Origin of the sequence: Streptomyces sp. NPDC002935 (assembly GCF_040611295.1) — a bacterium.
Classification (GTDB): Bacteria; Actinomycetota; Actinomycetes; order Streptomycetales; family Streptomycetaceae; genus Streptomyces.
Genome location: NZ_JBEXNW010000018.1, coordinates 113074 through 170744 on the forward strand (window position 1 = coordinate 113074; position 57671 = coordinate 170744).

Genomic DNA, 57671 nt, shown 5'->3' on the forward strand with positions numbered 1-57671 from the left:
ACCCCGCCCGCTCCCGTGCTGGAGGCGGCCGCCAAGCAACTGGCCGATGCCACCTCCAGCGCATCCGCCGATCTACGAGATGTCTCCGGACCAGGGCCGGGCCCTTCTCGACCAACTTCAGGCTGGCCAAGGTGTGAGGCGTCCAGCGCGTGCCGTGCGCCCTCGCGGGTGATCCAACGAAGCACGGCGTAGTTCTGCTCAATCTGGGTCGGGTACTGCGATCGAGCGGCCGTCCACGGTCGTTGTTGGTGGGAGGAGTACCGCTCCGAGGTCACCGCTTTCGAGCTGCGGAAGAACCTGCCGGTGCTGTAAGCGCGGGTAGGAGCGGGTTTCCGCGAGAACGGCACGTGGGGCCGACGGTCGGTGACCGTCGGCCCTGCGGTGTCTTCGGGGCCCGGGGAGTGGGCGGCCGGGAGGTCCTCGGCGGCCCGGTGTTCTTGGTGCTGTCTCGTGATCCGCCGTCAACTCAACGTTTCGCGAGGCCTGTTGGTCGGGGAAGCGGGCCGGTGATGAACACTGTGGGCATGGAGTTCTTCTGCTACCACCGTGACCGGCCCGGTTCCTCGGAGCTGCGCGACGAACTGCTGGAGGAGCACTGGTCCTACATGGACCGGTACGCGGCGGAGATGATCGCCCGTGGCCCGACCCTCACCGGGGACGGCGAAGTGGCCACCGGCAGCGTGCACATCCTCGATCTGCCGGACCCCGCCACCGCCCGCGCGTTCGCCTTCGACGAGCCCGGCTACCAGGCGGGCGTGTACCGCGACGTGGTGGTGCGCCGGTGGCACAACGCGCTGGGGCGCACCATGTGGGAGTTTCCCGGCGGCCGCACCGGTGGCAACCGGTACCTGGTGCTCGGCCTCGGCACGGGGCAGGCCGCCGACCTCGCGGTGCCGCCCGAGGCGGACGAGTTGATCGCCTACGGGCCGCTGCTGTCCGACGACGGCTCCGTCTGGCTGGGCACGGCGGTACTGGTGCGGGCGCCGGACCCGGACACGGCCCGCGCCGTCCTCACCCCGGACCGGTACGCCGACATCGAGGTCCACGACTGGCAGTTCGGCGGGCGCCCGTGACGGCCCGCGGAGCACTGGAGAGCAACAGGTCCTCGGTGTCCGCCGCTCCGCAACGCGCTGGAGGCCGAGCCGTACGTTCCTAGCGCACGTACGCGGGAGACACGGCCGCGGTGCTGATGCGCCGCGGCTTTCCCGTGCCGTCGGACGGAACCGTGTAGAGGTCGGCTCCGTAGTCGCCGGGGAGGGCGTAGACGAGGGTGTGGTCGTCGCTCCAGACCGCCTGGTCGTCGACGCTGCGGGACTCGGCGAGCGGTGTTTCGTGTTCGGTGCGCAGGTCGAGGACGTACAGGCGCCAAGGAGCGTCCTTGGAGAGGCCCTTGACGCGCTTCTTGAAGGCGACGCGGGTGCCGTCCGGGGAGAGGGACGGGCATTCGACGTTCGTGCGCAGGGTGGTGACGGTGCGGGTGCCCAGGTCGCCGCGGACCAGATGGGTCGTGCCGTGCGTGGCCATCGTGGCGTAGAACGTGCGGTCGTCGGCCGCGAAGGTCACGCCCCAGAAGTTGACGTCGGCCGCGTGGTAGGTTCTGCCGTCCTTCACCACCCGGTACGCCTCCAGGGACGGCGTCAGCTCCCCCGTGCGGGTGTCGACGATCGCCGCCCGCGTCGAGAAGTTCGTGCCCGCGTAGGAGTCGCCGCCCACGAACGCCGTCCACGCGGCGTACCGGCCGCTGGGCGAGACCCGGGCGCGGGACGGGATGCCGGGCACGTCGTAGCGGGCCGTCACGTGCAGACCGGCGTCGAGGATCACTGCCCGGTAGGTGTCCTGGACCGTTCCGCGCACCGCCTGAAGACACACTCCCGTGCCCGAAGCGGCGTAGAAGCGCAGGCACTTGACCTTGGACGCCGTGCGCGGGCCCGACGGGTCGGACGCCGGGACGGCCGTCAGCTCGTCGCGGTGCGGGCCCCACGCCATGTTGCGGAACACCAGCCGCCGGGAGTCGGTCAGGGAGACCCGCCCGGCAGTGATCCGCGGGCCGCCCGGCTGGGCCTGGTTCCTGCGCTCGGCGCGGGCCGAGGCGTGCAGCACGGAGGCGGTCGCGACGCCCGCCAGGACGACCAGGGCGCAGACCAGGACCAGGATGCGGGTTCGCAGCGTCATAGGAGGCCTTCTGAGGGGGTGCGGCGGGTGGCGGGGCGCAGGCTCAGCGAGAACAGGGCGCACAGGGCGAGTGCCACGGCCGACGCCGTGAGCGCCGTACGGTCGCCCCACGCCGTCCACGCCGCGCCGAAACCGAGCGAGCAGACGAAACGGGCCAGCGCCTGCCCCGTCTGGACCAGCGCGAGTCCGGACGACCGCAGCTCCTCCGGCACGCTGTCCGAGGCCGCGGCCATGAGCACGCCGTCCGTCGCCGCGTAGAAACCGCCGTGCAGGAGCAGGACGGCGTACGGCAGCGCCGCACCGTGCCAGGACGTGAGCAGCAGGGCGTACGCGAGGAGCAGGGCGCAGTGGCCGGCCAGGAACACCCGCCACCGGCCGACCCGGTCCGCGAGCCGGCCGAGCGGGACGGCCAGCAGCAGGAACGCGGCGGCCGTGCCGAGGGGCAGCAGCGCGAACCAGCGGTCCGGCACCCCGAGCCGCCGCTGGAGCAGCAGGAACATGAACGAGTCGCTGACCGTGGCGAGGCCGAGCAGGAGCGCGCAGAGCGCGATGCGGCGCAGCTCCGGGCGGCGGAGGAGAGCGAGGGCGGCACGCAGGGTGGGGCGCGGGGTGGGGCGCGGCGGGGCGGGCGCGGCGCCTTCGGCCGTCGTACGCAGGCTCTGGGAGCCGGGGGAGCCGGGGGAGCCGGGGGAGCCGGGGGAGCCGTGCGGGTCCTCGGCTTCGGTGTTCCGTGGTCCGGGTTCCCGGGTGTCCCCGGCCGTCGCGCGGGATTCCCGGGCGTCCCCGGACCCCGTACGGGTGCCAGGCGCGCCCGGCGCCTCCGCAGCGCCCGTGACCCGGGCACCCGAACCCCCCGGTACGAACAGCACCAGGACCAGTACACCCACCACGGCCACGCAGAAGCTCACCATGAAGACCGCGTCGTAGCCGTCGACGGTCGCCCGGAGGATCAGGAATGCGGCCAGCGGGCCCAGCAGGGCGCCCGCCGTGTCCATCGCGCGATGGACACCGAAGGCGCGGCCGCGGGTCTCCGGTGTGCTCGACAGGGAGATCAGGGCGTCGCGCGGGGCCGTGCGCAGGCCCTTGCCGGTGCGGTCGGCGGCGAGGACCAGGCCGATGGGGGTCAGGGTCTGTGCCACCAGGAGCAGTGGTTTGCAGGCCGCCGAGAGGGCGTATCCGGCACCCGCCACCCACTTGTGGCGGCCCCCGCCCCGGTCGGCGAGATGCCCCCCGACCAGGCGGACCAGCGCCGAGAAGCCGTTGTAGATCCCGTCGAGGAGCCCGAAGCCGAGGGGGGACAGACCGAGGCCCGCCACCAGGTACAGGGGCAGCACCGCCGTCACCATCTCCGAGGAGACGTCGGTGATCAGGCTGACCGTGCCGAGTGCCAGCACCGTGGGCGCGACCGCGGCACGGCGCCGCCCGGCTCGGGGCCGGGCGGCGCTTTCCGCGGACGCCGCCGGAGTCTCCGGTGTACTGGCGCGGCTGTCCGCTACGTACATGTCAGGACGTCCAGATGCCCGTGATGTCCTTGGCGGAGGCCGCGTTGCCGGCGTGCGTGAGGCCGTGCATGTCCTCCAGCGTGCGCAGCAGGTCGTAGTGGTTGTAGGTGGTGGTGGAGGAGGAACCCGCGGTCACCTGCTGGCCGTACAGCACCGTCGGGATCTTGTTGCCCGCGAGCCGGTTGTCCTCGTCGAAGGTGACGACGAGCAGGCTGTTGTGGGTCTTGGCCCACGTGGCGTAGGCGCCCAGGTTGTTCTTCAGCCAGGTGTCACCGGTGGCCACCGAGCAGTCGTGCATGTCGCTGCACAGGTTGGGGACGACGAAGGAGACCTGCGGAAGCGTCGTGTAGTCCGTCGGGAACTGGGTGAACGTCTTGGCGCTGGACGTCGGGACGTTGCTGAAGCCGAACCAGGGGTTGTGCTTGCGCGCGTACTTGCCGCTGCTGCACGTGGTCGAACCCTGGCTGGGAAGCGTCTCGTTGTAGCTGCCCCACGACTTGCCCGCGGCGATCAGCTCGGAGGCGAGGTTGGGGGCGGAGGAGAAGCCGGGCGTGTAGCAGCTGTCGTCGGTGATGCCCTGGGTGGAGCCGGAGAACAGGGCGAAGTAGTTGGGCTGGCTCGGGTGCGTCTCGGCGTACGACTGGGAGAGGTTGGCCCCGCCGGTCTTGAGCGAGTTGATGTACGGGGCGCTGGAGGAGCCGATCACCTGGCTGTACGCGTGGTTCTCGAAGACCACGACCACGACGTGGTCCGGGGTCGGGACCGCGGCCGCGGCGTGCGCGGACGACGAGCCGGCGAATCCGGTCCACAGCCCTACCGCGGCCGCGGTGAAGGCGAGGGCGGATGCCACGACGGCACGACTGCGGGTGTACACGTTTCTGCCGGACACTTCAGACCTCCGGTGGGGGGGAGAGGCGACGGTGGCGGTGCGGACAGAGCATGCGCACGCCAATATTCCCGCGGCCCACGCCCCTCAACCGGAGGGATGAAGAGCGGATGAACTTGCTGCCGTCAGCGATCGCGGGCCAGTTGGCCCAGCACCTGGTGCAGCGGCTCCGTCGCCCGCCGGCGGTACTCCTGGATCGCCCACCCGTTCCCGTCCGGGTCCGTGAAATACATGAAGGTGGCACCGTCCCGCGGGGCGAACGCGACCGGCTCGCTGACGTCGAGGCCGCGGCCGGTCAGTTCCTCGTACGCCGCCGCGGCGTCCTGCACGCACAGCTGCATCCCGTGGTATGTCCCCGGCTGCGGCGTCCCCGTCGGGACCTTGAGCCCGTCGACGAGCGCGATCGAACACCCGGACCCGGGCGGCGTCAGCTGCACGATCCGCACCCCTTCCATCACCTCCCCGTCCAGGTCGACATGGAAGCCGACCTTGTCCCGGTAGAACTCCTTGGCCCGGTCCACGTCGGAGACCGGCAGCAGGATCACTTCGAGGGTCATGTCCATGGCTTGACTCCCTTGTCGTACGGCTCATGGCTCTGTCCACAGAAGCCCAGACCGGCGCGGGGCGCCACCCTGGGGACCGGGGTTAGGCTCGCTTCGCACGACCTTGATCCGATGGTCCGTGGAGTCCGATCCGACGGGAGGCCGGGATGACGGCGCCGGGGCGCAGGAGCAGTACCTTCACGCGGCTGCTGCGACACGGCTTCACCGATCCGTCGGCGGCCGAGCGGCTCCTGGAGGGTCCCGAACTGGCACCCGTACGCTCCGACCCGGTCCTCCTGGACGCGCTGGGCGCCACCGCCGACCCGGACCTCGCACTGTTCGGACTCGTCCGGCTCGTCGAGGCACAGGACGGGGACCCCGCCCGGCGGGAGCTCCTCGACACACTGATCGCCGCCAAGCCGCTGCGGGACCGGCTGCTCGGCGTGCTCGGCGCCTCCGCCGCGCTCGGCGACCACCTCGCCCGGCACCCGGACGACTGGCAGACCCTCGTCACCTACGAGGCGCGGGACCTGCATCCCGGGGTCCAGGAGTTCGAGCGGGGGCTGGCGGACGCGACGGACCCCGTCTCGCTGCGGGTCGCCTACCGCCGCTGCCTGCTGTCCATCGCCGCGCGCGACGTGTGCGGCACCACCGACCTCGCCCAGACCGCCGCCGAACTCGCCGACCTCGCCACCGCGACCCTGCGCGCCGCGCTCGCCATCGCCGAGGCGGCCGCGCCCGACGACGCAGTCATGTGCCGGCTCGCGGTCGTCGCGATGGGCAAGTGCGGGGGACACGAACTGAATTACGTGTCCGACGTCGACGTGATCTTCGTAGGGGAGGGCGTCGAAGGGGGCGACGAGGGGAAGGCCGTGCAGGCGGCGACCCGGCTCGCCTCGCACATGATGCGGATCTGCTCCGAGACGACCGTCGAGGGCAGCATCTGGCCGGTCGACGCCAATCTGCGCCCCGAAGGCCGCAACGGTCCCCTGGTGCGCACGCTCAGCAGCCATCTCGCCTACTACCAGCGGTGGGCCAAGACCTGGGAGTTCCAGGCCCTGCTCAAGGCCCGCCCCGTGGCGGGGGACTTGGAGCTGGGCGAGAAGTACGTGGCCACCCTGGCCCCGCTGGTGTGGCAGGCCGCCGAGCGCGAGAACTTCGTCCCCGACGTGCAGAAGATGCGGCGCCGCGTCGTCGAGAACATCCCGGTCGCCGAGATCGAGCGGGAACTGAAGCTCGCCCCGGGAGGACTGCGGGACGTCGAATTCGCCGTACAACTCCTGCAGTTGGTGCACGGCCGGGCCGACACGTCCTTGCGCAGCGGTACGACGCTGGACGCCCTGAAGGCGCTTGCGGCGGGCGGATACGTGGGACGCGCCGACGCCGTACAACTCGACGACGCCTACCGCTTCCTGCGGACGATGGAACACCGTATCCAGCTCTTCCGGCTGCGGCGCACGCATCTGGTGCCGGAGAACGAGGCCGATCTGCGCCGGATCGGGCGGTCGCTCGGGCTGCGCGCCGACCCGGTCAAGGAACTGAACCGGGAATGGAAGCGGCACGCGGCCATGGTGCGGCGGCTGCACGAGAAGCTGTTCTACCGGCCGCTGCTCGACGCGGTGGCCCAACTGGCGCCTGTCGAGGCCCGGTTGAGCACGGGCGCGGCCCGGGAGCGGCTCATCGCCCTCGGGTACGCCGATCCGGCCGCCGCGCTGCGCCACCTGGAGGCGCTGGCCTCCGGGGTCACCCGCAAGGCCGCCATCCAACGGACCCTGCTCCCGGTGCTGTTGGGATGGTTCGCGGACTCCGCCGACCCCGACGCCGGCCTGCTCAACTTCCGCAAGGTGTCGGACGCGCTCGGCAAGACCCCCTGGTATCTGCGTCTGCTGAGGGACGAGGGCGCCGCCGCCGAGAACCTCGCGCGGGTGCTCTCGGCGGGGCGGCTCGCCCCGGACCTGCTGATGCGGGCGCCGGAGGCCGTGGCACTGCTGGGCGACGGGGAGAGCGGCGGCCTCGAACCGCGCGACCGTGCCCATCTGGAACAGGAGATCCTCGCCGCGGTGCGGCGGGCCGACGGCGGCGAGCAGGCGGTGACCGCCGCGCGCGGCGTGCGGCGGCGGGAGCTGTTCCGCACCGCCGCGACGGACATCGTCGCCTCGTACGGAACCGAGGAGACACCGGCCGTCGCCGATCAGGGGGCCCTGGTCGACCTGGTCGGCGGCGCGGTGTCCGATCTGACGGCGGCGACGCTGGCGGGAACGCTGCGGGCCGTGGTGCGGGACGGCTGGGGGGACACGCTCCCCACGCGGTTCGCGGTGATCGGGATGGGCCGCTTCGGGGGCCATGAGCTCGGCTACGGCTCCGACGCGGACGTGCTCTTCGTGCACGAGCCCCGGGAGGGTGTGGACGACCAGGAGGCGTCCCGGGCCGCGAACGCCGTGGTGTCCGAGATGCGGCGGATGCTGCTGCTCCCCAGCGCGGATCCGCCGCTGCTGATCGACGCGGATCTGCGGCCCGAGGGGAAGTCCGGGCCGCTGGTACGGACGCTGAACTCGTACGAGGCGTACTACCGGCGCTGGTCGCTGGTGTGGGAGTCGCAGGCGCTGCTGCGCGCGGAGGTCGTGGCGGGGGACGAGGAGCTGGGGAGCCGGTTCATCGAGCTGGTCGATCCGCTGCGGTATCCGGCGGAGGGGCTGGGTGAGGAGGCCGTGCGGGAGATCCGTCGGCTGAAGGCGCGAATGGAGTCGGAGCGGATGCCGCGCGGCGCCGACCCCACGCTGCACACCAAGCTCGGGCGCGGCGGGCTCTCCGACGTGGAGTGGACGGTTCAGCTGATCCAGCTCCAGCACGGCTGGGTCGAACCGGGCCTGCGGACGACCCGGACGCGGGAGGCGCTGGCCGCCGCCTGCGCTGCCGAGCTGCTGTCCACGGAGTACGCGGCCACGCTGGACGAGGCCTGGGTGCTGGCCACCCGCGTGCGGAACGCCGTGATGCTGGTACGGGGCCGGGCAGGCGACACCTTCCCCTCGGACGGGCGGGAGCTCGCCGCCGTGGGCCGCTACCTGGGGTACGACCCCGGACACGTCGGAGACATGCTCGACGACTACCGGCGCACCACCCGGCGGGCCCGGGCCGTGGTGGAGGAACTCTTCTACGGAGCCTGAGGGACGCCCCGAACAGTCACTGAACGTGACGGTTCGGGGCGACGGCCCGCCGTGGACGGTTCGGCCGGGACGGTCCGGTGGGGATCAGGCCTTCACCGGCAGTACCGGCGCCCCGCGTTTCCCCGGTACCCACTGCGGCAGCGTGTACGGCAGCGCCCCGTACCAGAGGCGCGCCACCAGGAACCCGAAGGCGAGGCAGAGCATGCCGCCCGCCGCGTCCAGCCAGAAGTGGTTGGCGGTGGCGACGATGACCACGAGGGTGGCGACCGGGTAGAGGATGCCGAGGATGCGGGCCCAGGGGGCCGAGGCCAGCGCGAAGACGGTCAGGCCGCACCACAGGGACCAGCCGATGTGCATGGACGGCATCGCGGCGTACTGGTTGGACATGTGTTTCAGGTCGCCGGAGGCCATCGAGCCCCAGGTCTCGTGGACCATGACCGTGTCGACGAAGGAGCCGCCGGTCATGAGGCGGGGTGGCGCGAGCGGGAAGAAGTAGTAGCCGACGAGGGCCACCGCCGTGGTCGCGAAGAGTACGAGCCGAGCAGCCGCATAGCGGCCGGGATGACAGCGGTACAGCCACACGAGAACACTCAGAGTCACCACGAAGTGCAGCGTCGCGTAGTAGTAGTTCATCCCGATGATCAGCCATGTCACCGAGTTCACGGCGTGATTGACCGACTCCTCGAAGGCGACACCGAGATGGTGCTCCGCCTGCCAGATCCAGTCGGCGTTGCGCAGCGCTTCGCGTCTCTGCTCCGGAACGGCGTTCCGGATCAGCGAATACGTCCAGTAACTCACGCCGATGAGCAGGATCTCGAACCAGAGGCGGGGGCGACGGGGGGCCCGCATGTGACGCAGGAGCCTGTTTCCCGTCTTCTCCTCCGCGACGGGCTGTGGAGTGGCCTGCTCCCGGCCTTCCAGTGTCGTCACGGTCGTCTCACCCATAGGCACAGAGTCTGCCAGAAAAGCCTTCCCCCACCGATCATCCCTTGGTCGGGTCCTGGTCGCATGTTCTACGCCCGGGGGAGGTCTACAGCCCCCGGGGGCTCCTTCTCAGGGACGATTCCGGTCCCCAGGGGCAGAAGCGGTCGAACCGCGCACCACCAGTTCCGGCATGAACACGAATTCGCTGTGCGGCGCGGGCGTCCCGCCGATCTCCTCCAGCAACGTGCGCACCGCGGCCTGTCCCATCGCGGGCACCGGCTTGCGGATCGTCGTGAGCGGCGGGTCGGTGAAGGCGATCAGCGGCGAATCGTCGAATCCCACGACCGAGATGTCCTTGGGGACCTCCAGGCCGCGCTGGCGTGCGGCCCGTATCGCACCGAGCGCCATCATGTCGCTGGCGCAGACGATCGCCGTGCAGCCACGGTCCATGAGGGCGCTCGCGGCGGCCTGTCCGCCCTCCAGCGTGTACAGCGAGTGCTGGATCAGTCGCTCCTCGACGTCGGCGGGGCCGAGGCCGAGCTGCTCCTGCATCGTGCGCACGAAGCCCTCGATCTTGCGCTGGACCGGCACGAACCGCTTGGGGCCGAGGGCCAGTCCGATGCTGGTGTGCCCGAGCGAGGCGAGGTGCGTGACCGCGAGAGCCATCGCCGCGCGGTCGTCCGGCGAGATGAACGGCGCCTGCACCTTGGGCGAAAAGCCGTCGACCAGGACGAACGGGACACCTTGACCGCGCAGTTGCTCGTAGCGCTGCATGTCCGCCGAGGTGTCGGCGTGCAGGCCCGAGACGAAGATGATGCCGGCGACACCGCGGTCGACCAGCATCTCGGTCAGCTCGTCCTCGGTGGAGCCGCCCGGAGTCTGGGTCGCGAGGACGGGGGTGTAGCCCTGGCGCGTCAGGGCCTGCCCGATGACCTGCGCGAGGGCAGGGAATATCGGGTTCTCCAGCTCGGGGGTTATGAGGCCCACCAGGCCCTCGCTGCGCTGTCGCAGACGCACCGGGCGCTCGTAGCCCAGTACGTCGAGCGCGGCCAGAACGGACTGGCGGGTGGTCGCGGCGACGCCCGGCTTCCCGTTCAGGACGCGGCTGACAGTCGCCTCACTGACCCCCGCCTGGGCTGCGATGTCGGCAAGCCGTGTGGTCACAGGATTGGACTGTACCGGTCGCATCTCACCCTGCCCACCAACCAGACGCCGTGTGCGGGCGGTTGCTCGGCCCGCTCCGGGCTGCTGCGTCATCGCGCTCCCTCGTGTTCTGGTCGGCTCGGCGTCGCGTGCGTGCGCCGCGGGAAAGGGGTGGCTCCTGCAAGGCGCTGACGGGCCGATGATCCCCGTATGTGACATCCATGGCAAGAGCTTGCAGAGTCTTGCACAGAGGCCCCCATGTCTGCTGAGCGGCCTGGTATCAGGGTTTCGGGGTGGACGCACAGAGGTCACGGGCACGTAACTCTCGACGGCTCTTGCACTTTTTTGCTGCAAGGTCTTTCGCGTCGCTTACAACGCTGTTACGTTCACGTCGCCCGGCGGACGCAACGGCGCAGTCGGCAAGTCGGCAAGGGGATCGGGCGGGACCGATTCACCACCTACTCGGGCTTTCACCCTCAAGGAGATCTCATGCGGCGTGGCATAGCGGCCACCGCGCTGGTGGCGTCCTTCGCCCTCGCGGCGACGGCCTGCGGCAGCAGTGACAGCGGCAGTGACAAGGCGGACGGCCCCACCACCATCACCTGGTGGGACACGTCCAACGCCACCAATGAGGCGCCGACGTACCAGGCCCTGGCCAAGGAATTCGAGAAGGCCAACCCCAGCATCAAGGTCAAGTACGTCAACGTGCCCTTCGACCAGGCGCAGAACAAGTTCGACACGGCCGCCGGTTCCAAGGGCGCCCCGGACGTCCTGCGTTCCGAGGTCGGCTGGACCCCGGCCTTCGCGAAGAAGGGCTTCTTCCTGCCGCTCGACGGCACCCCGGCCCTCGCGGACCAGGCGAAGTTCCAGCCCAACCTGATCGAGCAGGCCAAGTTCGACGGCAAGACGTACGGCGTGCCGTTCGTCACCGACACCCTCGCGCTCGTCTACAACAAGGCGCTGTACAAGAAGGCCGGCATCAGCGAGGCCCCGAAGACCTGGGCCGACCTGAAGACCGCCGCCGCCACGATCAAGAAGAAGACGGGCGTCGACGGCTACTGGGGCTCGACCCAGGCCTACTACGCGCAGTCCTTCCTCTACGGCGAGGGCACCAACACCGTCGACGCCGACGCCAAGAAGATCACGGTGAACTCGCCCGAGGCCAAGAAGGCGTTCGGCACCTGGCAGGGTCTGTTCTCCGGCAAGGGCCTGCACAAGGCGGACACCACCGCCGACGCGTACGCCCACATCCAGGACGCCTTCGTCAACGGCAAGGTCGCCTCGATCGTCCAGGGCCCGTGGGAGATCACCAACTTCTACAAGGGCTCGGCCTTCGCGGACAAGGCGAACCTCGGTATCGCCACCGTCCCGGCCGGCTCCACCGGCAAGGCGGGCGCCCCGACCGGCGGCCACAACCTCTCCGTGTACGCGGGTTCGGACAAGGCCCACCAGGAGGCCTCGCTGAAGTTCGTGAAGTTCATGACCTCCGCGAAGTCGCAGTCGACGATCGCGCTCAAGAACTCCACGCTGCCGACGCGTGACGACGCCTACACCGCCGAGGTCAAGGCCGACCCGGGCATCGCCGGCTACCAGGGCGTCCTCCCCGCCGCCCAGCCGCGCCCGGCGCTCCCCGAGTACGGCTCCCTGTGGGGCCCGCTCGACACCGAGCTGCCGAAGATCGCGGGTGGCAAGGAGTCCCTGGACAAGGGCCTGAGCAACGCCGAACTGGCGATCGCCAAGCTGGTCCCGGACTTCAGCAAGTGAGCCCGTGTGGCCGCCGGATCCCTCCCCTGTCCGACTTCGGTCGGGCCGGGGGGACCCCCGACAGTCGGGGGAACGGATCCGGCGGCCACCGGCTGTGTGCGCCCAACTCCTGATCTTGCAGAAGGTGTCGAACCATGACAGTCGCCATCGACCGAGCGACCGGCAAGCGCCGCGGTGACCGAGCACCGCGTCCCGGCCGGATGCAGCGTCTCAAGCACTCGTACCAGAAGTACTGGTATGCGTACGCGATGATCGCCCCGGTCGTCGTCGTACTCGGCGGATTGGTGCTCTATCCCCTGGTACGGGGCATCTATCTGACGTTCACGGACGCCAACAGCCTCAACTCGGCCCGCACGATCGGCGTCAACCACATCGACGCCACCTACAAGTTCATCGGGCTGGACAACTACAAGGACATCCTGTGGGGTCCGACGTCGTACGACCGTTTCTGGTCGCACTTCATCTGGACCATCGCCTGGACCGTCCTGTGTGTCGCCCTGCACTACTGCATCGGCCTGGGTCTGGCGCTGCTGCTCAACCAGAAGCTGCGCGGCCGGACGTTGTACCGGCTGATCCTGGTGCTGCCGTGGGCCGTGCCTACGTTCGTCACCGTCTTCGGCTGGCGCTTCATGCTCGCCGACGGCGGCATCATCAACTCGATGCTCGACGCGGTGCACATCCCGGCGCCTCTGTGGCTGGAGGACACCTTCTGGCAGCGGTTCGCCGCGATCATGGTCAACACCTGGTGCGGTGTGCCGTTCATGATGGTCTCGCTGCTCGGCGGACTGCAGTCCATCGACGCCACGCTGTACGAGGCCGCCGAGATGGACGGCGCGAACGCCTGGCAGCAGTTCCGCTACGTGACCCTGCCGGGCCTGCGGTCGGTCAGCTCCACCGTCGTGCTCCTCGGCATCATCTGGACCTTCAACCAGTTCGCGGTGATCTTCATCCTGTTCGGCAGCACCGCGCCGGACGCACAGATCCTCGTCACCTGGGCCTACTACCTCGGCTTCGGTCAGCAACCGCGCGACTTCGCGCAGTCCGCGGCCTACGGCATGCTGCTGCTGGCCATCCTGATCGTCTTCACCTCCTTCTACCGCCGCTGGCTGAACCGCAATGACCAGCAGCTCGCGATCTGAGGCAGGAGTCTCCATGAGCACCACCACACTTCAGACGCCTCCGGCCGACCAGACCTCCGTGCACGAGGAGGCGCCCCGGCCGGCACGCAAGCGCGGTCAGCGCGGCCTCGCCGGCTCGCTCGTCTCCCACGGCATCCTGATCGTCGCGAGCCTGGCCGCGCTGTTCCCGATCGGCTGGCTCGTCTTCCTGTCCCTCGGCCCGGACAAGGACGACTATCTGCACCCCGGACGCATCTGGGACAAGATGACGTTCGACAACTACTCCTTCGTGCTCCAGCACACGAACTTCTTCGAGTGGATGAAGAGTTCGCTCATCGTCTCGCTCGGCACCACGGTCGTCGGCGTGATGATCGCGGCCACCACCGGCTACGCGGTCTCGCGCATGCGCTTCCCCGGCTACAAGAAGTTCATGTGGGTCCTGCTGGTCACCCAGATGTTCCCGATCGCCGTTCTGATCGTGCCGATGTACCAGATCCTCTCGGACCTGCAGCTCATCGACTCCTACCTCGGCCTGATCGTCGTCTACTGCTCGACGGCGGTGCCCTACAGCGCCTGGCTGCTCAAGGGCTACTTCGACACCATTCCGTTCGAGATCGACGAGGCCGGACGCGTCGACGGGCTGAGCCCCTTCGGCACCTTCTTCCGGCTGATCCTGCCGCTCGCCAAGCCGGGCCTCGCGGTGGCCGCGTTCTACAATTTCATCACCGCGTTCGGTGAGGTCGCCTTCGCCTCGACGTTCATGCTGGACGACTCGAAGTACACCTTCGCCGTCGGACTCCAGACCTTCGTCAGCGAGCACGACTCGCAGCGCAATCTGGCGGCCGCGACGGCCGTGCTGATCGCGATACCCGTCTCCGCCTTCTTCTACCTGGTACAGAAGAACCTGGTGACCGGACTCACCGCGGGCGGCACGAAGGGCTGATCCGCAAGGACAGCCCCGTACGCCCAAGACTCCCGCGCGCTCCAAGCGCGCGGGTGGCGGCCGCGGTGCCCATCCGACCCCGCCGGTACCGCGGCCGCCTCATCCCCCCGCCCCGACGCCTTTCGCCCCGTGCTCCCGGCCTCGCGTGAGCAGGGGGTCGCCCCCACAGCCGAATTCCTCCCCACGTCCGACCGCGCTCGGACGCGGGGACCCTCATCGCATCAAGGACGCCATGAGCCAGCACTCCGCCGACCAGGCCCCGAACTCCGTTCTCGCCACCGTCGCCGCGCATCGCGACTGGTGGCGCGACGCGGTGATCTACCAGGTCTATCCGCGCAGCTTCGCCGACAGCAACGGCGACGGCATGGGCGACCTGGAGGGCGTACGTTCCCGACTCCCGTACCTGCGCGACCTCGGCGTGGACGCCGTGTGGCTCAGCCCCTTCTACGCCTCGCCGCAGGCCGACGCCGGCTACGACGTGGCGGACTACCGGGCCGTCGACCCCATGTTCGGCAATCTGCTGGACGCCGACGCGCTCATCCGCGACGCCCACGGGCTCGACCTGCGGATCATCGTCGACCTCGTGCCCAACCACTCCTCGGACCAGCACGAGTGGTTCAAGCGCGCGCTGCGCGAGGGCCCCGGCTCCTCGCTGCGCGACCGCTACCACTTCCGCCCCGGCAAGGGGAAGAACGGCGAGCTGCCGCCCAACGACTGGGAGTCCATCTTCGGCGGCCCGGCCTGGACCCGGGTCACCGAGCCGGACGGCACCCCGGGCGAGTGGTACCTGCACCTCTTCGCGCCCGAGCAGCCCGACTTCAACTGGGAACACCCGGCCGTGGGCGACGAGTTCCGCTCGATCCTGCGGTTCTGGCTGGACATGGGCGTCGACGGCTTCCGTATCGACGTCGCGCACGGCATGGTCAAGGCGGAGGGCCTGCCGGACCTCGGCGACCACGACCAGCTGAAACTGCTGGGCAACGATGTCATGCCGTTCTTCGACCAGGACGGCGTGCACGAGATCTACCGGCAGTGGCGCACGATCCTCGACGAGTACTCGGGCGAGCGCATCTTCGTCGCCGAGGCGTGGACGCCCACGATCGAGCGCACCGCCAACTACGTGCGCCCCGACGAGCTGCACCAGGCCTTCAACTTCCAGTACCTGGGCACCCACTGGGACGCCGCCGAGCTGCGCTCCGTGATCGACCGCACGCTCGACGCGATGCGGCCGGTCGGCGCCCCCTCCACCTGGGTGCTGTCCAACCACGACGTGACCCGGCACGCCACCCGGTTCGCCAACGAGGCCGGCCTCGGCACCCAGATCCGCACCGCGGGCAACCGCGCGCTGGGTCTGCGCCGGGCCCGCGCGGCGAGCCTGCTGATGCTGGCGCTGCCCGGCTCCGCCTACGTCTACCAGGGCGAGGAGCTCGGCCTGCCCGACGTCGTCGACCTGCCGGACGAGGTGCGCCAGGACCCCGCCTTCTTCCGGGGCGCCGGACAGGACGGTTTCCGCGACGGCTGCCGGGTGCCGATCCCGTGGACCCGCGCCGGTTCCTCGTACGGCTTCGGCGACGGAGGCAGCTGGCTGCCGCAGCCCGCCGAGTGGGCCGAGCTGAGCATCGAGGCGCAGACCGGCGTGGCGGGCTCCACCCTGGAGCTGTACCGCGACGCGCTCGCCGTCCGGCGCGAGCGGTCCGACCTGGGCGCGGGCGACAGCGTCAGCTGGCTCACGGCACCGGAGGGCGTCCTCGCCTTCCAGCGCGGTGAGTTCGTCTGCACCGCCAACACCGGGAGCGAGACCGTGACGGTCCCCGCGTACGGCCGGGTGCTCGTCGCCAGCGGCGAGGTGACCCTGTCGCAGGACGGCGAGGCGAAGCTGCCCGCCGACACGACCGTGTGGTGGGCCGTCTGACACACGCCTGAGCGGTGCTCCGGTCCTGACCACCGGGGCACCGCTCGTCCGACGGGCGGTCGACACACGCACGGAAAGCGGTGCTCCGGAACCTGACGGCCGGAGCACCGCTTCCGTGCGTGTGCCTACCTCCAGGTGTCGCTCACCCCGTACCCGGCGCCCGAGCCCGTGGTGTAGGCGCGATTGCTCCCGGACTCCCAGGTCACCGTGCCCGGTGGGCGCGCTGCGTCTTCGTGGATGCGGTAGGCCACCGCCCGGTTCGCCTCGACCCGGTCGCGCCACGCCTGGCCCCGGTGCGCGAACGACACCCGCGCGGTGAGGACGTAGCGGCCGTGCGCCCGTGTTGGCAAGGTGGGCGAGCGGGGCCGGGAGCCTGATGCTGACCTCGCCGTCGGGGCTGACCCGGATGGTCTCGTTGCCGTGCCGATTGCCGGACTCGCCGTCCGCCTGCAGGGAACCGGCGCGACGCCTCCCACCGTGCACGCCATTCCAGCTTCGTGAGCTGCGTCTGTTCCAGGTGGTGGCGGGTGTTCAGCAGCCGTTTTCCGCCCCGCACCACTCTCGCACCCGACCGGCCGCCCAGTCGGCCCGCGCCGGCTCCAGCCGGTCCTCCAGCACCCGCAGCCGACGCGTCTTGGCATGCCACTCCCGCCGATTCCGGTAACCACCGGGCCCCCGCTTGCTGCCCTTTTCTCCGAGGGGGAGCGACAGCCTGTGCCCGGATCGTGTTCATGCCGGCTTCGAGCTGCATCGGGGGTGCGGCTCCTCTCCGGATCCGGTCAGTACGGCCGCGGAGCGCGGGAGCTGACCCGTGTGGAGCGTGGGACCGCCGAAGGGGGCGCGTCAATAAGGGAGTTGGAAGTTCTTTCGACATCTTGCTGAAACTTGATTGCAAGCGGTACGTTCCGATCCCCCCACCCGCACGACGAAGTGCAGGAGTACACACACATGGCAAGGAAAACGCTTGCCGCCTCGTTCGCCCTCGTGGCGGGCCTGGCGGTCTCGGTGACCGTTCCCCCCGGTTCGGCGGCGGCCTCGCCGCCGGGCACCAAGGACGTCACCGCCGTGATGTTCGAGTGGAAATTCGACTCGGTCGCCAAGGAATGCACCAACACGCTGGGCCCCGCCGGATACGGCTACGTCCAGGTGTCCCCGCCCGCCGAGCACATACAGGGCTCGCAGTGGTGGACCTCGTACCAGCCCGTCAGCTACAAGATCGCCGGTCGGCTCGGTGACGCCACCGCCTTCAAGAACATGGTCACCACCTGCCACGCGGCCGGTGTGAAGGTCGTGACGGACACGGTCATCAACCACATGTCGGCCGGATCCGGCACCGGCACCGGCGGCTCTTCGTACACGAAGTACAACTACCCGGGCCTGTACTCGTCCGCCGACATGGACAACTGCACGTCCACCATCAGCGACTACACCAACCGGGCCAACGTCCAGAACTGTGAACTCGTCGGTCTCGCCGACCTGGACACCGGCGAGGACTACGTCCGCTCGGCCATCGCCGGATACATGAACACCCTGCTCGGCTACGGCGTCGACGGCTTCCGTATCGACGCGGCCAAGCACATGCCGGCTGCCGACCTCGCCAACATCAAGTCCCGGCTGAGCAATCCGTCGGTCTACTGGAAGCAGGAGGCCATCTACGGCGCGGGCGAGGCCGTCCAGCCCACCGAGTACACCGGCAACGGCGACGTCCAGGAGTTCCGCTACGCCTACGACCTCAAGCGCGTCTTCAACAACGAGAACCTCGCCTACCTGAAGAACTACGGCGAGGGCTGGGGCTACATGAGCAGCTCGGTCTCCGCCGTCTTCGTCGACAACCACGACACGGAGCGCAACGGCTCGACGCTCAACTACAAGGACGGGGCGAACTACACCCTCGCCAACGTCTTCATGCTGGCCTACCCCTACGGCGCCCCCGACATCAACTCCGGCTACGAGTGGTCCGACGCGGACGCCGGACCGCCCAACGGCGGTACCGTCAACGCCTGTTGGCAGGACGGCTGGAAGTGCCAGCACGCCTGGCCGGAGATCAAGTCGATGGTCGCCTTCCGCAACACCACCCGCGGGCAGTCCCTCACCAACTGGTGGGACAACGGCGGCGACGCCATCGCCTTCGGCCGCGGCAGCAAGGGCTTCGTGGCCATCAACCACGAGACCTCCGCGCTGAGCCGGACGTACAGCACCTCCCTCGCCGCGGGAACGTACTGCAACGTCCAGAACAACACGAGCATCACGGTGAACAGTTCAGGCCAGTTCACGGCGACGCTGGGTGCCAACACGGCACTCGCCATCTACACGGGCAAGTCCAGCTGCTGAAAAGTCTTTCCGCACGTTGCAAGACTCTTGCTGTAAACCTTGCGTGAGCGATACGGTCACGCGGGCGTTCGGCATCGTGGCCGAAACGCTGCGCGGGGTCGGACCCGAGTACGCCGTAATCGCTAGGAGTTCACAACTGTGGACCTGATACCGAGAGGGCCGGCGCGTCGTACAGGCCGCCCCAGGCTGCGCGCAGCCGTCCTCGCCGCCGCATTGGCCGTATCGCTTGCGCAACCCCTCGTGGCGCGGGCCCAGACCCCGCCCGCACCGCCGTCGGACGCGAAGCTCGCCGCCGAGCCGTCGCGACACGACTCCACCCGTGACCAGTTCTACTTCGTGATGCCGGACCGGTTCGCCAACGGCGACACGTCCAACGACGAGGGCGGACTGACCGGCTCCCGGCTGTCGACCGGCTACGACCCCACCGACAAGGGCTTCTACCAGGGCGGCGACCTCAAGGGCCTGACCAAGAGGCTCGACTACATCAAGGGCCTCGGCACCACCGCCATCTGGATGGCGCCGATCTTCAAGAACCAGCCCGTCCAGGGCACCGGCAAGGACGCCTCGGCCGCCTACCACGGCTACTGGATCACCGACTTCACCCGGGTCGACCCGCACTTCGGCACCAACAAGGACCTGGAGACGCTGATCTCCAAGGCCCACGCCAAGGGCATGAAGGTCTTCTTCGACGTCATCACCAACCACACGGCCGACGTCGTCGACTACGAGGAGAAGTCCTACAACTACCTCTCCAAGGGCGCCTTCCCCTATCTGACCAAGGACGGGAAGCCGTTCGACGACGCGGACTACGCGGACGGCACCCACGGATTCCCCTCCGTGGACGCCGACTCCTTCCCCCGTACGCCGACCGTTCCCGCCGCGAAGAAGAACGCCAAGGTCCCGTCGTGGCTCAACGACACGACGATGTACACCAACCGCGGCGACTCCACCTACGCCGGTGAGTCCACCACGTACGGAGACTTCTCCGGCCTCGACGACCTGTGGACCGAGCGTCCCGAGGTGGTCAGCGGCATGGAGAAGATCTACGAGAAGTGGGTCGAGGACTTCGGTATCGACGGCTTCCGGATCGACACCGTGAAGCACGTGAACATGGAGTTCTGGACGCAGTGGGCGACCGCCCTCGACGCGTACGCCGCCCGGCACGGGCGCAAGAACTTCTTCATGTTCGGCGAGGTCTACTCCGCCGACACGTCGATCACCTCGCCGTACGTCACCCAGGGCCGCCTCGACGCCACCCTCGACTTCCCCTTCCAGGACGCGGCCCGCTCGTACGCCTCGCAGGGCGGCAGCGCGCGGAAGCTGGCGTCCGTCTTCGGGGACGACTACAAGTACACGACCGACAAGGCCAACGCCTACGAGCAGGTCACCTTCCTCGGCAACCACGACATGGGCCGCATCGGGTACTTCCTGAACCAGGACAACCCCAAGGCGACCGACGCCCAGCTGCTGAAGAAGGACAAGCTGGCCAACGCGCTGATGTTCCTCAGCCGCGGCAACCCCGTCGTCTACTACGGCGACGAGCAGGGCTTCACCGGCTCCGGCGGCGACAAGGACGCCCGGCAGACGATGTTCGCCTCCAAGATCGCCGACTACCTCGACGACGACGAGATCGGCACCGACCGTACGCACGCGAGCGACGCGTACGACACGAGCGCACCGCTCTACAGCGAGATCAGCGCTCTCTCCAAGCTGCGCAAGGACAACCCGGCCCTCACGGACGGGGTCCAGACGGAGCGGTACGCAGCGGACGGCGCCGGTGTGTACGCCTTCTCCCGCACGGACGCGAAGACCGGCACCGAGTACGTCGTCGCCGTGAACAACGCCGACGACGCGAAGTCGGCCACGTTCGCGACAGGCTCGGCGAACATGGACTTCCGCGCCGTATACGGAACATCCGCCTCGGTGAAGAGCGACGCGGACAAGAAGGTCACCGTCACCGTCCCGGCCGGCTCGGCGATCGTCCTCAAGGCCGCGGGCCGGCTCGCCGCCCCCGCGTCCAGGCCCACGCTGACCCTGAAGGCCCCCGCCGCGGGTGCCACCGGCACCGTCGAACTGTCGGCGGACGATGGGGGCACCTCCCGCTCGAGCGAAGCCGAGAGTGGGGGAGGCGGACAGCTCGACCGCGTCGTTTTCGCGGCCCAGGTCGGCAACGGCACGTGGCGCACCCTCGGCTCCGCCGACCACGCCCCGTACAAGGTCACCCAGGCCATCGGCAAGGACGTACCCGCCGGAACCGCGCTGCGCTACAAGGCCGTCGTCATCGACTCGGCCGGACACACGGCGAGCGCGACGGCCGCCTCGACCACCGGCACCCCGCCCGCCGAGGAGATCCCGGCGGCCTCCTCGCGCGACTACGCGGTCGTCCACTACAAGCGCACCGACGGCGACTACACCGACTGGCGCCTGTACACCTGGGGCGACATCGCCGACGGCGAGTCCACCACCTGGCCGGCCGGCCACGACTTCATCGGCCGGGACGCCTACGGCGCCTTCGCCTACGTGAAGCTGAAGCCCGGAGCCTCCGGTGTGGGCTTCCTGGTCATCGACAAGGACGGCAACAAGGACGTCTCCGCCGACCGCACCATCGACGTCACCAAGACCGGCGAGGTCTGGGTCGAGCAGGGCAAGGAGACCGTCCTCACCGAGCGGCCCGACCTGCCCGCCCAGGACAAGACCAAGGCCGTCCTCCACTACCACCGCGCCGACGGCGACTACACCGGCTGGGGTCTGCACACCTGGACCGGGGCCGCGACGCCCACGGACTGGACGAAGCCCCTGGAGCCGGTACGGACCGACGCCTACGGCGCCGTCTACGAGGTGCCGCTCGCCGAGGGTGCCACCAGCCTCAGCTACATCCTCCACAAGGGCGACGACAAGGACCTGCCCACCGACCAGTCGCTGGACCTGACGGCCAACGGCCACGAGGTGTGGCTGCTGAACGGCCAGGAGACCTACCTGCTGCCGCAGCCCGCGGGCAGCGCGGCCGCCCTCGACCTGACCACCTCCAAGGCGGTCTGGATCGACCGGAACACGGTCGCCTGGAACGGCTCCGACGCCGCCGTGTCCACCCAGCTCCTCTCCTCCCGCGACGGCTCGATCGCCGTCAAGGACGGAACCCTGACCAGCGACGACGAGCGCTGGCTGCGACTGGACAAGACCACCCTCACCGACGCGCAGAAGGCGAAGTTCCCGCACCTGAAGGCGTACACCGCCTGGTCCGTCGACCCGCGCGACCGCGACCGGGTGCGCTCGGCGCTCGGCGGTCAGCTCGTCGCCTCGCAACGGGCCGCGAACGGCGCCGTGCTCGCGGCCACCGGCGTCCAGATCGCCGGCGCCCTCGACGATCTGTACGACGCGAAGAGCGCGCGGCTCGGGCCGGTCTTCCACCACGGCGTTCCCACCCTGTCCGTGTGGGCCCCGACCGCGCAGTCGGTGAGCCTCGACCTCGACGGCTCCACCGTCGCCATGAAGCGCGACAGCGCCACCGGCGTCTGGTCCGTCACCGGCAAGAAGTCCTGGACGGGCAAGCCCTACCGCTACGTCGTGAAGGTGTGGGCTCCGACCGTCCGGAAGATCGTCACCAACAAGGTGACCGACCCGTACTCGGTGGCCCTGACCACCGACTCGGAGCGCAGCCTGGTCGTCGACCTGGACGCCAAGTCCCTCGCCCCGTCCGGCTGGTCCTCGCTCAAGAAGCCCAAGGCCGTGCCGCTGAACGACGCGCAGATCCAGGAACTGCACATCCGGGACTTCTCGGTGGCGGACAAGACCGTCCCCGCGAAGGACAAGGGCACCTACCTCGCCTTCACCGACAAGAACAGCGACGGCTCGAAGCACCTGAGGAAGCTGGCCGCGTCCGGCACCTCGTACGTGCACCTGCTGCCCGCGTTCGACATCGCCACCATCCCCGAGAAGAAGGCCGACCAGCAGAGCACCGACTGCGATCTCGCCTCCTACGCCGCCGACTCCCAGAAGCAGCAGGAGTGCGTGGCGAAGACCGCCGCCAAGGACGCCTACAACTGGGGCTACGACCCGTACCACTACACGGTCCCCGAGGGGTCCTACGCCACGGACCCCGACGGCACCCGGCGCACGGTCGAGTTCCGCGACATGGTCAAGTCCCTGAACGAGGACGGCCTGCGGGTCGTCATGGACGTGGTGTACAACCACACCGCCGCCAGCGGCCAGGCCGACACCAGCGTCCTCGACCGGATCGTCCCCGGCTACTACCAGCGGCTCCTCGCCGACGGCAGTGTCGCCAACTCCAGCTGCTGCTCCAACACGGCCACCGAGAACGCCATGATGGGCAAGCTGGTCGTCGACTCGATCGTGACCTGGGCCAAGGAGTACAAGGTCGACGGCTTCCGCTTCGACCTCATGGGACACCACCCCAAGGCCAACATCCTCGCGGTCAGGAAGGCCCTCGACGCGCTCACCCTCGCGAAGGACGGCGTCGACGGCAAGAAGATCATCCTGTACGGCGAGGGCTGGAACTTCGGCGAGATCGCCGACGACGCCCGGTTCGTCCAGGCCACCCAGAAGAACATGGCCGGAACCGGGATCGCGACCTTCTCCGACCGGGCCCGTGACGCCGTCCGCGGCGGCGGCCCCTTCGACTCCGACCCCGGCATCCAGGGCTTCGCCTCGGGCCTGTACACCGACCCCAACTCCTCGACCGCCAACGGCACTTCGGCCGAGCAGAAGGCCCGGCTGCTGCACTACCAGGACCTCATCAAGGTCGGCCTGACCGGCAACCTGGCCGGGTTCCGCTTCACCGACTCCGCGGGCAAGGACGTCAAGGGCTCCGAGGTCGACTACAACGGCCAGCCGGCCGGCTACGCGGACGCGCCCGGCGACGCGCTCGCCTACGCCGACGCCCACGACAACGAGTCGCTGTACGACGCGCTGACGTACAAACTGCCCGCGACGACCGGCGCGGCGGACCGGGCCCGGATGCAGGTCCTGGCGATGGCGACGGCCACCCTCTCGCAGGGACCGTCCCTCTCCCAGGCCGGCTCCGACCTGCTGCGCTCCAAGTCCCTGGACCGCAACTCCTTCGACAGCGGTGACTGGTTCAACGCCATCCACTGGAACTGCCAGGACGGCAACGGATTCGGGCGCGGGCTGCCGCCGGCCGCCGACAACGCCTCCAAGTGGCCTTACGCCACACCGCTGTTGACGACCGTCAAGGTGGGCTGCGGCCAGATCGACGGCACCTCGGCCGCGTACCAGGACCTGCAACGGATCCGTACGGGCGAGAACGTCTTCTCGCTCTCCACGGCCGGCCAGGTGCAGTCGAAGCTCTCCTTCCCGCTGTCGGGGAAGGACGAGACCCCCGGGGTGATCACCCTGCGCCTCGGCGATCTCGTGATCGTCTTCAACGCGACCCCCGAGAAGCAGGAGCAGACCGTCGGCTCCCTGGCCGGGACGGCGTACACGCTGCACCCGGTGCAGGCGTCGGGCGCGGACTCTATCGTCAAGTCCTCGTCCTACGCCGAGAAATCGGGCACCTTCGCCGTTCCGGGTCGTACGGTGGCGGTTTTCACCCGAACCCCGTGACAGCGGGCTAGCTTGGTGGGGGCGGAACCGGACACCCGGAGCAAGAGCCGGGGACCGGCGCCGCCCCCACCAGCATCCGTGCCCCGAGAGACTGTTCCCATGGACGGTGACGACACGACGTCCACCGGCCTCACGGTGGACGCCACGTCCACCGTGCTGGTCGTGGACGACACGGCGACGGGCCGCTACGCGCTCGGCGCCGTGCTCAGCCGCGCCGGGCACAGCGTCGTTCCGGTGGCCAGCGCCGCCGAGGCGCTCCTCGAACTCGACGTACGGCTGCGAGCGGGGGTCCTGCCCGACGTGGCCCTGGTGGACGTGGGGCTGCCGGACATGAACGGGTTCGAGCTGTGCCGCAGGCTCAAGTCGCGGCCCTCGACGGCCGCCCTGCCCGTCGTGCACTTCTCCGCCGTCTCGGACGGACCCGCCTACCGCTGCCTGGGCCTGGACGCGGGCGGTGACGCCTACCTCTCGGTCCCCGCCGAACCCCGGGAGATCCAGGCCGTCGTGGGCGCCGCGGTGCGCGGCGCCCGGATGCGTGCCGACGCCGAGACGCTCGTACGCCGGCTGACGCTGCTGTCCGAGACGATCGTCGACGTCCAGGCCGCGCGCTGCCCCGCCGAACTCGCCGACGCCGCCGCCGAGGGCACCGCCCGGCTCACCGGCACCCAGGCCGCCGTGTTCGTGCTCGCCGAGGACGGTGAGCTGTACCGGGGACTGTCCCGGAGCAGGGCGCGGGCGGCGCTGCCGGACTCCGGCGCGCACGAGGCCGTGGCCCGGCTGATCGGCTCCGCCGTGGCCGGACACGGCGGGGTGCGCGGCACGGTCGTACCCGCCCCCCTGTGGCCTGCCGGTTTCTTCCGGCCCGGCGAGGTCGAGGACGCCCGGCTCGTCCTCGCCCGCACCCCCGACGGCACGGCACTCGTCTGCCTCGCCACGCCCGCGCGCACCGGCCGCGAGAGGGCACCGGAGACCGCCGGTGTGGTGACCCGGCTCGCCCAGGCCACCGCCCTGGCCGCCGAGCCGCTGCTCAGGTACCAGGTCGAGCGCCATGTCGCGCTGACCCTGCAACACAGCTTCCTGCCGCAGGAACTGCCCGCGATGCCGGGCGTCGACATCGTCGTCCGCTACGTCCCCGCCTCCCGGCAGACCGAGATCGGCGGCGACTTCTACGCGGCGCTGCCCACCTCCCACGGCGTACTGACCGCCGTCGGCGACGTCGTCGGGCACTCGCTGGAGGCGGCCACCGTGATGGTCGAGATCCGGCACGCGCTGCGCGCCTACTGCGTGGAGGACCCAGACCCGGGCGTTCTGGCCGCGCGGCTCGACCGGATGCTCCAGCGCTACCACCCCGATGTCACCGCCACCGTCTGTCTGGTGCTGGTCGACCCGGTGAGCGGGCGGGCCAGGATCGCCAACGCCGGGCACCTGCCTCCGCTCCTCGTCGGCGACGACGGCACCGCCGACTACCTCAAGGTCCGGGGCCCGCTGCTCGGCCTCGGCCTGGACCGCCCGCCGCCCACCGAGGCCGTGCTGATGCCCACGGACCGGCTCCTCATGGTCACCGACGGACTCATCGAGACCCGCGGCACCGACCTGGAGGTCTCCCTGGAGCAGTTGCGCCGCGCCGCTGCCGCCGCCCCACGGGGCACCGGGGCGCTCTGCGACGCCCTCCTCGGCTGCTTCGGCCACGACAGGGAGGACGACATCGCGCTGCTGGCGCTGCGGCTAGGGTGATCGGGACTGTCCCTGGAACAGGAGTGCTCATGCCGCAGATCACCGTCGACTACTCCGCGCCGCTCGAAAGCGCCTTCGACCGGAGCGGGTTCGCCCTGGCGCTGCACGCGGAGGTGGTCGAGACGGCCGCCGCGAAGATCGGCGCGTGCAAGACACAGTTCCGCCGGACCGAGGACACCGTCGTCGGCGCGGACACCGGCGGACACGCCGTCGTCCATGTCACCCTCGGTCTGCTCGCCGGGCGGACCGACGCGGTCAAGGTGAAACTGACCGAGGCCGTGCTGGAACTGCTCAAGACCCATGTGAAGCCGGCTGAGGGACTGGAGCTGCACGCCTCGGCCGAGGTGCGCGACCTGGACCCGTCGTACCGCAAGTTCGAGGCATAGCCCCCGGGCTCCGGGACGCACCCGGGACCCGTACAGGTCAGGACCCCGAACCCGTTCCTACGGCGCGGGCGGCGAGGCGAGCGCGAGCAGCCGGACGACGAGATCGCTGAACGGTCCGTCGCCCGGCTCGTCCCGAAGCCCCTTGCGCAGCAGCTCGGCCAACTCCGCGTCGTAGGCGGCGCTCACCGCCGCCAGGGCCGCGAAGTCGTGCACGAGCTGCACCTCCAGCTCACCGCGCGGAATCCGCCGCCCGTCCAGCCAGATCAGCGCGGTCGACTCGACGAGCGAGATCCAGGAGCGGATCACCAGTTCCAGCCGGGCGGGCGGGTTCTCGACATCCAGATGCGACAGGATCTGGAGATACGCGGCCTGCCGCACGGCGTCGACGAGGGCGTTGGTGGTGGACGAGCCGACCGCCGGACCTCCCCGCATCAACGCGGCGAAACCGGGCCCGTGATCGTCCACGAAGTCGAAGAACCGGCGCATCACCCGCAGCAGCCGCGTCCCCAGCGGCCCCTCGCGGGACTCCACGAACCGGCCCGCGAGATCGTCGGCGGCCCGCTGCAACGCGGCCTCGTACAAGCTGAGTTTGCCCGGAAAATAGTGGTACACGAGCGGTCGCGAGATGCCCGCGGTCGAGGCTATCTCGTCGATGGAGACCTCGTCGGGCGAGCGTCGGCTGAACAGGTCGAGGGCGACGCCGATCAGCTGCTGCCGTCGCTCCTCGACACCCATCCTGCGGCGTACCCCGGTTGTCATGCGAACACCTTACCGACCGGATCCGGCCCGGAACGGGCAGGTCCGGGCCGCGGACGTTCACATGTCCAGCACGATACGCGCACCCCGCGTACGCGAGACGCAGATCAGCATCGAGTCGTCACGCTCCGCGTCCGTCAGCAGTTCGTCCCGGTGCTCGATCTCCCCCTCCAGGACCCGCTGTTGGCAGGTCCCGCAGAATCCCTGCTCGCAGGAGTAGAGCGTGTCGGGCAGTTCCGCCCGTACCGCGGCGAGGACCGTCGAGCCGGCGGGCACGGTCACCGTGCGTCCGCTGCGCCGCAGTTCGACCTCGAAGGCGGTGTCGCCCTCGCCGGACGCACGGGCCGTGAACCGCTCCAGATGCAGCGTGCCGCCCTCCGGGATCCGTGCCTGGACCGCCGCCGTCAGCCCGTCCGGACCGCAGCAGTAGACCGCCGCGCCCTCGGGGAGGCCGGCGAACAGCGCGTCCAGGTCCGGCAGTCCGTCCTCGTCCTCCGCGACGACGGTGACCCTCGCGCGGTCCAGCTTCTCGATCTCCTCCAGGAACGGCATCGAGGCGCGGGTCCGGCCGCCGTACAGGAGCCGCCAGTCGGCGCTCTCGCCGAGGGCCCGCAGCATCGGCAGGACCGGGGTGATCCCGATACCGCCCACGACGAAGACGTACGCCGGCGCGTCCACGAGCGGGAAGCGGTTGCGCGGTCCGCGCACCTCGACCTCCATGCCCTCCCGGAGCTGTTCGTGCACCTCGCGCGATCCGCCCCGCCCGTCCTCGACCAGCCGGGTCGCGACCGTGTACGAGGAGGTGTCCTCCGGGTCACCGCACAGCGAGTACTGCCTGACGAGCCCCGACGGCAGCACCAGATCGAGATGGGCCCCCGGTTCCCAGGGCGGCAGGTCCGCTCCTTCCAGGCGCAGTTGGACGACGCCGTCGGCGACCCGCTCGTGCCGGGCGACCAGCAGCCGCAGGGCCCGTGAGCGGGGCCGGCCGGAGATCGGGTCCTCCAGGGCCGGCAGCGGCCACAGCGGTGACACCCCGATCCGGCGGCGCAGCGCCCGCCGGACGAGCAGGGCCGCACCCGCGACGGCCACGACGGTCCGCACCTTGGGCATCACGCGGCACCGGCACCCTTCTCGGCGACCGAGGCAGCCGTAGCCGTAGCGGCCGTGGCGGCCGGCGAGGACGCCAGGTAGGCGACCGCCTGCTCGGTGGAGCCCTCCTGCGAGGGGTGGTACGTGCGGCTGAGGTAGCGGGGGATGGACCTGAGCATGTCCCCGGTGGTCGGCAGCACGCCCCGTTTCCCGCCGATGTAGAAGTCCTTGAGGCTCGCACTGCCGTTCGCCAGGGTCGGATCGTTCTCCATGAAGAACCGGGCCCCGCGCTGCCACAGGAAGACGAGCGCGGTGAACGCGGTCGCCCAGGTCCGTGCGCGCCGCCGGTAGCTGCCGTCGACGTGGAGGAACAGCTCGAACGCCACCGAGCGGTGCTCGACCTCCTCCGCGCCGTGCCAGCGCAGCAGGTCCAGCATCGTCGGATCGGCGCCGCGCCGGTCCAATTCCTCGGCGTTCAGGACCCAGTCGCCGAGGAAGGCGGTGTAGTGCTCGATCGCCGCGATCAGGGCGACCCGCTCCAGCAGCCACCACTTCCGCGCCTTGCCCGGGGGCAGGGTCCGGTCGCCGAGCAGCTTCTCGAAGAGCCAGTCGACCTGCGCGGTGTACGGCGTCGGGTCGAGCCCCAGCTCCTTGAGGTGGGGCAGCACCTCGTCGTGCGCCTGCGAGTGCATCGCCTCCTGCCCGATGAACCCGATGACGTCCTCGCGCAGCCGCTCGTCGCGGATGAGGGGCAGGACCTGCCGGTACACGTGCACGAACCATCGCTCGCCGGCCGGCAGCAGCAGATGCAGCACGTTGATGGTGTGCGTGGCGAACGGATCGTCCGGCACCCAGTGCAGCGGCGTGTCCTCCCAGGAGAACGACACCTTCCGCGCCTTGAGCGCCGTCCGCTCGGACTCGACCGGCCGGGGCAGCCGGGCCTGCGTGTTAGACATGGCGTCAATGTACTGACGGGTAGGCGCACGGAGAAGCCCTGTGCGGCTACTTATTTACATCCCTGTCAGCAATTCCTGCCTGCCTGCCTGCCCGGCTGCCTGCTGGTTCAGCGCAGCCCGGTGATGCCCCGGCCGTCGGCCAGGGTTCCCTTCAGCTCGGCCTGCGCCCCCTGCTTCGTCCGTACGGCGAGCAGGGACCCTTCCGCCGACCCGCGCACCCCGCCCGTCGCGTCGACCGACGTCGTGCCCTTGCTGCCGGCCGCGAGGAGATACCAGGCGCCCGCCCCCGACTTCCACAGCACGCCGGCCAGCACGTGCGGGTCGCGGGAACCGCACGCCGGGGAGTTCTCGGCCTTCGCGGCGACCGCCCCGTACGTCCCCCCGGGGGTACGGAACTGGGCCAGCACCCGGGTGCCGCCGCCCCGCCAGGTGTCGGCGCGGGTGCACACCCACTCCGCCGATCCGCTCGCGTCGGGCAGCGGCTGCCGCGCGTACTGCCAGGCGTTCACGGACCGCACGCCCTGTGACCGCACGGGGGCGAGGGAGCACGCGAAGGGTGCCCACCCGTGCAGGCTCTCGGCGCCGGACGCCTCCCGGGGCGCGGCGGGCCGGCCCGAGGTGAGATGGGCCGGGGTCAGCTCGCCGAGGTCGGTCAGCAGATGGGTGCCGGAGCCGTCCTTGATCTGGAGCACGTTCCACGAGGTGCACGCGCCGGTCTGCGGCGGTCCGGCCAGCGGGGAGGTGGCGCCGTCCGCGGACAGGGTGAGGTCCATCGCCCCCGCGGAGGGCTTGAGCAGGTCGCGCTCGGAGGCCTTCTTCACCCACGGGGCCGTCAGGTAGCGGACGTTGCCGTCGGCCCGGCCCAGCACCACCGCGCTCGCCTCGGCTCCGCTCGCCCCGTCGACCCGCGCGAAGTCGAGGGCCGCGCCGCCCGTGCCGTCCCTCGGCTCGGCGTAGCGCGCGATGCGCAGACCGTCGTAGAGGAGCACCACGCGCGCCTGGTCGACCTCGCCCGCGTACAGCAGCTGGGGCGGTCCGGGCGGGGCGCCGGAGGGCGTGCCGGGTGTCGCCGAGACCTGCACGGACTCGCCGGGCCTGGCCCAGACGGCGAGCGCGCGGCGCAGCAGCGCGGTGTCCTGGACGAGATCGCCGCGCGCCGGCCACACGGAGAAGTCGGTGCGTGCGGAGGACTCCCAGGCCGCGGCGGCCACCCGCTCCAGCCTCGCGGGGTCGAGGGCGGCCTCGGCGGCCGGGTTCTGCGCGTAGGAGGGAGCCGCGGCGCCGTCCGGGCCCCAGCCGTCGCCCGGCAGCCCGAGCAGCGCGCCGCACACGGCCACGGCGGCGGTGGCGGCGAGCGCGGCCTTCATGTGCTGCCTGCGCCGCAGCAGGTCGGTGGGCCGGGCGTGCAGCGAACAGGGGTCGAACTCGGGGGAGTCGAGCAGCGCGTCCCGCGCTTCGACGCCCGCGGCCTCCTTCAGCGCCGAGGCCGGGTCCGCGACGCCCGCCGCCGCCAGCACCCTGCGCAGGTTCGCGTCGGACAGTCTCTCCAGACCGCGCAGCACATACGCGGCGCGGGCCGGCCCCGAGAGCGCGGACAGCCGCTGGTCCAGGGCGAGTTCGTCGGCGCCGCCCGAGCGGGGGAAGAGCCGCAGGCCCCACACGTGGGGGAGGAGGGGCGGCAGCTGGGACCGCTTGGGCCATGCCCGCCGCTTCAGCGGCAGCCCCGCCTCCAGTGCCGTACGCACCACCTGGAGGCGTACGAAGGCGTAGCCGGGGTCGCCGTCGCGGCCGGCGCCGCTCTGCTGCGCCGGGATGACCGACGCGTCGCCCGAGGCGCGGCCACGCGGCAGCGCGCGCTGGGTGAGGGCGTGCGCGGTCAGCACCCGGCGGTTGCGGCCGAGGCTCGGCGGAAGCATCAGATAGGCGAGCCGGACCAGCCGCGGGTAGTGCTCGACGAGCGCCGCCTCGGCCTGCTCGACGTCGACGACCGCTCCGGAGGAGGGTGCGGGGCGCGGGGCTACATCCTGTGACTGCACGTTCAGCAGAACGAGCGACTCGGTGGATGGTCACCGGCCCCGCCGAGGGCTCAGCTCTCGGAGTCCTCGGGCTCCACGAGCAGGCGCGCGTAGTTCGCCATCGACCGCTGGTAGCGCGGCAGATGGGGGGCCAGGGCGCCGATCACCAGCGAGAGGCCCTCACGTTCGCGGCCGAGGTCGGCGAGGCAGAGCGCCAGACAGGCCCGCACCGCGTCGTCCAACTCGTCGGAGGGACCGTCCAGTTCGGGGGTGAGGAGCTTGACGCCCTCGTCCGCCTGGCCGATGTTCCGCAGCGAACTGGAGAGCTGGATCTTCGTGCGCCGGCCCTTGTATCCGCTCAGTCCGCGGGCCAGCGCCTCGCGGTACAGCGGTACGGCCCGGTCGGAGTGGCCCGTCGAGTCCCAGGCGCAGGCCTGCTCGAAGGGGCCGAGGGGGCTGTCCGCGGGCAGTTCGGCGACCAGGGTGTCGATCACCGCCCGGAAGTCCGCCGCCCGCTCTTCCTCGTAGTCGTCGAAGGTGGCCCAGGCGGCCGCCGTACGGTCTTCCCAGTCTTCGTTCACGGGTGACACCCTCGCACAGCTGTACCCCTGGCGGTATCGGGTTCACCACCCGGGGGCGCGGCCGATTGAGCACGGGGCCGCCGGGAGCCGTATCGAAGGCAGAGCCCTCGCCGGGGCTCTTCTCGGCGTGAGCGCCGACAGGTACCGGAGGAACGTATGAGGTTGACACGCGAGAAGCTTCTGGCCGGGGCGGCCGTGGCCGTCCTGCTGGCGCTGACCGGCTGCGGCGGCGGATCGGACGACAAGGGCGCGGGGGCGAAGGAGACCGTCCCGCCCACGGCGACCGGCAGCCTGGAGGACCTGGCGGCCGAGGTGAAGTGCAAGCCGAGCATCCAGACCGACGCGGACGAGATCCGCCAGGGTGTCTGCAAGATCAGCGCCGGCAAGTTCATCCTGGCGACCTTCGCCACCGACCGCGGCCAGCGCGAGTGGCTCAACGGCGCCAAGGACTACGGCGGGTCGTATCTCGTCGGCGCCAAGTGGGTCGCCGTCGGGGACCAGAAGATGGTCACGACGCTGCGCGGCCAGCTCGGCGGGACCTTGGAGGAGGGGGCCTCGCACCACTCGGGAGGTAGCGGTGGTGGGGGAACCGAGACCGAGCACTCCGGTCACCACAGCGGCTGACCGCGCAGGACTTGGGGAGAAAGAAAGCCGGTGGCGGGAGATCCCGCCACCGGCTTTCTCAGGTGTTACTTACAACGCTGGCCGTTGTTGATGCAGGTGACCATCTTGTTCATCAGGGCGTCGTCGAAGACGTTGATGAAGTCGTCGTGGTCGGTGGTGGCCTTGTGCAGCTGCTCGGGGAAACCGTCCACCGCGTAGGCGTTCTTGATCTGCCCGTTGGTGAGGGTCGGGGCCCGGAAGCCGTAGACAAGCCGCATCGTCAGCTGCGGGATGGCCTTGAAGCCGTTCGCGCAGTTGCCCTGGGCGTCGGCGAAGGCCACGTGGGTGCGGTGGTTCGCGCTGTCGGCGTTCACACCGTCCCAGCAGCTCTGGAAGGCGAAGGTGCGGACCACGGTGCTGCCGCGCGGGCAGATCGGGTACTGCGCCGTCAGCTGCACCTTGTTCTCGAAGCCGGTGCAGCTCCAGTGGGCGTTGGCGTTCGCGAGACCGTTGGTCGTGGTCTTCGCGTCACCGGTGATGATGCGCAGGAACTTCGGCATCGCGACGACCTTGCTCTTCGCGTTGCCGACGAACTTGATCTGCGCCTGCTTCACCTGCTGGATCTGGCCGACGTTCAGTTCCTTGCCGCCGCCGTCGTTGTTCTGGTCGAAGTCCTGCGTACCGTTCTGGATACGCACGACCGGCCAGTAGTACGACGACTTGTCGCCCTGGTTGGCGCAGGAGGTCTGGGCCGCCGCGAACGTGTCGTTGTTGGCGAAGGCGTCGTTCGACTGGTTGCCGACGTAGTCGTGCAGGTGGTGCGCGCCGTTGGTGACACCGGGCGCCACGATCACGTTGTCCGTGTTGAACTTCTTGTTCGCGTTGACACCGCAGGACGTCGAGAACACACCGGACGAACCGGCCGCCTGGGTACGGGCCTTGCGGGCCACGTTCGGCTGGACCTTCGTGATGTCCACGAAGTCGGCCGCCACCGGACCGTTTCCGGCCTGACCGCCGTTGCCGGCCTGCGCGCCGCCGGCAGGAGCGCTGGCACTGGCGCTCGCGCCGGCACCCGCACCTGCTCCGGCACCCGCACCGGCGCTGGCACTCGCCGACGGACTGGCCGCGGCACCGCCGCCGTTGTTCTGCCCACCGGCATTCGTCTGGTCGGCGGGCTGCCCCGCGCAGGAGGAGAGACCGTCGAGCCAGCCCGGAGCCTTTCCGCCGACCCGGTTGATCTCCAGCTTGATCCGGTCGATGATCACCGACCGGTTGTTCTTCAGCGGCGTGAGGATGGAGTTCTGGACAAAACTCGCGTCCCTCGTCTGCGCGTCCCGGGTGGTGGCGAGCCGCTGGTAGGCGGCGGTGATCTGCTGGTCGAGCGTGGCCAGCTCCCCATCGACCTCACCCCGCGCCTGGTTCGGAACGTTGGTCAGCTTCTGACCGACATCCGGACAGGTGATGGTCGCCACCTGCGCGGTGGCGGCCTTGGTGGTGTTGGGAGACGAGTTCTTCTCGTGTGCCGAGGCGTAGAAATTCGCCCAGACAAGCCCACCCCCACCGATCGCGAGCGCTGCCGACGCGGCAATGGCCCGAACGGCCAGCGGCGAACGGCGTTTACGTGTGTTGCGTCCCATGGAACTCCTCTGACTTCCTTGCGGGGCAGCGAGGCGCCCGACAGGAGTGAAGCGGCTCCTTTCCATACGCGCGAGGCGGGTGAGGTGTTCAGGCGCCTCAGAAAAAACTTAGAAGTTCCACAGACCAATTCGGGCACAATGGGCTCAGAAGCCCGCGAATTCACGGGAGTTGATCTCGCTATTCAGGTTTGACGGCGCTTTTTGACTGAAATTCAGTGAGCGCTCCGGTTCACATGAGTGAGCACCGGGTGAGGGCGCCCCGGCATCGAACAGAGCCCGCCCCTGGCTCCAACTCCCCGCATCCACGGCTGAGTTCGGGGCCGCTCGGCCGACGCCCCTTCGCCGGCCATGCGGCAGCCCCTTCGCCGGCCGCGCGGCCGCCCCTTAGCCCGCCACATGACCGCCGCCCACAGCTCCCGACTTCTGCGGTGATCTCGAAAGCCGTATGTCCGATGCATGCGGACCGAGCCGTCGCGCAAAAGGGGAGCTCGGATCCAGGGCTCAGATCCCGAGGACCTTCGCCTCCACCGCGGGATCCAGTCCCACCGCCGGCCGGTCCGTCCGCAGGGGTGGCACTCCGCCGCGCGACCGGAGCCAGCTCCACGTGTCGGCGACGGTCTCCTGGACGGGCCGGCAGCGCAGCCCCGCGCGCACCGCCCGGGAGACGTCCGCCGAGTACAGCGCGGCCTGGTAGTCGCTCCCGGGCGGCACCCACGCCGGCAACTGGGTCCACGGCTCGATCCCGGCGGCGAGGACCACCTCGGGCTCCGTCCAGCGGAGCTCGGACCGCGCCCCGGTGACCCGCACGCACGCGTCGAGGAGTTCCCCCATCGTGCTGTGCCCCGGGGGACCGGCCAGGTTGTACGCCCCGTCGAGGTCCGCCTCCACCGCCCCGAGCGTCCACTCCGCGAGGTCCCGGACGTCGATGTACCGGAGCGGCAGCTCCCGCGGCCCCGGAGCGAGCACGGGACCGCCCGCCGCGATCCGGTTCAGCCACCACGGCAGCCGCCCGATGTTCTCGTACGGCCCGAGGATCAGCCCGGACCGCACGAGCAGCGATCGCCCGGTCCCGAAGGCGTCGAGCACGGCCAGCTCCCCGCCCCGCTTGTCCCGGGCGTAGTCGGCCCCCTCCGCGTCGGGCGACGCCCCGTCCACGAGCGGCGTGTCCTCGTCGTACCCGGCCTTCGGAGGCCACGCGTACACGGAGCAGCTCGACACGTACACATGGCGGGACACCCGCCCGGCCAGCAGGCGTGCCGCGTCCCGGACGACACGTGGCGCCGCCGACCACGTGTCGACGACGGCATCCCACTCGTCCGAGGTCGCGGCGAGTGCCGCGAGCCCGTCCGGTGCGGTGCGGTCGCCCAGCAACGACCGTGCCCCGGACGGGGGTTCGTGCCGTCCGCGGTGCAGGACGGTGACGTCCCACCCCCGGGCGAGCGCCGCCTCCACGACGGCACGCCCCACGAACTCCGTACCGCCCAGCATCAGAAGTCTCCGCGTCATACGGAGGACTCTGCACCGACCGCCCGCCCTGTGGGACGGAATCTGCCGACAGAAGATTCGTGAGGTGTGCCGACGCCCGGCCGAAGGTGGGTCAACGCCCGTCCGAAGACACGCAATCCCCTGACCGGAGGCGTCAACGGCCGCTCGGCGGGGTGTACTTGTAACCCACTCGACGCACCGTCTGGATCGCCTGCCGGTGCTGCGTCCCGAGCTTGCGGCGCAGCCGCGCGACATGGACGTCGACGGTCCGCCCGTCACCTACGTGCCCGTAGCCCCACACCGTGGAGACCAACTGGTCGCGGGTGTGCACCCGGTGCGGATGCCGGACGAGATGTGCGAGCAGCTCGAACTCCAGGTAGGTGAGGTCCAGCACCCGCCCGTCCACCTCGGCGGTGCGCTGCACGGTGTCGACGCGCACCAGCGGGTCGGCGCCGCCGCCGTCGACGGCCGACGGCTGGGTCCGCTCCGTCACGGCGACCGGCAACAGGGGCTGCTGGTCCGCCGGTACGAGGACCAGGTAGCCGATCATCGGAGGCTGCCCCGGCAGGACCGGCAGCGCGTGCTGGGGAGCGGGCAGCCAGGTGGCGCCCGGCGGAAGGAAGTCGGCGACGTCGTTCCCCAGGCTCTCACCTTCGTTCGAGCGGGGGAGGCCCCAATCCTCGTCCCGGTCGACGGCACGCAGTCGGTGTCGTCCCGGAGCGGTCGAGGGGGTGGAGGCCGTCGCGACGGAGGAAAGGGAACGAGTGGTCGCCATGAGAGGTCAGCTCTTTCGCGCGAGAAGTTCGTCGGGAGGATCGACGACCGCGAGTTCGTGGTCGGGGCCGTCGAGGACGTACGTCGTGCGCGCTGGCCGAAGGCCGGGGTGTACGGCTTTAGAGGGCCGGCGCGTTCATCGCGCGGCAACACACCCGGTCGAAGTCGTGGTGCTGACGGGAAGGCCAGAAGGGCTCGAGGTCATGGCGACCCGTCGCGGTGCACTTCTGGAAGCTGGCCATGACTCCATTGAAGCAGAAGCCGGAGCCCGGCAGGAGACTCCTTTCAAGGGCCGGACGTCTCCTTGGCGTGAACTTGACGGTGCGGACCCCTATCCGACCAGGCGCTTGTGCCACGTCAGTTCCGTGACCTGGATCGCGGTCTCGGGGGAGCCGTCCCACTGTGTGGACAACCCGGCCGCGTCGAGCGCCGCGACGACCTCGCGCCCGACGCCCGCCGTGGTCTCGACCGACCCGTCGAACCCGCCGTAGAGCAGGGTCAGTCCGTGTCCCGCCGCGGCGCTCTCCGTGCACTGGGAGTGGAAGTAGACGAAGCCGCGCGCTCCCTCGCCGCGCTCCTCGGCCATCTCCGTGGTGCCGCAGTTGCGGCAGCAGGTGAAGTTCTCGCGGGCGGTGATGCCCTTCGCGTCGAGCGCCTCGAAGACCTCGGTGAGGCGCTCGGGATCGGTGGCCCCTTCCCAGGTCTCCTGCTCGGCCAGCCGCTCCGTCCACAGCCGGTCCACGAGCTCCCGGGCCTGCGCCCTGGACACCGGACGACGGTCGCCTTCGACGAGACACTCCTCGGCGTCCTCGGTGAGCTGCGCCCGGTCCGCGTACCCGCAGCGCAGCAGCTCCCTGATCCGGACCTCGACCTCCTCCCGTACGTCCGCGGGGAGTTCCGGGACGTCCTGCGGGACGTCGTGGCCGAGCGGCTCCCAGGTGATTCCCGTATCCCAGTCGGCGTCCTTCCGGGCCCACCCCGCCATCGCGGCCGCGACCCGGTCACGGTCACCCAGAACCGTGCCGAAGAAGCGGTCGCGGCCCTCGCGGTGCTCCAGCTGGTACTCCCCGCCGTGCTCGTGCCACACCTGGACGAAGACGTCCGGGATGTCGGGTATCCGTTGCACGATCAGGAAGTGGTCGCCGTCGCCGCCGATCCGGTGCACCAGCTCGCGCAGCCGCCCGGCCGAAATCCGCGCGTGCTTCTGTCTGTTCTCCGTCTCGACCTTGATGGTGAGGGACTCGTCGCGCTGCATGGATCAAGACTGGCACGCCCCACTGACAACGCGACGGGCCTGAGCGGCAGAAGGGGCGCCCGCCGGATCGGCGGGCGCCCCTTCGTGGGCATGCGGGGATCAGACCTGGTCGGCCTTCTCCAGGGCGGTGCAGCAGGTGTCGACGATGAGGCGCGTCACGACGTACGGGTCGACGTTCGCGTTCGGACGACGGTCCTCGATGTAGCCCTTGCCGTCCTTCTCGACCTGCCACGGGATGCGGACCGAGGCACCGCGGTCGGAGACGCCGTAGCTGTACTCGTTCCACGGGGCGGTCTCGTGCAGGCCCGTCAGGCGGTCGTCGATGCCGGCGCCGTAGTTCTTGACGTGGTCCATCGGCTTGGAGCCCTCACCGAGCGACTCGCACGCGGTGATGATCGCGTCGTAGCCCTCGCGCATCGCCTTGGTGGAGAAGTTGGTGTGCGCGCCCGCGCCGTTCCAGTCGCCCTTCACCGGCTTCGGGTCCAGCGTCGCGGAGACGCCGAAGTCCTCGGCGGTGCGGTAGAGCAGCCAGCGGGCGACCCACAGCTGGTCCGAGACCTCCAGCGGCGCCAGCGGGCCGACCTGGAACTCCCACTGACCGGGCATGACCTCGGCGTTGATGCCGGAGATGCCGAGACCCGCCTTCAGACAGTTGTCCAGGTGCGCCTCGACGACGTCACGGCCGAAGATCTCGTCCGCGCCGACACCGCAGTAGTAGCCGCCCTGCGCGGCCGGGAAGCCGCCCTCGGGGAAGCCGAGCGGGCGCGAACCCTTGAAGAAGGTGTACTCCTGCTCGATGCCGAAGATCGACTCCTGCGCGGCGAACCGCTCCGCGACCTCGGCGAGCGCGGCACGGGTGTTGGACTCGTGCGGCGTCATGTCGATGTTGAGGACCTCGCACATGACGAGGATGTCGCCGCCGCCGCGGATCGGGTCCGGGAAACTGGCCACAGGCTTGAGTACGCGGTCCGAGGCGTGTCCCTCGGCCTGGTTCGTCGAGGAGCCGTCGAAGCCCCAGATCGGCAGCTCGGCACCCTTGGCGTCATCGGCCAGGATCTTCGTCTTGGAACGGAGCTTGGCCGTCGGCTCGGTGCCGTCGATCCAGATGTACTCAGCCTTGAAGCTCACGGGCCACATCCTTCGGGGTGGGTCTTGAGTCGCACTTGCGGGTGCTGCGGCGCTGCGGCACCGGTGCGCCGCTGGGGATGCCGCGCAGCCTGTCAACCAGCGATTTCCCGATCATTGCCCGAATGTGAACCCCGTGTTACCTGGGCTGTGTGTGCCCGGTCTCACACGACCTGCTCGGTTGCCGTGCCGCGCGCCCGAGTGTTCGCGACCGCGATCGGCCGGCCCGTCGTCCGTCGGGTCCCGCAGGTCCGGCGGGGGTCTGCTCGTATGCGATGTGCGTGGAAGCGGTACGGGGGATGTGGTCCGGTTCCGCCCCTGTTGCCTGCTCATGCGAAAGCCCTGCCGCTTCCGACCCGGAGGAATCGGCCGCGGCAGGGCTTTCGGACTGTTCCGGCCGTTATCCGACCTTCTCGATGCGGGCCTTGCGGATCAGGAACTTGCCCGGCTCCCGGACCTGTTCGAAGGCCGCGTTGTTCAGCAGGACGCAGCTGCCGGAGACCGAGGTGACCTGAACGGTCGTGGACTTGTTGTTGTCCAGGTTGGTGACCTTCAGCTTCGTCCCGGCCGGGAACTGGTTGCTGGACGCGGCCGGTGCGCCGCCCTCGCCGGAGAGCGTGACGGTCGAACCGTTGCAGACCTGCTGGCCGGTGGCGGCGCCACCGCCGGCGTTGTTCGCGGGGGCGGTCTTCGCCGGAGCCGACGGGGCGGGCGCGGCCTGGGCCGGTGCGGACTGCGCCGGCTGCTGCGGTGCGGTCTGGGAGTCCTGAGCCGATTCCCCGACCGCGCAGTTGGACGCCTGCTGCTGAACCTTGATCTGCGCGATGACGGCCTCGCGGTTGGCGATCCTGGCCGCCGACTGCGCGTCGGGGGCTGCCCGCTGGCCCTCGATGAACTTCTGGTTGTTGCCGAGCGCGGTGGCCAGGCCCTTGCAGACCGTCGAGGTCTGCGCGTTCTGCACCGACGCCGCGTTCGAGGTGGCGGCGAGGGCGAAGGCCCCACCGCCGGCCACGGCCGCGGCGCTGACCAGCAGAGCGATCTTCTTCTTGGTGCTGAGAGTTCTCCTACGCGACACACGAGCCTCCAGAGTGTGGGGGAGCGATACGCCGCTATGTACGAGATGCCGAACGCAGTTACTCAACGGTTACGGCAATCACTTAAGTAACCTGGGTCACACCGGAGTTGAGCGGGCGAGCGAGCGCAGGCGGCCCGGCACCGCCCGTTCGCCCGCGCCTCTACCGGGACAGGGCGTCCCGCACCGCCTCCTCCGTGCGGCCCACCACGGCCGTTCCGTCCTCCGCGGTGATGATCGGCCGCTGGATGAGCTTCGGGTGTTCGGAAAGCGCCCTGACCCACCGGTCCCGGGAACCGGCGTCCCGCGCCCACTCCTTGAGCCCGAGCTCCTTCGCGTCGGCCTCCTCGGTCCGTGTGATGTCCCACGGTTCGAGGCCCAGGCGGTCGAGGACGCCGCGGATCTCGTCCTCGCTGGGCACGTCCTCCAGGTAGCGGCGGACGGTGTAGTCGGCACCCTCCGCGTCGAGCAGGCTGATCGCGCTGCGGCACTTCGAACAGGCCGGGTTGATCCAGATCTCCATGCCGCACACGTTACGGGAGACGCCCTCGTGTCCTGGTGTCACGGCCCCCTCAAAGCCCTTGTGGCCAGCGGCTTTTGTCAGTGCTCGGCGGTAGAATAGAAGCAGTGTTCGAGGGTGTCGCCGGGAGGTCCGGACGGCGCCCTGACCGCGACAGGAGGATGCCTGTGCCCGCTGCCGCTCTGAAGCCGCTGCCCACCCAGTCCACATCCAAGAGGGCGGTCCTGCTGGACCTGCCGTACGAGCCCGTGGAGAAGCGCCCGCTGCCGCCGGGGCGCCCCCGCGACTGGTACGTCACGCACAATCGCCGGCTCAAGGCGATGCGCCTCGCCATCGCCCTGCTCGACTCCGGTGTGTACGTGCCGAACCAGGCCCGCAACGAGAAGATCCGCAGCACCGCGGAAGTCATCGGCGTCCACCCGCCGTCGGACACCACGTGCCACATGGTGCGTGCGCTGATGCGGTACGCCCGCTGATGGGACAAGCCCGCCGATGAGTTGAGCGCGCCGCACCACCGGTGCCGGGTGACTCCGCCCCCGCGGCGGGACCACCCGGCACCGACTCCGGCACCGACTCCGGCACCGACTCCGACTCCGGCACCGACTCCGGCACCGACCCCGGCACCGACCCCGGCACCGACCCCGGTCGTCAGTCGGCCGACAACTCCCGCTCCAGGGGCGTCCGGAAGCGTGGTGTGACCCGGGTCTGCCCCACCCACGCCTGCAGGCGCCCGGCCTCCGCCGAGATCGCGTCCCGCGCCTCACGGCCTACACCCTCGGTGTCCAGCAGCCGCCAGACGATCTCGCCGTCGGACCGCTGCGCCCATCCCCCGACCACCCGGCCGTCCCACCACACCGTCGGCCCGACATTGCCGCTGCGGTCGAAGAGGGCGGGCCGCAGGGACGGGTCGAGATACCAGTCCCGCTCCTGCCGGCCCATGGGCGTCGGATCGAGACCCGGCAGCAGGGCGGCCCAGGGTGCCGCCGCCCCGGCGACCGGGCCCTCGTCGCCCGCCGCCACGTACCCCGTGATCCCGTCGTCGAGCGAGACGGCCTGCGCACCGATCGCGGCCAGCGTCCGCCGTACGTCGGTGACCTTCCACCCCGTCCACCACTTCAGGTCGGCCTCCGTGGCGGGCCCGCACGCCGTGAGCCAACGGCCCAGCAGCTCGGACCGGGCCTCGGCGGGCGGGAGTTGCGGGTGCGGTGGAGCGACCGCCCAGCGGAACTGGCTCGACGTCCAGGAACCGAGCGGGCGCCCGCGCACCACGCGGCCCTCGACGCCCAGCACCCGCATCAGCCGGGACGACACGGTCTGCGGACTCTCGTAGCTCTTCCCGGCACCGTAGGTGAACTGCTCCTTCAACCGCGGTTCGTCCCGCGTGAGTTCGTTCACCGTGGCCTGTCCGCGCCGGGCCAGCGCGGCGAGCGCGGACGCCTCGACCTGGGTGAGCCACTCCTCGGTCAGCCGCCCGTCGCTTCCGGTGACCAACTCCTTGACCAGTCCGGCACGGGCCTTCGCCGCGATGTCGAGCCCGGTCGAGGCATGCACGACGGCGGCCAGGCCGGTGGGGAACACGAACACGGTGTGCCGCATGCCGTGCATCCGTACGAGTGTCCGGTCCTCGTACAGCGCCCGGTCGACCTGCGCCACCGTCGCCCCGGCGTCCGCGAGACGCGCGCCCACCGCCAGGTACACCGTCGCCGGATCGGTCCCGTGCAGCGCGACCAGCGAATCCGCGACCTCCTCGGGGGTCGCCGCCCGCGCGGTGCCCACGAGCCGCTGCCGCAGCCCGAGCCGTGCCCGCCGCTCCGCCACCCCGATGTGCCGCGGCTTCCCCGTCACGTCGCCTCCGTCCATTCGCCTCGCACTCCGCACTCCGCACTCCGCACTGCGCACTGCGTGCTCCGTGCTCCGTGCTCGTTGGCCCATCCTCTCGAACGCCCGCCCGTCACAGGAAAGGACTCACCCGTTCGTCGTAGCCGGGCATGCGGCGGCCCTGCCCGCGGCCTTGACTGGGGCCACCGCGACGAAGCGGACACCCGGAGGCGAACCAGGACCACGTGGGGAGAGACGATGCATCAGAGGAACGGCATACGAGGACCGGTCCGACTGATCCTGGCCGTGGCCGAGCTGGTGGCCCTGGCCGCGTCGCTGACCGCCTGTTCGGACGACAGCAGCCCCTCCGACACCGCCTCCAAGGCCGCGTCCGCCGCTTCCAAGGCCGCGTCCGCCGTCTCGGAGGCCGCGTCCGCCGCCACCCAGGCCGGTGACGCCCTCGCCTCCGCGTCCGCCGAGGCCGGCCGGAAGTTCGACGAGTTCAAGAACGGCGTGGACGCCAAGGACGAGGTGAAGCTCGACGGGAACGCGAGCCCCGACTCCGACGGGCGGGTCACGGTCAAGGTGACCGTCACCAATCCCACCTCCTCGGCGAAGTCGTACGTCGTCCAGGTCGACTTCAGCGACCCGAGCGGCAACCTCCTCGACACGACCGTCGTGGCGGTCGACGACGTCGCGGGCAACGGTTCCAAGGACGCCACCGCCCGCAGCAACCGTTCCCTCACCGGTGACGTCAAGACCACCGTCGCCCGCGCAGTAAGGCACTGACCGCCGTGCTCCGGAACAGTGGCACGGCCACCTCGGCGGACCGGTCCGCCCAGGGCCGGGCGGCGCGCAAGCGGGTCACCCGATCCGCGCACGGCGCCTGGATCCCCGCCGCCGACCGACCCGACCCCGTCGGCGTCCTGCAACAGCAGGGCAGGGACAGGCTCCCGGAACTTCTGCCGATCCGGTACGCGCGGATGACGGCGTCACCGCTCGCGTTCCTGCGCGGGGCCGCCGCCGTCATGGCAGCCGACCTGGCCGCCCAGCCGCACACCGGGCTGACCGTCCAGCTGTGCGGCGACGCCCACCTGCTGAACTTCGGCCTGTACGCCTCCCCGGAACGCTCCCTGCTCTTCGACCTCAACGACTTCGACGAGACCTTCCCCGGACCCTTCGAGTGGGACGTCAAACGGCTCGCGGCCAGTGTCGCGGTCGCGGCCCGCGAGAACGGCCACAAGGAGGAACACGTCTTCGGCGCCGCACGGGCCGCGACCGGGCAGTACCGCGAGACCATGCGCCGACTGGCCCGCCAGGGCGAGCTGACCGTCTGGTACCAGCACATCGACGCCGATCTGCTGCTGCCTCTGGTCCGCTCCGGCCGTCGCCGCCGACGCGTCGAGGCGACCCTCACCCGGGCCCGGCGCCGCACCAGCCTGCACGCGCTCGGCAAACTCACCGAGACCGTCGACGGCCGCCGCCGCATCATCCACGACCCACCCCTGCTGGAACCGGCCGGATCCCTCGACATGGCCTCGCTTCGCAAGATCTTCAGCGACTACCGTTCCACGCTCCCCGAGGAACGCCGCCTGCTCCTCGACCGCTACCGGTTCGTCGACGCCGCCCGCAAGGTCGTCGGCGTGGGCAGCGTCGGCACCCGCTGCTTCATCGTGCTCCTCGCCGGGCGGGACGCCGACGACCCCCTGTTCCTGCAGATCAAGCAGGCCGGACGGTCCGTACTCGAACAGCATCTGCCCACCGGCCCGTACGTCCATCCCGGGCGCCGGGTCGTCGCGGGGCAGCGGCTGATGCAGGCCGCCGGTGACGTCTTCCTCGGCTGGACGACCGGTCCCGAGGGGCGGGCGTTCTACTGGCGGCAGCTGCACGACATGAAGGGGGCCGCGGACATCGCCGGCATGAGCCCGGGCGAACTGCGCACCTACGCCCGGCTCTGCGGCACCGCCCTGGCCCGCGCGCACGCACGCTCCGGCGACCGCATCGCGATCGCCGCCTATCTCGGCGGCGCCGACACCTTCGACCGCGCCGTCGCGGCCTTCGCGCTGCGCTACGCGGACCGCAACGACGCCGACCACGCGGCACTCGGCGCGGCGGTGATCGCGGGCGTGGTAGCGGCGGCCCCGGGCGTGTGAGACCCCGTTCGGCCCCGCCCCTCGCGCCCCAATCCGCCCGGCCGTTCAGGCGCCGGCGACTGTCCGGACCGGGTCGCCGAGTCCGGTGAGGGCGAGGTCCACAAGCCGCTGCCGGTCCTCGGCGTGATCGCGGAACCAGAGGCCCAGCATGTGATCGGCGTCGGGCAGTTCGAAGCGGGTGAAGCGGGCACGGGCGGTGAGCGCGTCCGCGACAGCCTCCGTCACCGCGGGCGGGATGACCGCGTCCGCGGCGGGTACGGCGAGTACCGCGCGCCCCTCGTACGCCCGCAGTACGTCGAGCGCGGGAGCCCGCCGCCAGCTGTCCGGGGTACGGATGATCCGGCTGAAGCGGCTCTGTGCCGCCTCGGTGCCGTCCTGCCGGGAGGTGCCTTCCGCGTCCTCGAACGGAAGGGGCCAGGCCTCGGCGGCGTACACCGCGGGCGCGCACAGCACGAGCGCCACAGCGCGTCCCCCGTAGTGCCGCGCGAGATCGGCCACCGTCTGGCCGCTCATGCTGAACCCGACGAGGATCAGCGGGGCGCCCGCCGAAACCCTCGCGTCGATCACCGACACGGCCTGCTCGAAACGCCGCCGAAGGCTCAACTCGCCCAGTGCGCCCGTGCTTTCACCGTGTCCGGAGAAGTCGAGGGCGAGCCCCGCGCAGCCGCGGGCGGCGAAGTCGTCGAGCAGCGGGAGCAGTCGCTCTTTGCTGCCGTTGCCCGCGCCGTGCAGGAGGACGGCGGTGGCCGCGCCGCCGCCGAAGTCGTCCCCGCCGCCGCTGACGCAGCTCAGTCGTTCACCGTCGTGGTCGTGTGTGAAGGGAGAGAGCATGCCCCCAATTTACGCATGCGGTCGCGCCGCTCCGGAGGAGGGCGCGGCGTGTGGGACGTCGCCCGGGTGACGGGAGTGACGGGCGAATTCCCTTTCCGTGAAGGGTGGTTGGCGGGGTGGAACCGTCGGCTCAGGAGGAGGACGGAGCGCCGCTCGTGTCCGGCTTGGTGGTGCTGATCGTCGGCGACGGCGCCGCGGCACCTGCTCCGGGTGTGGCCGCAGGGCCGGTTCCGGGTGTGGCCGTGGCGCCTGCTTCCGGCGTGGCCGTCGGGCCCGTTGCCGGTGCGGCCGAACCGCCCGTTTCCGGTGCCGCGGTGCCGCCGGCCGACTTCGCCTGCGCCGCGGCGACCGCGTCGCGCAGCGCGTCCTCCTGCTCCTGGCTCAGCGAGGTCTGCACCAACTGGCCGCCGAACTGGGCGATCTGGGGGATGACCTTGTCCCCGGCCGCCTGCTTGACCAGAACGAACAGCGCGGCGGCGCCCGGCCTCAGGTTCTGGCTGAGATCCTTCATGAATCTGTCGTTGATCCCGGTGTCCGTGACCGCGCCCCCGGCGGCGCCGGCCGCCGCGCCCACCGCCGCGCCGAGCAGCGGCGCCAGGAAGAGCAGTCCGATGACACCGCCCCACAGGGCGCCACCGGCCGCGCCGACGGCCGTGTGGCTGACCGCCTGGTGCAGCTTGATCCTGCCGTCCTCGCTCCGCTCGACGACGACCGCGTCCTCCAACTCGACGAGATGCGCCTTCGACAGCTCGAACAGTTTGTCGCGCACCTGGCTCGCGGTGGCGACGTCGTCGTAGGCGATGACGAACAGATTGCTCATGAGGGGCACCCCTTATGTCGATTTCGTTCGACTTTATAGCGATATCGAGAGGGGTGCAGGCGGGAGAAATCCAGATGCGTGGGAGCGACCACGCTCCCTACGCTGGAGGCGCGTTCCGGAGCAGCAGAGCACCGCTTTCCGCCGGACAGGCATCAGTTCGCGGTCTCGGGGCTACTCTCTAACGCACCGATGGACGGCAGCCACCCCCAGCGCCCCGTCGGCACATCCAGAAAGCCGTCAAGGCCCTTTCGCTCACGCATCCAAGGAGTCCCGTCATGGGCACCTTGATCTTCTCCGCGACCGTGATCCTGGTCGTCGTGGGTTTCTCCAACCACACCCTCTGGCTCGCGGCGATCGTCCTGCTCTTCCTGTACGTCCGCTACGGCCGCACCGGGGGGAGCACGTCCACCGCGGGGTCCCCGGGCCCCGCCCCGCAAGGCTCCGGCGGACCCCCCGGAGCCGCGGGCCGCCCGGACTCCAGCTATCGGGCGTACCGCGACCGCCGCGACCGTCAGGCCAGGTGGGAGCGCCGCTACCGGCGCGAACGCCCACTGGAGGCGCGCCGCCAGGAACGTCAGAACTAGCCCCGGCCCCGGGGCGTCACAGTCCCGGGGACCGGCGAGGTCAGAGGCTCGGTGTCACTACGATCACGGTGGTCGTTCCTTCGTAGGGGGTCGCAGAGCGCCACGTCGGTCGTCTCCGAGGGCCCGGTTCCGGCTGCTGTGGCAGGTGCGCACCACGACGCGCGGTCAGCGAGGACACCGCTTCTTGTAGCTGCTCGGGTGTGAAGCCCGACTGGATGACGGCCTCAACGAGCACGTCCGGAAGGCCCCGGGGTTTCGGTGGCAAGGACTCACCCCCTCTCCGCCTGCTGCCGCTGTGGATCATCCTCTTCTCCTGCCCAGGGTGGAGTCGTCCTGCTACACCTTCAGACGCTCCGGGATGAACAGCTCGAAGGATTCCCGGTAGCAGAGAAACTGGACGCCGTTCTTCCGCATCAACCTCTCCAGTTCGGGCACTTCAGCCGACTCCCAGAGCTGCCGCCAGGTCCTCCCGAGGCTGCGGTACTCCCACCTGTCACAGGTCGGTACCTTGTGCAGGAATTCGTACTCGGCGTTCAGCGTGTCGAGCATCTTTTCGGCCTGGGGGCGCATCAGGGCCGTTCCGTAACGTCGGCCGGGTTTCATGTCCGTCATGATGACGGGCACCAGTTCCTCGATCTCGCGCATACGGGTCCCGTGGTCCTCGCCTACGACGTAGATCCGCTCTTCCGCCTGGGTGTCACCGAACTGTTCCATCAGGTGATGCTCGAAGGTGGCCAGCAGGCGGCCGGGCTCCCAAGACACCTGATCCTCGCAGCCGTACCGAGTCCTCCCACCCGTCATACGAGGGCTGACGCATCGGAATTTCGGGTACTCTTTGCGGCCGTTCTTCGTCTCCCTGCGAGAGACGTGCAAGCGCATCTTCCCCCTGCAGTACCCGCAGAGAACGACGTCCAGGAAGGGAGTTACGTTGATGGGAGGGGAGACCGAGAATGAGCGCTCGCAGAGGTGGGCCTGAAGTGCCTTCCACTCCTCGTCAGTAAAGATCGGTTCCGTCATGCGGATTTTGCTGCCGTTCTCCTTCATGATGGGGACGGTCACGTAGTACTTCTTGCCGGAGACCGGCCGGCTCTCCATCTTCCAGCCCATCAGGGCTTCGCTCTTGAGCATCTTGCGGATGCCGGCCGCCGTCCATGCGTACTCGCGTCCTGAGTCAGCGATGCGCTTGGACGGACGCGTGCCCCGTGGAGTCGGCTCCTTTCGACGGTTCAGATCGTCGGCGATCTCGGCGGCAGTCTCCGGCAAGTCCTGGGCGAGGAGACGGTTCGCGATCTCGCGAATGACGTCGACCTGTCGGGGATTCTGGCGAAGGTAGGCAGCCCCGTCCTCCGCCCTGTAGACCTCGAAGCCGTACGCAGGCATACCTCCCGGCCAGCGCTGCTGCTCCCGGATGCTCTCTCGGAAGCTCTTGACGCGTAGGGACGTGTTACTGGCCTCCATCTCTGCAAGGACGGAGAAGAGAGAGATGATCACGTGCTGGAACGGGCCAGTCATGTCGAAGATCGATTCAGTGACTGAGGCGAAGGTCTTCTTCCCGCAGCCGTCCGCCCAACGGAGCATGTCCTGCATGTCCGTGGCTTTGCGAATGAAGCGGTCCAGCTTCCAGAACAGGATGAGGTCGAATTCCGGGGCGCGTTCCTTGAGCCAATGCCCTAGCTCGGCTCGATCCATCGGGTGTTGTTTTGTCGCCGAGACGTGTGCGTCTCGCGCTACACCGACCTCAACCCAGTTGAGCCCTTGGGCGACCTTCTCGGTGATGTATGCGCGGGCGTCCGCGAGTTGCCGCTCAAGGCTCGTGGATTCGTCGGTCAGATAGCTGATTCGCAGGACTACGAGCACCCTGACGGGCTTCTGCCGCACAAAGGGGTCTGTGGCTGAGCCGATGGCCGTGTCAAACGTGATCACGGCGAAGGAGCCTACGTGCCTACTTCGCCGGTACAAGGCTTTCTTGTATCTGTGGACACTTTCGGGTGACTGTTCAGTCGATCAGTCCTGGCGCGTCCCAGAGCGGGAACCAGCGCGTCTTGTCCTTCTCGATGCGTAGGTCGTTCTCCAGTTGGGCGGCTACCTGGAACTCCAGCGCGTTGTCGCGTTTGTGCTGATCAGGGAGTGTGCATAGCGGGTAAAAAGTTCCGCGTTTGTACAAATAGACGAGGCCGAGGCGCCGTTGCCCGCTGTCTTGGAAACCCACCACGGAACACAGCAGCTGGGGCCCGAAGCCGGTGCCCTCCAGGGCGGTGTTGACCGCGTGCAGATCGCTCACCAGCGCCGGCAGGTCGTCGGGCGCGCGGCGGGAGACGAGCCACGAGTATCCGTACTCGTCCCGGCTGGTCTCCACCGGGGGACCCGTCCGCCCGGTGTCCGCGTCGAGCAGGGCCTGTGCCTCCTGGTGCGCCTCGGCGAAGGCCGCGCCCTCGACGGACGCGAAGCACACCGCGCCCGTGCCGGTCGGGGTGAACCCGGCCGCCGCCTGGAGGGTCACGGCCGCCGACGGCAGTCCGAAGAGCTGGTCGAGATCCGGTGCGGCGGGCTTGCTGCGGCCGAGCAGGATGTCCAGGAACCCCATGCGGTCAGACGGCCTCTCCGGGAGTCGGGGCGCTCGCTTCCGGCGCCGCGTGCTCGCCCAGCTCCGTGGAGATACGGGCCAGTTGTTCGAGCCGCTGCTCCAGGCTCGGGTGGGTGGAGAAGAGGTTGGCGATGCCGGGCTGGGCGCCGAGCGCGGGAGTGAAGTAGAAGGCGTTGAAGGCCTGGGCGGTCCGCAGGTCCTTCGTCGGAATCCGGCCGATGTCCCCGGTCACCTTGGTCAGCGCCGACGCCAGGGCCGAGGGGCGGCCGGTGAGCAGGGCCGCGGCACGGTCGGCGGCCAGTTCGCGGTACCGGGAGAGCGCCCTGATCAGCAGGAAGCTGATGGCGTACACCGCCGCGGACACCGCCATTACCAAGGTGAAGAGGGCCACGGTGTTCTGGTCCTTCTGGCCCCGGCCGCCGAAGAGCTGCGAGTAGAACGCGAACCGCACGATCAGCCCGGCGAGCACCCCGAGGAACGACGCCACGGTGATCACGGCGACGTCCTTGTGCGCCACGTGCGACAGCTCGTGCGCGAGGACGCCTTCGAGCTCGTCGGGCTCCAGGCGGCGCAGCAGCCCCGTGGTCACGCAGAGGACGGCGTGATCGGCGTTGCGCCCCGTGGCGAACGCGTTCGGCATGTCGAGGTCCGACACGGCGACGAGCGGCTTGGGCATGTCGGCCACGGCGCACAGCCGGTCGACCACGCCGTGCAGCTGGGGATACTCCTCCCGCTCCACGATCCGCCCGTGCATGGCGTACAGCGCGATCCGGTCCGAGAACCAGTACTGCGCGAGGAGCAGCCCGGCCGCGATCACCACGACCAGTACCCACGACTTCAGCAACACGATCAACGCGGCGACGAAGGCCACGTACAGCAATCCGAGCAGGAACAGCGTGACCGTCATGCGCACGGTCAGTTGCCGATCGCTCCGGAATCGGCTCTGCATCTCGCACCACCCCGCAGTCAGGCACTCGTCCCGCTTTCCATTGTGCGCCCGGGGTTCCCCATGAACAGGTGCCGATAGGCCCCGCTATGGGCAAAGAACCCTCCCGGGAACGGGGCGGCCCCCAAAGGGGGCGCCGCCGGGGAGAAACGCGCCGGCCGCGCCCCTCCCGGAGGAAGGGCACGGCCGGTGGTGTTGCGGCTGGAGCGACGGGCTTACACGTCGAAGTACAGCTCGAACTCGTGCGGGTGCGGGCGCAGCTGGAGCGGGGCGATCTCGTTGGTGCGCTTGTAGTCGATCCACGTCTCGATCAGGTCGGACGTGAAGACGTCGCCCGCGAGCAGGAACTCGTGGTCGGCCTCAAGGCGGTCGAGGACGGCCGGGAGCGAGGTCGGGACCTGGGCGACGCCCGCGTGCTCCTCGGGAGCCAGCTCGTACAGGTCCTTGTCGATCGGCTCGGCCGGCTCGATCTTGTTCTTGACGCCGTCCAGGCCGGCCATCAGCAGGGCCGAGAACGCCAGGTACGGGTTGCCGGAGGAGTCGGGCGCGCGGAACTCGACGCGCTTGGCCTTCGGGTTCGAGCCCGTGATCGGGATACGCATGGCCGCGGAACGGTTGCGCTGCGAGTACACCAGGTTGACCGGGGCCTCGAAGCCGGGGACCAGGCGGTGGTAGGAGTTCACCGTCGGGTTGGTGAAGGCGAGCAGCGACGGGGCGTGCTTGAGGATGCCGCCGATGTAGTAGCGGGCCATGTCCGACAGGCCCGCGTAGCCGGTCTCGTCGTAGAACAGCGGGGAGCCGCCGCTCCACAGGGACTGGTGGACGTGCATGCCCGAGCCGTTGTCGCCGAAGATCGGCTTCGGCATGAAGGTCGCGGTCTTGCCGTTGCGCCAGGCGACGTTCTTCACGATGTACTTGAAGAGCTGGAGGTCGTCGGCCGCGGCGAGCAGCGTGTTGAACTTGTAGTTGATCTCGGCCTGGCCGGCGGTGCCCACCTCGTGGTGCTGGCGCTCGACCTGGAGGCCGGACGCGGCCAGCTCCAGTGAGATCTCCGCACGCAGGTCGGCGAAGTGGTCGACCGGCGGGGTCGGGAAGTAGCCGCCCTTGTAGCGGACCTTGTAACCGCGGTTGTCCTCCACCGCGCCGGTGTTCCAGGCGCCGGCTTCGGAGTCGATGTGGTAGAAGGCCTCGTTCTCGGAGGTCTTGAAGCGCACGCTGTCGAAGACGTAGAACTCGGCCTCGGGACCGAAGTACGCGGTGTCCGCGATACCGGTCGACGCGAGGTAGGCCTCGGCCTTCTTGGCCACGTTGCGCGGGTCACGGGAGTACTGCTCGCCCGTGATCGGGTCGTGGATGAAGAAGTTGATGTTGACCGTCTTGTCGCGGCGGAAGGGGTCGACGCGCGCGGTGGACAGGTCGGCGCGGAGCGCCATGTCGGACTCGTGGATGGCCTGGAAGCCGCGGATGGAGGAACCGTCGAACGCCAGCTCCTCGGTCGGGTCGAAGGCCTCGGCCGGGATCGTGAAGTGCTGCATCACACCCGGCAGGTCGCAGAAGCGGACATCGACGAACTTGACGTCCTCGTCCGCGATGTACTTCTTGGCCTCGTCGGCGTTCTGGAACATCCAGCTCCTCCTACTCCCGCCCACAGTGGACCGGGGTGGTAGTTCGTTCGTGCGGCCAGTGCGGTGGCACACGCTGGAGCCGACCATAGGGACGGGGGATTTCTCAAGCGTGACCCATTTGTTTCACCCAAGTTAACCGACCCGGGTCGGCCCGGCCCCTCCTGTCCGTATGGCAAAACGGGCACAGTACCTTGGACGGGTGGACAACAGGCAAGCAATCGGATCGTGGCTCTCCGGCCCCCGCGCGGCGGCGGAGGAAGCCGGTGTCGACTTCGGATACCGGGGCGAACAGCTCGGTCTCCCGGAGCACGGACCGGGCTCGATCGCCCGCCCCGGCCGCCGTCTGGGAGCCCTCGCCGTCGACTGGGGCCTGTGCCTCTTGATCGCATACGGGCTGCTCACCGACGGCTACGACCAGGCGACGGGCAACTGGGCCCTGCTCGTCTTCTTCGTTCTCGGTCTGCTCACGGTCGGTACCGTCGGCTTCACGCCGGGCAAGCGCCTGTTCGGCCTGCGCGTCGTGCCCGAGGGCGGCGGCCGTCTGAACCCGCTGCGCGCCCTGCTGCGCACCGCGCTCGTGTGCCTGGCGGTCCCGGCGCTGATCTGGGACCGCGACGGCCGCGGCCTGCACGACCGGCTGGCCCGCACGATCGAGGTCCGCATCTGACGCTTCCGACCGCTCGTACTCCCCGGGGACAGGGGGACACGGGGGCACGGGGCGGACGATCTTCTACGACGATGGGGCGCCCGGAGAATCTCCGGGCGCCCCATCGTCGTAGAACCGCGTCGAACTCGTAGGTGGAGGGTCAGCCCTTCGGGCCGCCGCGCGGCATCCGCATGCCCTTGGGCATCGGACCCTTCGGCAGCGGCATGTTGCTCATCAGGTCGCCCATCGCGCGCAGCCGGTCGTTGGTCGCGGTGACCTGAGGGCCGGTGAGCACGCGCGGCAGCTTCAGCATCGTCGTGCGGAGCTTCTTCAGCTCCACCTGGCCCTCGCCGGTGCCCACGAGAATGTCGTGCACCGGGACGTCCGCGACGATCCGCGCCATCTTCTTCTTCTCGGCGGCCAGCAGGCTCTTCACCCGGTTCGGGTTGCCTTCGGCGACCAGCACGATGCCGGCCTTGCCGACCGCGCGGTGCACCACGTCCTGGCTGCGGTTCATCGCCACCGCCGGGGTCGTGGTCCAGCCTCGGCCGATGTTGTCGAGCACCGCCGCGGCAGCGCCGGGCTGTCCCTCCATCTGCCCGAAGGCGGCCCGCTCGGCCCTGCGCCCGAAGACGATCGCCGTCGCGAGGAAGGCGAGCAGAAGCCCGAGAATGCCGAGATAGACCGGGTGGCCGATCAAGAAGCCGATCGCGAGGAAGACACCGAAGGTGAGAATTCCGACAGCCGCGAGTACAAGACCGATCTTGGAGTCGGCCTTGCGGGTCATCTTGTATGTCAGGGCGATCTGCTTGAGTCGCCCGGGGTTCGCAGCGTTCGCTGCGGTTTCCTTCCTCGCCATGTCCACGAGTCTACGTGGCCCGCGAAGCGCCGACGACGGCAGTACCGGGCGAGCGGGGCCCGCGGCCCCGGGGGGAGCGGCGGTCAGGAGTGCGTGGAGACGGATTCCAGGACGCGCTGCGCCTCGAAGCGGTCCTTGGCACGGCGACGGTCCTCCAGGACGGAGGTCCAGGCGTTGCGGCGAGCGGTGCGCTGCCCGCTGCTCATGAGCAACGACTCGACGGCACGGAGTGCATCGGTGAACGAAGGAATCGCGGTGGCGCGTACGGGCGCGGCCTGCATGATGGAGGTCCCCCCTCGGGATCGGCGGCTCGGACGGGGCGGTGCGTGACGTAGGACCAGGGTCACTGATTGGTGTTACCAGGGCGTGACCGACCGGTCAAACACCAGTGAAGCCTTGATACGCCCGGACTTCCTGCTGACGCGGCCGTGAGGGTGTCTTCAACTGCGGGGATGGCGCGGGGGCTGTGAACGGTCCGTTGTGAAAGCCGGGCCGCTTGTGCCCGGATTCACACGAAAGCGGTGGCACTCGGTGCCACCGCTTTCGTTTCGCAACGTGATCCGTTCGGCGTATCAGACCGCCTGTGAGGCGACGTACGCCCCGCGCTTCTCGACGGCCATCTGGTAGAGGCGGCCGGCCCGGTACGAGGAGCGGACCAGCGGGCCCGACATGACGCCGGAGAAGCCGATCTCCTCGGCCTCCTCCTTCAGCTCCACGAACTCGTGCGGCTTGACCCAGCGCTCCACGGGGTGGTGGCGCACGGAGGGGCGCAGGTACTGCGTGATCGTGATGAGCTCGCAGCCCGCGTCGTGCAGCTGCCGGAGCGCCTCGCTGACCTCCTCGCGGGTCTCGCCCATGCCGAGGATCAGGTTCGATTTCGTGACCAGACCGTAGTCGCGGGCCTCGGTGATGACCTTGAGCGAGCGCTCGTAGCGGAAGCCCGGGCGGATGCGCTTGAAGATCCGCGGGACGGTCTCGACGTTGTGCGCGAAGACCTCGGGGCGCGAGGAGAAGACCTCGGCGAGCTGCTCGGGCTCGGCGTTGAAGTCCGGGGCGAGCAGTTCCACCTTGGTGCGGCCGGTCTCGCGTCCCGCCGTCTGGGCGTGGATCTGGCGGACCGTCTCGGCGTACAGCCAGGCGCCGCCGTCCTCCAGGTCGTCGCGGGCGACGCCGGTGATGGTGGCGTAGTTCAGGTCCATCGTGACGACGGACTCACCGACGCGGCGCGGCTCGTCGCGGTCCAGCGCTTCGGGCTTTCCGGTGTCGATCTGGCAGAAGTCGCAGCGCCGCGTGCACTGGTCACCGCCGATGAGGAAGGTGGCCTCGCGGTCTTCCCAGCACTCGTAGATGTTGGGACAGCCCGCCTCCTGGCAGACGGTGTGCAGGCCCTCGCTCTTCACGAGTGCCTGCATCTTCGTGTACTCGGGGCCCATCTTCGCCCGGGTCTTGATCCACTCGGGCTTGCGCTCGATGGGGGTCTGGCTGTTCCGGACCTCCAGGCGCAGCATCTTGCGTCCGTCGGGTGCGACTGCGGACACATCGGCTCCCTGTAACTTCGATTCTTCGGCGTACACCAGGGTACGCCCGTGCGGTTCTCGGCCCCCGCGGTGGGCAACCTTCGGGAGCGGGGGTGCATTCCCGTGGGGTTCCCGCCGCGTGGGCGCGGGGTCTAGGCGGGCGCGCGTTCCACGATCCGCGGTTGCAGTTCCGCGTTCTCGAGTACGTCCCTGAGGTGCTTCTCGGCCACCGGGAGGACCTCGGCGATGGTCACGTCGCGGCCCAGCTCGCCCGCGAGGGAGGCGACCCCCGCGTCACGGATCCCGCAGGGGATGATCCGGTCGAACCACGCGTTGTCCGGGTTCACGTTCAGGGCGAAGCCGTGCATGGTGATGCCCTTGGCGACGCGGATGCCGATCGCGGCGATCTTGCGGTCCTCGCGGCGCTGGCCAGCGTTGGACGGGGCGTACTCCGGGCCGTTGAGCCGCGGGTCGAACTCCTCGTCCTGGAGCCGGGGGTCGAAGTCGAGGGCGAGACCCCCGAGGGGGGACCGCTGTTCGGCGGGGTCCTTGGCGTCACCGAGGATCCAGACACCGCTGCGGCCTTCGACGCGGCTCGTCTCCAGGCCGAAGTCCGCACACGTACGGATAAGGGCGTCTTCCAGACGGCGTACGTGTGCTACGACGTCCACCGGGCGCGGGAGCTTCTGGATGGGGTAGCCGACCAGCTGGCCCGGGCCGTGCCAGGTGATCTTGCCGCCGCGGTCCACGTCGATGACGGGCGTGCCGTCCAGGGGCCGCTCGTTGTCCGCCGTGCGCCGGCCCGCCGTGTAGACCGGCGGGTGCTCCAGGAGCAGACAGGTGTCGGGGACCTCGTCCAGGAACCGGGCGGCGTGCACGCGACGCTGTTCGTCCCACGCCTCCTGGTACTCGACGGCCTCGGCACCGAATCCCATGCGGACGAACCGCAACTCACTCACGGCAAGCGCCTCCCTCGAAGCTTCCTCGGGCACGTGGTGATCCCCGTGCGGGGCGGGCGGAGGAACCTTTCGCCAGGTCCGTCGCGCGCCCACGCCACTGTACGTCCGTCCGATCCGCGTCAGCCCGACAGCTAATCCTCACACGATCGGATGAATGAATGTCGAAGTGTGCGATCACGTGCTTACGCTCCGCTACATTCGCGCCGTTCACGAGGCCATAAGGGCTGCTCACAGGCAATCCGGGCACCAGGCGGCCTCGGGGAGGCGAAAGCACGTTCCACGCCGCCCCGAGGCCCCCTGGGAACCCGAAAGGCAGGAGACCGCACCGCAGATGACGGAACGACCCGCGCAGCGCACGCCCAATCGACAGCTCGCCGCGCTCATCGCAGAAGCGGGGTTCTCCAACGCAGGTCTCGCCCGTCGCGTGGACCAGCTCGGACTCGAACACGGACTGGACCTGAGATACGACAAGACATCCGTGACCCGGTGGCTGCGGGGCCAGCAGCCCCGCGGGACCACTCCCGCGCTCATCGCCGAGGTGTTCACCCGACGCCTCGGCCGACGCCTGAGCGCGCAGGACCTCGGGCTCGACGCCTGCGCACCCGTGTACGCGGGGCTGGAGTTCGCCGCGACCCCCGAGGAGGCCGTGGACATCGTCAGCGGCCTGTGGCGCAAGGACTCCGGCAGCCACGCCGAGCTGCGCAAGATCGCCTTCACCCCGGCCGGACTGGTCGTGCCCAGCCGGGACTGGCTGATCGGCCGGGCCGACGACCGGGTCGCCCGCGGCGACCAGCCCTCCCGCGTGCCCGCCCAGGGCCGCCCCGCGGCGCCCAAGGTCACCGCACCGCCCGAACAGGGCGGACTCTCGTCCCAGCGGCGCGGCCGGACCGAGCGGGGCCCCGGCCAGCGGGTCAGCGGCGGGGACATCGCCGCGCTCCGCTCGGTCGGCGAACTCTTCCGCGCCCTCGACCACGCCTACGGCGGCGGCCACGCCCGCCAGGCGCTGGTCCGCTATCTGGAACACGAGGCCGAGCCGATGCTGCGCGGCGCGTACGGGGAGCAGACCGGCCGGCACCTGTTCGCCGCCGCCGCCGACCTCACCCGGCTCGCCGGCTGGACGTCGTACGACATCGGCGCGCACGGGCTCGCGCAGCGGTACTTCGTCCAGGCGCTGCGCCTGGCGCAGGCCGCGGGCGACCGCGTGTACGGCTCCTACGTGCTCATCACGATGAGCCGGCAGGCCGTCTACCTCGGGCACGGGCGCGAGGCCGTGCAGCTCGCGCGGGTCGCCCAGCAGGGCCTCGGCTCGGGGGGCCCGCACGTCGTGCAGGCGCTGCTGCACGCCGTCGAGGCGCGCGGCCACGGGGTGCTCGGCGAGGTACGGGCCTGCACGGCCTCCCTGGTCCGGGCCGAGCGCGCGCTGGAGACCTCCCGGACCGGCGACGAAGTCCCGCACTGGGCCCGGTACTTCGACGAGGCACAGCTCGCCGACGAGTTCGGGCACTGTCACCGGGACCTCCAGCAGTTCCGGGCCGCCGCGCAGCACGCCGAACGCTCGCTGCAACTGCGGGCGCCCGGCTACGCCCGCAGCCGGCTGTTCTGCCGGGTGGTGCTCGCCTCGGCACGGCTCGGGCTCGGAGAGCTCGACCAGGCCTGCCTGCTGGGCGCGGAGGCCGCGGGGCAGGCGGCGGAGATGCGGTCGGCGCGGGCCGTGGAGTACGTACGGGACTTCGAGAAACGCCTCGAACCGTACAAGGACGCCGCACCCGTCCGCGGCTACCGGGACAAGGTGGCCGCACTGAGCTGACCGGGGAGGCCGGGCAGGCCGGGCAGGCCGGGCAGGCCGGGCAGGCCGGGCAGGCCGGGCAGGCCGGGCAGGCCGGGCAGGCCAGGAAGGCGGGGGGATCGGGGAGGCCGGGGCGTCCCCGGTCTCCGGCCTGGGGTGCCGGAGACCGGGAAGCTCGGTTCCCCGCAGCGGAGTGCCGTCCGCCCGCCGGGAGCTCGGTCTGTTCAGGGGTCAGGCGGCGGCGGACTCCAGGGGCTCCGCCGACCGGGCCGGGCGGACGTCCAGGTCCGTCAGGAGGGCGTGGGCGGCCCGCCGGGCCGAGTGCAGCGCGCCCTGCACCGTGCTGGTGTCCCGGTGGTCGCCGCACACGTACAGGCCCGCGAGCAGCCGCACCGGGCGGCGCGGATCGTGCGGTGGCGGCGTCGCCGGGACCGCCTCGGGTTCGTGATGGACCGCCAGCAGTTCCCAGCGGGCCGTCGACGTCCCGTAGAGACGGGCCAGTTGGGCGCGGACCATCGCGTCCAGGTGGGCCGCTGCGGGCGGTGTGCCCAGCACGGTCGAGGAGATCAGGGCA

The 57671-nt window shown here is 70.2% G+C and carries 47 protein-coding genes and 1 pseudogene (1 of these 48 running past the window's edge); 17 read left to right on the forward strand and 31 right to left on the reverse strand.

What is annotated here, in order from left to right; translation table 11 throughout:
• Nucleotides 1-524: 524 nt before the first annotated feature.
• Nucleotides 525-1073 carry a YciI family protein gene (locus tag ABZX90_RS24535; protein WP_351122284.1) on the forward strand — a complete coding sequence of 183 codons (549 nt, stop codon included), beginning with the start codon at nt 525-527 and terminating at the stop codon, nt 1071-1073.
• A 79-nt stretch (nt 1074-1152) separates the two neighbouring features.
• On the opposite strand, the gene ABZX90_RS24540 is transcribed toward ABZX90_RS24535, so the two are convergent.
• From ABZX90_RS24540 to ABZX90_RS24555, 4 genes are all read right to left on the reverse strand, one after another.
• The gene (locus ABZX90_RS24540) at nt 1153-2172 is read right to left on the reverse strand and encodes a TolB-like translocation protein (RefSeq protein WP_355207988.1); all 1020 of its coding nucleotides are present in this window, start codon (nt 2170-2172) and stop codon (nt 1153-1155) included.
• Complete coding sequence (locus ABZX90_RS24545; protein ID WP_355207991.1) at nt 2169-3674, reverse strand: MFS transporter; 1506 nt, start codon at nt 3672-3674, stop codon at nt 2169-2171. The genes ABZX90_RS24540 and ABZX90_RS24545 overlap by 4 nt, the downstream gene beginning before the upstream one ends.
• Before the next feature lies 1 nt (nt 3675).
• The gene (locus ABZX90_RS24550) at nt 3676-4563 is read right to left on the reverse strand and encodes an alkaline phosphatase family protein (protein WP_351122074.1); all 888 of its coding nucleotides are present in this window, start codon (nt 4561-4563) and stop codon (nt 3676-3678) included.
• A 122-nt stretch (nt 4564-4685) separates the two neighbouring features.
• On the reverse strand, nt 4686-5123 hold the full coding sequence (locus ABZX90_RS24555) for a VOC family protein (RefSeq protein WP_351122077.1): 438 nt from the start codon (nt 5121-5123) through the stop codon (nt 4686-4688).
• A gap of 146 nt (nt 5124-5269) precedes the next feature.
• Between ABZX90_RS24555 and ABZX90_RS24560 the strand changes: the two genes are divergently transcribed.
• Nucleotides 5270-8266 carry a bifunctional [glutamine synthetase] adenylyltransferase/[glutamine synthetase]-adenylyl-L-tyrosine phosphorylase gene (locus tag ABZX90_RS24560; RefSeq protein WP_355207994.1) on the forward strand — a complete coding sequence of 999 codons (2997 nt, stop codon included), beginning with the start codon at nt 5270-5272 and terminating at the stop codon, nt 8264-8266.
• 84 nt (nt 8267-8350) lie between these two features.
• Here ABZX90_RS24560 and ABZX90_RS24565 read toward each other — a convergent pair whose 3' ends face one another.
• Nucleotides 8351-9211 carry a phosphatase PAP2 family protein gene (locus ABZX90_RS24565; RefSeq protein ID WP_355207997.1) on the reverse strand — a complete coding sequence of 287 codons (861 nt, stop codon included), beginning with the start codon at nt 9209-9211 and terminating at the stop codon, nt 8351-8353.
• Between the two features lie 108 nt (nt 9212-9319).
• Nucleotides 9320-10354 carry a LacI family DNA-binding transcriptional regulator gene (locus tag ABZX90_RS24570; protein ID WP_351122085.1) on the reverse strand — a complete coding sequence of 345 codons (1035 nt, stop codon included), beginning with the start codon at nt 10352-10354 and terminating at the stop codon, nt 9320-9322.
• A 468-nt stretch (nt 10355-10822) separates the two neighbouring features.
• Between ABZX90_RS24570 and ABZX90_RS24575 the strand changes: the two genes are divergently transcribed.
• From ABZX90_RS24575 to ABZX90_RS24590, 4 genes are all read left to right on the forward strand, one after another.
• Nucleotides 10823-12097: an extracellular solute-binding protein gene (locus ABZX90_RS24575; RefSeq protein ID WP_351122088.1), complete on the forward strand. Its 1275-nt coding sequence runs from the start codon at nt 10823-10825 to the stop codon at nt 12095-12097.
• A gap of 134 nt (nt 12098-12231) precedes the next feature.
• Nucleotides 12232-13236: a sugar ABC transporter permease gene (locus tag ABZX90_RS24580; RefSeq protein WP_351122090.1), complete on the forward strand. Its 1005-nt coding sequence runs from the start codon at nt 12232-12234 to the stop codon at nt 13234-13236.
• A gap of 13 nt (nt 13237-13249) precedes the next feature.
• Nucleotides 13250-14158: an ABC transporter permease subunit gene (locus ABZX90_RS24585; protein WP_355208002.1), complete on the forward strand. Its 909-nt coding sequence runs from the start codon at nt 13250-13252 to the stop codon at nt 14156-14158.
• 232 nt (nt 14159-14390) lie between these two features.
• Entirely contained in the window at nt 14391-16070 is a 1680-nt protein-coding gene (locus ABZX90_RS24590; RefSeq protein ID WP_351122093.1) for a glycoside hydrolase family 13 protein, read from the forward strand.
• 227 nt (nt 16071-16297) lie between these two features.
• Here ABZX90_RS24590 and ABZX90_RS24595 read toward each other — a convergent pair.
• Nucleotides 16298-16845 (reverse strand): annotated as a pseudogene (locus ABZX90_RS24595) (hypothetical protein); the annotation flags it as partial.
• A 173-nt stretch (nt 16846-17018) separates the two neighbouring features.
• Between ABZX90_RS24595 and ABZX90_RS24600 the strand changes: the two are divergent.
• The 4 genes from ABZX90_RS24600 to ABZX90_RS24615 all read left to right on the forward strand — a co-directional run bounded on the left by ABZX90_RS24600 (nt 17019) and on the right by ABZX90_RS24615 (nt 26101).
• Entirely contained in the window at nt 17019-18401 is a 1383-nt protein-coding gene (locus ABZX90_RS24600; protein WP_355208005.1) for an alpha-amylase family protein, read from the forward strand.
• 144 nt (nt 18402-18545) lie between these two features.
• On the forward strand, nt 18546-23981 hold the full coding sequence (pulA, locus tag ABZX90_RS24605) for a pullulanase-type alpha-1,6-glucosidase (RefSeq protein WP_355208113.1): 5436 nt from the start codon (nt 18546-18548) through the stop codon (nt 23979-23981).
• A 99-nt stretch (nt 23982-24080) separates the two neighbouring features.
• Entirely contained in the window at nt 24081-25715 is a 1635-nt protein-coding gene (locus ABZX90_RS24610) for a SpoIIE family protein phosphatase (protein ID WP_355208008.1), read from the forward strand.
• A 29-nt stretch (nt 25716-25744) separates the two neighbouring features.
• Nucleotides 25745-26101, forward strand: coding sequence for a 5-carboxymethyl-2-hydroxymuconate Delta-isomerase (locus ABZX90_RS24615; protein ID WP_351122099.1), 357 nt, complete (start codon nt 25745-25747; stop codon nt 26099-26101).
• 57 nt (nt 26102-26158) lie between these two features.
• Here the strand turns inward: ABZX90_RS24615 and ABZX90_RS24620 are convergent, their stop codons facing one another.
• The 5 genes from ABZX90_RS24620 to ABZX90_RS24640 all read right to left on the reverse strand — a co-directional run bounded on the left by ABZX90_RS24620 (nt 26159) and on the right by ABZX90_RS24640 (nt 31498).
• Nucleotides 26159-26860 (reverse strand): TetR/AcrR family transcriptional regulator, encoded by a 702-nt coding sequence (locus ABZX90_RS24620; RefSeq protein ID WP_355208012.1) that lies wholly within the window; start codon nt 26858-26860, stop codon nt 26159-26161.
• Between the two features lie 57 nt (nt 26861-26917).
• Nucleotides 26918-27967 carry a PDR/VanB family oxidoreductase gene (locus ABZX90_RS24625; protein ID WP_351122104.1) on the reverse strand — a complete coding sequence of 350 codons (1050 nt, stop codon included), beginning with the start codon at nt 27965-27967 and terminating at the stop codon, nt 26918-26920.
• The gene (locus tag ABZX90_RS24630) at nt 27967-28902 is read right to left on the reverse strand and encodes a metal-dependent hydrolase (protein ID WP_355208016.1); all 936 of its coding nucleotides are present in this window, start codon (nt 28900-28902) and stop codon (nt 27967-27969) included. The genes ABZX90_RS24625 and ABZX90_RS24630 overlap by 1 nt, the downstream gene beginning before the upstream one ends.
• Nucleotides 28903-29009: 107 nt before the next feature.
• The gene (locus tag ABZX90_RS24635; RefSeq protein ID WP_355208019.1) at nt 29010-30938 is read right to left on the reverse strand and encodes a hypothetical protein; all 1929 of its coding nucleotides are present in this window, start codon (nt 30936-30938) and stop codon (nt 29010-29012) included.
• A gap of 50 nt (nt 30939-30988) precedes the next feature.
• Nucleotides 30989-31498 (reverse strand): tetratricopeptide repeat protein, encoded by a 510-nt coding sequence (locus ABZX90_RS24640; RefSeq protein ID WP_355208022.1) that lies wholly within the window; start codon nt 31496-31498, stop codon nt 30989-30991.
• A 156-nt stretch (nt 31499-31654) separates the two neighbouring features.
• Between ABZX90_RS24640 and ABZX90_RS24645 the strand changes: the two genes are divergently transcribed.
• Nucleotides 31655-32122 carry a hypothetical protein gene (locus tag ABZX90_RS24645; protein WP_355208025.1) on the forward strand — a complete coding sequence of 156 codons (468 nt, stop codon included), beginning with the start codon at nt 31655-31657 and terminating at the stop codon, nt 32120-32122.
• Nucleotides 32123-32187: 65 nt separating this feature from the next.
• Here the strand turns inward: ABZX90_RS24645 and ABZX90_RS24650 are convergent, their stop codons facing one another.
• From ABZX90_RS24650 to ABZX90_RS24680, 7 genes are all read right to left on the reverse strand, one after another.
• Nucleotides 32188-33738 (reverse strand): DUF1996 domain-containing protein, encoded by a 1551-nt coding sequence (locus ABZX90_RS24650; protein WP_355208028.1) that lies wholly within the window; start codon nt 33736-33738, stop codon nt 32188-32190.
• A 501-nt stretch (nt 33739-34239) separates the two neighbouring features.
• Nucleotides 34240-35226, reverse strand: a complete 987-nt coding sequence (locus ABZX90_RS24655) for an NAD-dependent epimerase/dehydratase family protein (protein WP_355208116.1) — start codon at nt 35224-35226, stop codon at nt 34240-34242.
• Between the two features lie 151 nt (nt 35227-35377).
• Nucleotides 35378-35998 (reverse strand): winged helix-turn-helix domain-containing protein, encoded by a 621-nt coding sequence (locus ABZX90_RS24660; RefSeq protein ID WP_355208031.1) that lies wholly within the window; start codon nt 35996-35998, stop codon nt 35378-35380.
• Nucleotides 35999-36328: 330 nt separating this feature from the next.
• The gene (locus tag ABZX90_RS24665) at nt 36329-37252 is read right to left on the reverse strand and encodes a hypothetical protein (protein WP_355208033.1); all 924 of its coding nucleotides are present in this window, start codon (nt 37250-37252) and stop codon (nt 36329-36331) included.
• Nucleotides 37253-37351: 99 nt separating this feature from the next.
• Complete coding sequence (gene glnII, locus ABZX90_RS24670) at nt 37352-38380, reverse strand: glutamine synthetase (protein ID WP_355208036.1); 1029 nt, start codon at nt 38378-38380, stop codon at nt 37352-37354.
• A 397-nt stretch (nt 38381-38777) separates the two neighbouring features.
• Nucleotides 38778-39452: a hypothetical protein gene (locus tag ABZX90_RS24675; RefSeq protein ID WP_351122124.1), complete on the reverse strand. Its 675-nt coding sequence runs from the start codon at nt 39450-39452 to the stop codon at nt 38778-38780.
• A gap of 160 nt (nt 39453-39612) precedes the next feature.
• Nucleotides 39613-39972 carry an arsenate reductase family protein gene (locus ABZX90_RS24680; protein WP_355208039.1) on the reverse strand — a complete coding sequence of 120 codons (360 nt, stop codon included), beginning with the start codon at nt 39970-39972 and terminating at the stop codon, nt 39613-39615.
• A 164-nt stretch (nt 39973-40136) separates the two neighbouring features.
• On the opposite strand from ABZX90_RS24680, the gene ABZX90_RS24685 reads away from it, so the two are divergent.
• Entirely contained in the window at nt 40137-40445 is a 309-nt protein-coding gene (locus ABZX90_RS24685; protein WP_351122130.1) for a hypothetical protein, read from the forward strand.
• Between the two features lie 172 nt (nt 40446-40617).
• Here the strand turns inward: ABZX90_RS24685 and ABZX90_RS24690 are convergent, their stop codons facing one another.
• Entirely contained in the window at nt 40618-41814 is a 1197-nt protein-coding gene (locus ABZX90_RS24690; protein ID WP_351122132.1) for a winged helix DNA-binding domain-containing protein, read from the reverse strand.
• 231 nt (nt 41815-42045) lie between these two features.
• Between ABZX90_RS24690 and ABZX90_RS24695 the strand changes: the two genes are divergently transcribed.
• Both ABZX90_RS24695 and ABZX90_RS24700 read left to right on the forward strand, forming a co-directional pair.
• On the forward strand, nt 42046-42576 hold the full coding sequence (locus ABZX90_RS24695) for a hypothetical protein (protein ID WP_355208043.1): 531 nt from the start codon (nt 42046-42048) through the stop codon (nt 42574-42576).
• Nucleotides 42577-42581: 5 nt separating this feature from the next.
• Nucleotides 42582-43940, forward strand: a complete 1359-nt coding sequence (locus tag ABZX90_RS24700) for a DUF2252 domain-containing protein (protein ID WP_355208045.1) — start codon at nt 42582-42584, stop codon at nt 43938-43940.
• A 45-nt stretch (nt 43941-43985) separates the two neighbouring features.
• On the opposite strand, the gene ABZX90_RS24705 is transcribed toward ABZX90_RS24700, so the two are convergent.
• On the reverse strand, nt 43986-44771 hold the full coding sequence (locus ABZX90_RS24705; RefSeq protein WP_355208048.1) for an alpha/beta fold hydrolase: 786 nt from the start codon (nt 44769-44771) through the stop codon (nt 43986-43988).
• Between the two features lie 130 nt (nt 44772-44901).
• Nucleotides 44902-45591, reverse strand: a complete 690-nt coding sequence (locus ABZX90_RS24710; protein ID WP_351122142.1) for a DUF1269 domain-containing protein — start codon at nt 45589-45591, stop codon at nt 44902-44904.
• A 275-nt stretch (nt 45592-45866) separates the two neighbouring features.
• On the opposite strand from ABZX90_RS24710, the gene ABZX90_RS24715 reads away from it, so the two are divergent.
• Nucleotides 45867-46175, forward strand: coding sequence for a hypothetical protein (locus tag ABZX90_RS24715; protein ID WP_355208051.1), 309 nt, complete (start codon nt 45867-45869; stop codon nt 46173-46175).
• 336 nt (nt 46176-46511) lie between these two features.
• On the opposite strand, the gene ABZX90_RS24720 is transcribed toward ABZX90_RS24715, so the two are convergent.
• From ABZX90_RS24720 to glnA, 4 genes are all read right to left on the reverse strand, one after another.
• A complete protein-coding gene (locus ABZX90_RS24720; RefSeq protein WP_355208054.1) occupies nt 46512-48098 on the reverse strand; it encodes a recombinase family protein in 1587 nt (528 codons plus the stop codon).
• Nucleotides 48099-48171: 73 nt separating this feature from the next.
• Entirely contained in the window at nt 48172-48759 is a 588-nt protein-coding gene (locus tag ABZX90_RS24725) for a hypothetical protein (RefSeq protein ID WP_351122149.1), read from the reverse strand.
• A 4-nt stretch (nt 48760-48763) separates the two neighbouring features.
• Nucleotides 48764-49708, reverse strand: coding sequence for a zinc metalloprotease HtpX (gene htpX, locus ABZX90_RS24730; protein ID WP_351122152.1), 945 nt, complete (start codon nt 49706-49708; stop codon nt 48764-48766).
• Nucleotides 49709-49920: 212 nt separating this feature from the next.
• Complete coding sequence (gene glnA, locus ABZX90_RS24735) at nt 49921-51330, reverse strand: type I glutamate--ammonia ligase (protein ID WP_351122155.1); 1410 nt, start codon at nt 51328-51330, stop codon at nt 49921-49923.
• A gap of 199 nt (nt 51331-51529) precedes the next feature.
• Here glnA and ABZX90_RS24740 point away from each other — a divergent pair, with 199 nt between their 5' ends.
• Nucleotides 51530-51997 (forward strand): RDD family protein, encoded by a 468-nt coding sequence (locus tag ABZX90_RS24740; RefSeq protein ID WP_355208059.1) that lies wholly within the window; start codon nt 51530-51532, stop codon nt 51995-51997.
• Nucleotides 51998-52136: 139 nt separating this feature from the next.
• On the opposite strand, the gene ABZX90_RS24745 is transcribed toward ABZX90_RS24740, so the two are convergent.
• The 4 genes from ABZX90_RS24745 to lipB all read right to left on the reverse strand — a co-directional run bounded on the left by ABZX90_RS24745 (nt 52137) and on the right by lipB (nt 55311).
• Entirely contained in the window at nt 52137-52835 is a 699-nt protein-coding gene (locus tag ABZX90_RS24745) for a DUF4191 domain-containing protein (protein ID WP_351122160.1), read from the reverse strand.
• A gap of 83 nt (nt 52836-52918) precedes the next feature.
• A complete protein-coding gene (locus ABZX90_RS24750; protein ID WP_351122163.1) occupies nt 52919-53116 on the reverse strand; it encodes a hypothetical protein in 198 nt (65 codons plus the stop codon).
• A gap of 291 nt (nt 53117-53407) precedes the next feature.
• On the reverse strand, nt 53408-54373 hold the full coding sequence (gene lipA / locus ABZX90_RS24755; protein ID WP_351122165.1) for a lipoyl synthase: 966 nt from the start codon (nt 54371-54373) through the stop codon (nt 53408-53410).
• 131 nt (nt 54374-54504) lie between these two features.
• Nucleotides 54505-55311 (reverse strand): lipoyl(octanoyl) transferase LipB, encoded by an 807-nt coding sequence (lipB, locus tag ABZX90_RS24760; RefSeq protein ID WP_355208064.1) that lies wholly within the window; start codon nt 55309-55311, stop codon nt 54505-54507.
• A 331-nt stretch (nt 55312-55642) separates the two neighbouring features.
• Here lipB and ABZX90_RS24765 point away from each other — a divergent pair, with 331 nt between their 5' ends.
• Entirely contained in the window at nt 55643-57118 is a 1476-nt protein-coding gene (locus tag ABZX90_RS24765) for a regulator (RefSeq protein ID WP_351122171.1), read from the forward strand.
• Between the two features lie 210 nt (nt 57119-57328).
• Here ABZX90_RS24765 and ABZX90_RS24770 read toward each other — a convergent pair whose 3' ends face one another.
• Nucleotides 57329-57671, reverse strand: the end of a protein-coding gene (locus ABZX90_RS24770; RefSeq protein WP_355208067.1) for an NAD(P)/FAD-dependent oxidoreductase. The gene runs 1049 nt beyond the window's last position; only the last 343 of its 1392 coding nucleotides appear in the window; its start codon lies beyond the right edge, outside the window; it ends in the stop codon at nt 57329-57331.

Excerpts from the sequence above, each read along its gene's own strand:
- ABZX90_RS24615 (WP_351122099.1), top strand. The coding sequence starts at position 25,745 with ATGCCGCAGATCACCGTCGACTACTCCGCGCCGCTCGAAAGCGCCTTC.
- ABZX90_RS24600 (WP_355208005.1), top strand. The coding sequence starts at position 17,019 with ATGGCAAGGAAAACGCTTGCCGCCTCGTTCGCCCTCGTGGCGGGCCTG.
- ABZX90_RS24565 (WP_355207997.1), bottom strand. The coding sequence starts at position 9,211 with ATGGGTGAGACGACCGTGACGACACTGGAAGGCCGGGAGCAGGCCACT.
- ABZX90_RS24660 (WP_355208031.1), bottom strand. The coding sequence starts at position 35,998 with ATGGCGACCACTCGTTCCCTTTCCTCCGTCGCGACGGCCTCCACCCCC.
- ABZX90_RS24655 (WP_355208116.1), bottom strand. The coding sequence starts at position 35,226 with ATGCTGGGCGGTACGGAGTTCGTGGGGCGTGCCGTCGTGGAGGCGGCG.
- ABZX90_RS24610 (WP_355208008.1), top strand. The coding sequence starts at position 24,081 with ATGGACGGTGACGACACGACGTCCACCGGCCTCACGGTGGACGCCACG.
- ABZX90_RS24750 (WP_351122163.1), bottom strand. The coding sequence starts at position 53,116 with ATGCAGGCCGCGCCCGTACGCGCCACCGCGATTCCTTCGTTCACCGAT.
- ABZX90_RS24590 (WP_351122093.1), top strand. The coding sequence starts at position 14,391 with ATGAGCCAGCACTCCGCCGACCAGGCCCCGAACTCCGTTCTCGCCACC.
- ABZX90_RS24710 (WP_351122142.1), bottom strand. The coding sequence starts at position 45,591 with ATGAGCAATCTGTTCGTCATCGCCTACGACGACGTCGCCACCGCGAGC.
- ABZX90_RS24585 (WP_355208002.1), top strand. The coding sequence starts at position 13,250 with ATGAGCACCACCACACTTCAGACGCCTCCGGCCGACCAGACCTCCGTG.
- ABZX90_RS24540 (WP_355207988.1), bottom strand. The coding sequence starts at position 2,172 with ATGACGCTGCGAACCCGCATCCTGGTCCTGGTCTGCGCCCTGGTCGTC.
- htpX (WP_351122152.1), bottom strand. The coding sequence starts at position 49,708 with ATGCAGAGCCGATTCCGGAGCGATCGGCAACTGACCGTGCGCATGACG.
- ABZX90_RS24620 (WP_355208012.1), bottom strand. The coding sequence starts at position 26,860 with ATGACAACCGGGGTACGCCGCAGGATGGGTGTCGAGGAGCGACGGCAG.
- ABZX90_RS24575 (WP_351122088.1), top strand. The coding sequence starts at position 10,823 with ATGCGGCGTGGCATAGCGGCCACCGCGCTGGTGGCGTCCTTCGCCCTC.
- ABZX90_RS24645 (WP_355208025.1), top strand. The coding sequence starts at position 31,655 with ATGAGGTTGACACGCGAGAAGCTTCTGGCCGGGGCGGCCGTGGCCGTC.
- ABZX90_RS24555 (WP_351122077.1), bottom strand. The coding sequence starts at position 5,123 with ATGGACATGACCCTCGAAGTGATCCTGCTGCCGGTCTCCGACGTGGAC.
- glnA (WP_351122155.1), bottom strand. The coding sequence starts at position 51,330 with ATGTTCCAGAACGCCGACGAGGCCAAGAAGTACATCGCGGACGAGGAC.
- ABZX90_RS24560 (WP_355207994.1), top strand. The coding sequence starts at position 5,270 with ATGACGGCGCCGGGGCGCAGGAGCAGTACCTTCACGCGGCTGCTGCGA.
- ABZX90_RS24580 (WP_351122090.1), top strand. The coding sequence starts at position 12,232 with ATGACAGTCGCCATCGACCGAGCGACCGGCAAGCGCCGCGGTGACCGA.
- ABZX90_RS24705 (WP_355208048.1), bottom strand. The coding sequence starts at position 44,771 with ATGCTCTCTCCCTTCACACACGACCACGACGGTGAACGACTGAGCTGC.
- ABZX90_RS24745 (WP_351122160.1), bottom strand. The coding sequence starts at position 52,835 with ATGGCGAGGAAGGAAACCGCAGCGAACGCTGCGAACCCCGGGCGACTC.
- ABZX90_RS24545 (WP_355207991.1), bottom strand. The coding sequence starts at position 3,674 with ATGTACGTAGCGGACAGCCGCGCCAGTACACCGGAGACTCCGGCGGCG.
- ABZX90_RS24695 (WP_355208043.1), top strand. The coding sequence starts at position 42,046 with ATGCATCAGAGGAACGGCATACGAGGACCGGTCCGACTGATCCTGGCC.
- ABZX90_RS24665 (WP_355208033.1), bottom strand. The coding sequence starts at position 37,252 with ATGCAGCGCGACGAGTCCCTCACCATCAAGGTCGAGACGGAGAACAGA.
- ABZX90_RS24625 (WP_351122104.1), bottom strand. The coding sequence starts at position 27,967 with ATGCCCAAGGTGCGGACCGTCGTGGCCGTCGCGGGTGCGGCCCTGCTC.
- ABZX90_RS24765 (WP_351122171.1), top strand. The coding sequence starts at position 55,643 with ATGACGGAACGACCCGCGCAGCGCACGCCCAATCGACAGCTCGCCGCG.
- ABZX90_RS24680 (WP_355208039.1), bottom strand. The coding sequence starts at position 39,972 with ATGGAGATCTGGATCAACCCGGCCTGTTCGAAGTGCCGCAGCGCGATC.
- ABZX90_RS24650 (WP_355208028.1), bottom strand. The coding sequence starts at position 33,738 with ATGGGACGCAACACACGTAAACGCCGTTCGCCGCTGGCCGTTCGGGCC.
- ABZX90_RS24725 (WP_351122149.1), bottom strand. The coding sequence starts at position 48,759 with ATGGGGTTCCTGGACATCCTGCTCGGCCGCAGCAAGCCCGCCGCACCG.
- ABZX90_RS24535 (WP_351122284.1), top strand. The coding sequence starts at position 525 with ATGGAGTTCTTCTGCTACCACCGTGACCGGCCCGGTTCCTCGGAGCTG.
- ABZX90_RS24715 (WP_355208051.1), top strand. The coding sequence starts at position 45,867 with ATGGGCACCTTGATCTTCTCCGCGACCGTGATCCTGGTCGTCGTGGGT.
- ABZX90_RS24630 (WP_355208016.1), bottom strand. The coding sequence starts at position 28,902 with ATGTCTAACACGCAGGCCCGGCTGCCCCGGCCGGTCGAGTCCGAGCGG.